Raw genomic sequence first — 57,671 nt, 5'->3', positions numbered from 1 at the left:
TACCTCGTGATATTTTACAACAAGACATTGAACGTATCAAAGAAATGGGCGTCAAAATTGTTTGTAATCACCGTGTTGACGATTTAGAAAAAGAAAAGCAAGAAGGTAACTTCGATGCTGTATTCTTAGGTATTGGTGCTGGTAAACCTTCTTTGTTAGATATTCCTACACAAGATGGTGCAGATGTTGTGTCTGCTGTTGAATTCTTACATGATGTCAGTGCTGGTAAAGAACCAAAAGTCGGTGCAAACGTATTGGTTTATGGTGCTGGTAATACGGCGATGGATGCGGCTCGTTCTGCATTTCGTATGGGTGCAAAGAACGTTACGATTATCTTCTTTTGGGATCGTCCTCATATGGAAGCGCATGATTTTGAAATCGTGGATGCTGATGCTGAAGGCACAAAATTTAAATGTATGAGCACGATTGCTTCGATTGAAAAGAATAAAGTTGTTCTTAGAAAAATGGTTGTTGGGGCGACAGGCCGTCCAGAACCTACTGAAGAATTCGAAGACATGCCAATGGATACGGTTATTATGGCATTGGGGCAACGCCCACAAAGTAGTTTCTTAGAAGTCGTGCAAGGGATTATCTTTAATCCAGATGGTACGATTGTTGTTGGTCCAGACATGATGACTGGCGCAGAAGGCGTTTTTGCAGGTGGTGATGCCATTCGTGGTCCACGTAGTGTTACAACGGCTGTTGGATTGGGTAAAAAAGCAGCACGCTTTATCAATGGATGGTTGAATGGGGAAGCTTACGTAGTGCCATCTAAAAATCCGATTTCTTATTACAAAGATTTACACTTACCTTTGCTTGGGGATACCCCTCAAACGATTCAAAAAGAACTTCCTGTAGCAGAACGTATTGCTTTTAAAGAAACTCTTATTGGTTTCTCTGAAAATGAAGCTGTGTATGAAGCACAACGTTGTTTGTCATGTGGTAACTGTTACGAATGTGATAACTGTTTGGCTGCATGTCCAGAGCAGGCATTAACGAAATTAGGGCCAGGAAATGGCTATGAAGTCAACATGGATCGTTGCACAGGATGTTCAGCTTGTTTTGAAACATGTCCTTGTCAAGCTATCGACATGGTTACGGAACATCAGGTTTAAGGTAAGGGAGAGAAACAATGTCTAAAACAATTATGGATGCAAACACAGCGGTTGCGCATATTGCATATCGTGTGAACGAGGTTTGCGCTCTTTTCCCTATCACGCCTTCTTCGCCAATGGCTGAAGATATCGATGCTTGGGCGGCTAAAGGGCTAAAAAATATTTGGGGGAATATCCCCGCGGTTCAGCAAATGCAAAGTGAAGGTGGTGCTGCGGGTACCGTTCATGGTGCGTTGCAATCAGGTGCATTAACCACAACATTTACAGCGTCTCAAGGGCTGTTATTGATGTTGCCAAATATGTATAAAATTGCTGGGGAATTGACTTCAACTGTATTTCACGTGGCAGCACGTTCTATTGCAACATCAGCTTTGTCTATCTTCGGTGATCATTCCGACGTGATGGCAGCTAGAATGACAGGGTTTGCTTCTCTTTGTTCTGCTTCTGTGCAAGAGGCACATGATTTATCTTTGATCGTTCATGCAGCAACCTTAAAAGCACGTGTTCCGTTTATTCATTTCTTTGACGGTTTCAGAACATCTCACGAATTAAATACACTCAATATGATTCCTGATGATGTCATTGAAAAGATGATCGATGATGATTTGGTGGCAGCGCATCGTAATCGTGCATTAAGTCCTGAAAATCCATTTATTCGTGGAACGGCACATAACCCAGATACATTCTTCCAAGCTCGTGAAGCGGTTAATCCATATTATAATAAAACAGCGGAAATCGTTGAAGAATATATGGCTCGCTTTGAAAAGCTTACTGGCCGTCATTATGATTTGGTTGAATATGTTGGTGATCCGAATGCAGAATATGTCATTATTCTGATGGGATCTGCAGCAGAAACAGCAGAGCAAACCGCAGAGATTTTGCGTCAGCAAGGTGAATCTGTTGGCGTGTTAAATGTTCGTTTATATCGTCCATTTCCAGCACAACAAATTTTGGCAGCGCTTCCAAAGACTGTGAAACGTATTGCTGTCATGGATCGTACCAAAGAATCTGGTGCGTTGGGTGAACCTTTATACCTTGATGTGATGGCAACACTTGCTGATGCAGTTTCTAGAGGGAACTGGCCATCTTTACCATTGATTATTGGTGGCCGTTACGGGTTGTCTTCTAAAGACTTTACCCCAGCAATGGTTAAAGCTGTTTATGATGAATTAAAAGTTGAAAGACCACGTCATGGCTTTACTGTTGGGATTAAAGACGATTTAACTCATAGCAGTCTTGATTATGATATCGGCTTTAATATCGAAAGTTCTGAAACCAAACGTGCGATGTTCTTTGGTCTTGGGTCTGATGGTACTGTTGGTGCGAACAAAAACAGTGTGAAAATTATCTCAGAAGATGTTGGGCAATATGCTCAAGGGTATTTTGTGTATGATTCACGTAAAGCAGGCGCACAAACCGTTTCTCATTTACGTTTTGGTAAAAATCCAATTAAAGCTGCGTATTTGGTGCAACAAGCTGACTTTGTTGGCTGTCATCAATTCCATTTCTTATATCGTCAAGATATTTTGGAAAATGCAGCAGAGAACGGAACATTCTTGTTAAATTCTCATTATAGTGCAGATGAAGTTTGGCAACATTTACCTCGTTTGACTCAACAACGTATTATTGAGAAAAAACTTAAATTCTTTGTTGTAGATGCGTCTAAAGTGGCTCAAGAAGTCGGTCTTGGAATGCGTACCAATACGATTTTGCAAACCTGTTTCTTTGCAATCTCTGGTGTGTTGCCTCGTGACGAAGCAATTGATTATATTAAAAAATCAATTCATAAAACTTATGCAGCTAAAGGCGATGCGATTGTTCAAAAGAACTATAAAGCAGTGGACGCAGCTTGTGATCACTTATTTGAAGTTAAAGTTCCAGAACATGCAACCAGTAACGTGGCTCAAGAAAATCCAGTTCCAGCAGATGCCCCTCAGTTCATTCATGATGTGATTGTTCCGATGTTCTCTGGACGTGGTGAAGATTTGCCTGTCAGTTTAATTCCTGCTGATGGAACATTCCCTTCTGGTACAGCTGCTTATGAAAAACGTAGCATTTCTGATTTTGTTCCAGAATGGCGTGAAGATCTTTGTATTCAATGTGGTCAGTGTGGTTATGTTTGTCCGCATAGTGTTATCCGTGCAAAAACTTATGATAAAAAAGAGTTGGATAGTGCACCAGATGACTTTAAAACCGCACCAGTGAATGCTCGTGGATATCCAAATACAAACTTTACTTTACAGTTTTATGTAGAAGATTGTACTGGATGTACTTTATGTGTAAGCGTTTGTCCTGCACGTAGTACGACAGAACCTGATGTCAGAGCGATTAACATGGTTGAAAAAGAAACTCTATTAGATCGTGAAAAACGTAATTTAGACTTCTTTAATACATTACCTGTCAATGATCGCAGTAAGATTAACTTCTCTAACGTTCGTGGTGTTCAGTTCCTTGAACCTTTATTTGAGTTCTCTGGCGCTTGTGCTGGCTGTGGTGAAACGCCATACCTTAAAGTGTTAACACAACTTTTTGGTGATCGTTTACAAGTTGCAAATGCAACAGGCTGTTCTTCTATTTATGGTGGGAATATGCCTGTAACACCTTGGGCTAAAAATGCCGAAGGTAAAGGTCCTGCATGGTCAAACTCTTTATATGAAGATAACGCTGAATTTGGATTAGGGTTCAGAGTTGCTGCAGATAAACAATTAGATGTTGCTTCAAGCCTATTGTTAAAGATGAAAGATCATGTTGGAGAAGAGTTGGTTAATGCAATTTTAACCTCTACTCAAGCTAAAGAGTCAGAAATCAGAGCACAACGTTTACGTGTTGGTGAACTGAAAACGAAGTTATCTCAAATTGATGATGTCAATGCAAAACGTTTATTAACCGTAGCAGATCATCTTATCCGCCGTAGCATTTGGATTGTTGGTGGTGATGGATGGGCTTATGATATTGGTTATGGCGGTTTGGATCACGTTCTAGCTTCTGGTCAAAATGTAAATATCCTTGTGATGGATACAGAAATGTATTCAAATACTGGGGGACAAGCTTCTAAGGCGTCACCATTTGGTTCTGTTGCAAAATTTGCATCTGGCGGTAAAGAAACTGTTCGTAAAGACTTGGCATTAATGGCGATGACCTACGATAACGTATATGTTGGACAAGTGGCTATGGGTGCAAACCCTCAACATACACTGGATGTTTTCCGTCAAGCAGAAGCCTATGATGGACCTTCTTTGATTATTGCATATAGTCATTGTATTGGCCAAGGGTTGGATATGCGTCAAGGATTGGTTCAACAAGGGTTGGCTACAGATTCTGGATATTGGCCTTTGTTTAGATTTGATCCAATGATGAGAAAAATTGGTAAAAATCCATTCCAATTAGACTCTCCAAAACCAACTATTCCATTAAAACAATATGCTGGTAATGAAATTCGTTACCGTAATTTGGCTCGTGTTCGTCCAAATGAAGCAGAACAAATGATGGATATGGCTCAACAAGCGGTTGTTCGTAAATATAAACAATATGAAGCGCTGGCTGCTATTGAAGGCAGTGAAGTTAATCCTGTCGTTTTTGGGCTTAAAACACATTAATTTGATTGTAAATTAAGCTCTAATGAAACCCTGCCATGAAAATGGTGGGGTTTTTTATTGATTGAATTAAAGCCTTCAGTGCTTACATAGAGTTTATAACGAATTTGTTTTTACCTAGAGACAGTTTTTATTTTCATGATAGGATAAACAAAACAAATTATTATATTTTGTTAAGGAGGACAGATTGAATTTAAGTCAGACAAATAAGAAAAAAGAAGCAACAGGAAAAGTAAAATTACTTGTTTCAGATATTGATGGAACATTGTTAACAGATGATAAAAGCTTAACACCAGAAACAGTTGCAGCTGCTCAAAAGTTAAAAGACGCAGGGATACATTTATGCTTGGTAAGCAGTAGAATGCCTCAAGGTATCCAAATGTTCTTTAAAGATCTTCATATTTTAACACCTTTTGGTGCTTTAAATGGTGGGGAGATTATCGGGAATAAAGGCGATGTCGTCTCTAGCCTAGCAATGAATACCCAAGATGCCCATGAAGTATGTGAGTTATTACAAAAGAATGACGTAAAAGCTTGGATTTTTGGTGGGTTTGATTGGGTTGCTTTTGATCTAAATGATCCTTTTCTTGCCCATGAAAAAGCAGTGGTTGGTGCTGATGTTGAGATTATTGATAGTATTCATCAGTATAAAAATAGAATTGTTAAAATCGAAGGTGTTTCGACAAATACAGCTTTATTGGATGAGCTTGCCGAGAAAATTAATCAAAAATATCCTGAAACCGTCAGAGCATTACGTTCATCCGATCATTATTTAGATATTACGCATCCCAAAGCAAATAAAGGGTTTGCAGCGGTTGAGTTGGGTAAGCAATATGGCATAGATATTTCTGAAATTGTCTGTATTGGCGATATGGATAATGATATTCCAATGCTGGAAATTGCAGGACTATCCATTGCAATGGGACAATCAACAGAACGCGTGCACCGTCATGCACATTTTCAAACGAAAAGTAATGAAGAAAATGGATGGGCTTATGCGGTAGAGCATTATATTCTACCTAGAGCGTAATAAGCTTTTATTTAATAGAACAAAGCGTTTATTTTCGCTATTATGGCATTTATTTTGATTTAAAGATGTATATTTATAAAGAGGATTGATGATGAGTGATAAAATAGAAAAAAATGGAGATAAAGGACATACAGCGCAAACAGGGTATGTACTTGTATTATCTGATGCAACGGCTCAGGCAGAATATTTGGCCAGTTCTATTTTACATCACGCAGAAGAAAAACAAGGGGAACCTTTGCGGATCGCACTATCTGGAGGTTCGACGCCAAAAAGATTATATGAGTTATTAGGTAGCTCTGAATATGCAGATCGTATGCCATGGGATAAAATTCATTTATTCTTTGGGGATGAGAGAATGGTTCCTCATACAGATTCAGACAGTAATTTTCATATGGTCAAAGAATCTTTGTTGGCTCATATTGATATTCCTTTCCGTAATGTGCATCCAATGCCAGTTTTGGATGATCCTGCAAAAGCAGCAGAGATTTATCAGGCTGAATTACAGGCCATTTATGGTTCTAAAACATTAGAAAAAGGAAAGCCTTTATTTGATATTGTTTTATTAGGTTTGGGTGGAGATGGTCATACAGCATCTTTATTCCCTGGCACCCCAGTTTTACAAGAAAAAGATAAATGGGTTTCTTGGAGCCAACCTTCTGATGCGCCTCATAAAAGAATGACATTAACGTATTCTGCGATTGCTTCCAGTCGTTTTGTGATGTTTGTGGTTAGTGGGGAAAGTAAAGCACAAATTATTCGTGAAGTGCGTGATGAAGACAAGCCTTATCCCTCTGCTGCGATTAAAACAGAAGGTGAGTTACATTGGATTCTTGATCGCGCTGCGGGCGGAGAATAAGTTATTAGGTAAATTCTCTATTGTTTCAGGTGAAAGAATAGAGAATTGACTGGGTAAGTTAATAGGAAGAGTAAATGAGTACAGATACAAGTCAAATAGAACTTTATAAACAGAAAGTCGGTGAAGTGGGTGCTTCTTTGGTGACTTCAGGAATGAAAGTTGGCTTAGGCAGTGGAAGTACTGCGGCTTGTGTTGTGCAGGCCTTGGGGAAACGTTGGCAAGAAGAAGGATTACGCTTTGTCGGTGTGCCTACTTCTATTGAAACAGCACATTTAGCACAATCTTTTGGTATTGAGTTAACGACGTTAGGTGCATGTCCTGAATTAGATTTAGATATTGATGGCGCTGATGAAGTAACGCGTCAGGGTTTTAATTTAATTAAAGGACTAGGCGGTGCGTTATTAAGAGAAAAAATCGTTCGTTATGCAGCAAAGAAATTCGTTGTTGTGGTTGATGAACGTAAAATGGTGGATCAGCTTGGTGATCATACGCCTGTTCCTGTAGAGGTTACCCCTTTTGGATGGGAAGCAACGGCAAAGCATCTTGAAAAGATTGGTGCAAAGATCAGTATTCGATTGAAAAAAGAGAGTAAAGATTTTTTCTTAACGGATGGTTCCAATATGATTTTGGATTGTAATTTTGGATTGATTACTGATCCTGCAAAACTAGAAAAAGAACTTAATTCAATCGTTGGTGTGATGGAGTGTGGATTATTCATTCATTGCACAGATGAAGTGTTAATTGCTGGTCATGATGGATTACATCATTTAAAATAAAATAGGAGCATGATAATGACCAAACCCATAGTCGATCTTTCTTTGATAAAACCGTCTTTATTGGTTGTGATGGGGGTTTCTGGCTGTGGGAAAAGTAAACTGGCAAAAGGATTACAGCAGCAATTAAACTGGCCTTTTCAAGAAGGGGACAGTTTACATTCCGAGCATAATGTTCAGAAAATGTCAGAAGGGATTCCTTTGACAGATGAAGATCGTTTACCTTGGTTGGGAAAATGTCATGATTGGTTAAAAGAACGTGAGACTACAGGGAATGGCAGTGGAATTTTAACTTGCTCTGCATTGAAAAAGAGTTATCGTGATCTTTTAAGAAAAGATATTCATGGTTCTTTTTATTTTATTTATATTCATGTGCCTCAGGATATTTTATTACAGCGTTTACAAAAACGAAAAGGGCATTTTATGCCTGCTAGCTTGTTATCTAGTCAACTAGAAACGCTTGATCCCCCGCATGCAGATGAGTCTTTTATTGAGGTTCTTGTGAAGAATGACCCGTTTGAAGAGGTGCTGCAAAAGATTTTGTATCAATTGCAGCAACATTCCATTAAAAGCTAGCGGTTAAAGCGACGTTGAACGAACGACCAATCCCAGGCAATGCTCTGACTTGGTTGTTGGCAATCAGATCACCAATAGATAAGCCTCCCATGGGAAGATAGTATTTCTTGTTCATGACGTTGTCGATGCTGCCATCAATACGGAACATATTCCATGTATAGCTTGTGCCAATATTTAACAAGATATAACCAGGTGTTTTTGGCTCACGGCGTAATGGATCGGTTAGCCCTTTTGCATTGACAAACTCGCCCTCAATACGTCCACTCCATGCACCAATATATTGATTCAGGCTTAAGGTGCCATTGACTGGCATCATATGATATAGATTGGTATGATTGGTTAAATCAGTGCCTCTAACCCAATTCAGATTGGCTCGTAAAACGCCTTTTCCAAATTTTTTATCATTCCAAACATTATACGTGCCAACAGAGTTTACCCCATATAGTTGGGCATTATGATTGGCAAATTGCAGCATTGAAACTGTTGTGCCACCACGACCAGACATGCTGCCCAGATAGTTGACGTTAATATAGTGATGAATATAAGTGTAATAAGGTTGAATTTTTAATTCCCAAATTTCTTGTTGAACATCATGGAAATTGAAACTGGTGCTAATGGTATTGGCAATTTCTGGTTTTAAGTTAACATTCCCGACATATCCATTGCCATCTCCGAACCAGCCAACCATTTTTGTTGCCATGGCTGTTGTTCCCCAAGAATAACGTTCATAAAGATTGGGTGAACGCGTTTTGCGAGCATACCCAGTTTCCCATGTTAAATGAGGATCCAGTTTCCAACGTAATAGAGCTGTGACATCAAAATTGACGTCTGTTTTTCCACGGTTGGCACTATTAAAACGATCTATTGCAGTGCGCTCAGCTGCATTCATGCCTGTTAAGCCTTGATAACCAGAAACTTGCCCTGTATTCATCATCACAACATCATTTCTGACGCCAAGCAATGTCGTTACTTTATGGTTCCATTGTGTTTCGAGCTCTGCATAGGTTCCTACACGATTGCGGTGGCCATTATTAATATTGTGATAGGTATTAGGCCCCATCATCATGCTGCCTTGTAGGGGAGGCCACCAATCATTTAAAGTGTAATAAGCAAATTCATTTCCGATACGGAGGGTGTTTTTATCATCTAAATAAACACTGCCTTTGATATCATATCCTGCTAAACGTCCAATATTATTCATGGGCATGCCTGTTGTCGCAGTATGTCCGCCTTTATCTCTCAGCATATTCATGACGTGTGTCACACGTTGCCAATAGCCACGAGCCTCCAATGTTCCCCAATCAAAATCACCTTTATATTTTCCATTAATAAATACTGATTGATTCTTTGTCATATCCATATAGGCATTGGGAAAACCTTCATAAGGTGTATCTGTTTGCCCTATATTTAAAGATAAGACGTGGTTATCTTTTTTATAGGCTAAGGTAACGTCATGATTGAACATTTTATATTGGGTAGAATTTACTTTTCCACCACCAGCACCTGCGTGATAATCTCTTGATTGAGACCACCCCCCATTATATCGAATGCTGAGATGATCATTAGCAACGGTAGTATCTCCAGAAACGCCTACTCCTTTGCCGTTGCTATGAAAAAAACTAGAAACTTGACTAGTAACAATGATTTTATCTTTTTTCTTTGAGAAAACAGGGGATTTGCGTTCAATGTCGATGGTTCCTGCGGTGCTGTCTCCTCCTAAACTGACAGGGGAGATCCCAGCCATGATGTTCACAACAGAAACATCGTGTGGGTTAAGATAGGAAAGCGCAGGATTCATATGGTTAGGACAATCTCCAGTAATCCGCATACCATCGATAACGGTGGCAACGCGATCATCTGCCATTCCATTTAAAACAGGCAAAGAGGCAATACGACCTGATTTATACAGACTAACCCCCATTTGGTTTTCTAATAATGCACCTGTATCGGGACTATTATTAACAATGTCTTTAAGCTGATCTGCTTTTAAAAGCGTGCTGCCAGGTGTAATTTCTGTTGGATCATCCGATACATCATCTGCATTAATATTAATGGCAGGAATAGGCTGCGTTGTATTTGAAGATACAGCTTGAGAAGACGGTGTTTCTGCTGCCAAAGAGGGGGCCGCGTGAATAAAGAAAACAGAGAGCAGTAACGAGAGTTTATAGCTCGAGCGTGGAGAAGAGAACATTATTTGACTCTGATATAAAATAGACAAAAATAGAGTAAGTTGCTTTTCTTAACTGATTGAAGAAAAGCCAAGTCAGAATCAAAGAATGGGCGGTGCTCTAGGGGGGTGGTTATTTGTTAAAACCGTGGGTGGTGCTTGAGAGAAATAGGCTTTCATTTGATACGCAATGATTGCCACACTAAGAACGGGTAACTCTGGGTTTCCTGATAATAAAGGCGTAGGTAATGCAAAGCTGGTACATAGAGGGCATAAAACCATTCCATGCTGAGACTTCTGATGATGGTCTTGCTTGGTTTCTTTGCTAGGCTGCATATTGCTCATATGCATGCACTCATCCATATTCATTGGAGTAACAGAAGCCGAGCTCTCACCCATCATCATTGGGCAATGCCACCAATTGCTGAAAGTTAATGGTGCCATTAGCAATTGAAGGATAAACAGAGTCAATACGACATAAATAGCGTATAAAGAACCAGAATGATGGTTTTTATTTCTATTTTGTATCCAATTAATATGTAAATTAAGAGGCTGCATTGACAATCTTGTTTTATATAATGTGTTTCTTTTCTGGTGAAAAAGGATAGAGTTGTCAAATATGTTTTTCTTGAAATAGAAGAATTGCTTTATTAGTGTGGCAGGTATATCAACAAAGCAGTGAATAAAGTGCATAAATGAATATGATTGCAAAATAATACGATGAAACAGGAACCGATTTTACCGTCAATAGATGTTTTGGATATGCCTGTTCCCTCATCACGTATGGTGCCTATATTAACGAAGATAGGTTCCGGTCGTTTGGTGGGGGATGGTTTTGTTGCTATTATATTGCATGGTTTTTGTTTGTTGATTGCTTTTTGGTGTATGGATATTCCTAAGCATGATAATCCTTTGCACTCTACGGTAGAGGTTGCTTATGAAGTGCCGGAGGCGTTACCTATTCCAGAAGAAGCTGCTTCGTTACCAGACACGTTTCAGAATGAACCTCAAGCCCCAGAGTTAGAGCAACCTAGTGTTTCAGAGCCTTTGCCTCAAACAGATTCTATCGCACCTTTAGCTGTTATAAAGTCTCAACCTGTTATCAGAGAAAAAATATCTACCCATTCACAGTCATCAGAGCATACAGAGACAAACAAAGCTTTACATCCAGCAGCCTCTCAGACCGCACAATCAACAATGCAACCGTCAACAACGATGACTGCGCATTCTGCTCAACCATCCAGTAAAGCTCTGACCGCAGCGCAGCGATGTAGCGGTTTACCTAAAAATTATCCTATGCCTATGGCTGCACGTAGGCGACATGAGGAAGGGGTTGTTAAGGTGAGTTATCAACTATTACCTGATGGACAAGTTCAGAAAGTTGAAGTTGTTGAAAGTAGTGGTTTTTTTGATTTGGATCGTGCTGCGGTAAGTGCTGTGCAAACGATTAAATGTCAGGCTGCACCAGGACAGCCTGTAATAAAAACCAACGTACCTGTTAATTTTTCGTTAAATAAGAAAAATCAACAGGCGGAATAGTTAGTATTTATTGAATAATATGATTTAAGGTTTGAGCGATTGCTTCTGCAGATTCAGAAACAGGAATAGAACGTTCATATTTTCCTGTGGGGCTCATTAAAATAAATTGATCAAAAGGGTCGATCAATTTTGTCTTTTCAGTGGCTTGAACTGTTTTTACGGGAACATGATATAAAATAGAAATGTCACGGATAGCCAGTTCTCCGCCAGATAATGCAATGATTTTATTATTAAAAGGTTTCATATAATACATTAACCGTTCTGGTGTATCATATTGACTGTCAAAGGAAATAAAAATAGGAACAAATTTGGTCGCTTTTTGACCGAGTAATTCTGTTACTTTGCCTATTTTGTCGAGAGTTTGGCTACAAGCATCGTGTAAACAACGAGAGGCACCAAAATACATCAGCATCCAACGGCCTCTGAAACTGCCATTACTAACGACATTTCCAGAAGGGCTGAGTAATTGGAAGCCTCCACCAATTGTTGCGGTTTGTTGAGGAGGCGTTTGTATTGCATTTTTGGTATAAAAAATTCCAAAAGCACCAGCAGCTAAAGCGATAACAACTACAATTGAAATCATTATCAATAAAGGTGTTTTGTTTTTTTGTGTCATTGAACTTACTTGATTTGCTTACTTGTGAATAAGAGGACTGTGTAGGTGGTTAATTTGCTCTATCTGTTACTTTTTGTAAAGGAATGATCAATGACCATTCCTTTAAAGGTAATTTCAGATTTTTTGTTAAACTAATGCGCTTCTGACCAATTTTTACCAATCCCTGCTTCTACGACTAATGGGATAGAAAGTTGAACAGTTTTTTCCATCACTTCTTTGGCTAATTTAACCAGCTTTTTCGCATCTTCTTCTTTAACTTCGAATAAGAGTTCATCATGAACTTGCAATAACATTTTTGCTTGTAATGCTTGTTCTTTAATGGCTTGATTCATGTCTAACATTGCACTTTTGATAATATCAGCAGCGCCACCTTGTAGTGGGGCATTAATGGCTTGACGCTCAGCATAAGCACGTTGAGGGCCTTTGGCTGTTTGAATCCCTGAAACCCAACATTTTCGACCAAATGGAGTCAATACATATCCGTTTTCTTTGGCTTCCTCTTGGGTGGTTTGCATATAGGTTTTGATTTCAGGATAGCGTGCAAAATAGGTATCAATATATTGTTTTGCAACACCTGCGGAAACGCCTAATTGTTTACCTAATCCAAAAGCACTAATTCCGTAAATAATACCAAAGTTAATTGCTTTTGCTTGACGACGAACCAGAGGATCCATTCCTTCAATCGGAGTATTAAAAACCTCCGATGCAGTTCTGGCGTGAATATCTTCCCCATGAATAAAGGAATTTTTGAGTTGAGGAATATTCGCAACGTGGGCTAATAAACGGAGTTCAATTTGAGAGTAATCTGCTGAGACTAAAACATGGCCAGGGGCAGCGATAAACGCAGCTCTGATTTTCCCACCTTCCTCACTACGAATAGGAATATTTTGTAAGTTTGGATCGGTTGAAGATAAACGTCCTGTAACGGTTCCAACCATATTAAAGCTGGTATGAACACGACCTGTTTTGGGATTGATTTGTTCAATTAGGGCGTCTGTGTAAGTAGATTTTAGTTTGGCAAGCTGTCTCCAGGCCAAGACTTGATCTGCAATGGTATGGCCTTTATCACTGAGTTCTTGTAGGACTTTGGAATCTGTCCCCCAAGCGCCAGTTTTCATTCTTTTTCCGCCTGGTAAATCCATTTCATCAAAGAGGACTTCACCTAATTGTTTAGGAGAAGCAACATTAAATTCTTTTCCTGAAATTTGATGAATTTCTTTTTCTTGCACAGCCATTTTTTGGCTAAATTCTTCTGATAATGATCGCAACAAGTCTGGATTAATTAAAATTCCATCTTGCTCCATTTGCGTTAGCACACGGATTAAAGGGCGTTCCATTTCTTCATAAAGACTTAATACTTGTAAAGAGCGCATCTCTGGAGCTAACAATAACCATAAACGCAACGTCACATCTGCATCTTCTGCTGCATAAGTGGTGGCTTTATCGATGGCTACTTGTTCAAAGGTAATGCGTTTACGACCAGTTCCAGTAACTTCATCATAAGAAATATTTTGATGATTGAGGTGAAGTTGTGCCAACTCGTCCATATTATGACGATGTTTTCCTGCTGCCTCAACATAAGAGATCATCATGGTATCATCATAAGGCGTAGGGATGGGAAAGCCATTATGTTGGAAAACTAGAAAATCATATTTGGCATTATGGAATATTTTCAAAACAGATGGATCTGTGAAAAGAGGCGTAAAAGCGCTAATTAACTCGGCTACAGGGAGTTGTTGCGTGCTTTGTTCTTCAAACAGATTATCTTGTTGATGTGCAATAGGGATATAACATGCTTTCCCTGGAGCAACAGCCATTGAAATTCCGACAATATTAGCCTGTAAAGCGTTTAAGTTGTCTGTTTCTGTATCAATGGCACAATAATGAGTGGCTTGGGCTAGCTTGATCCATTGCTGTAATTGTTCAATAGAAAAAATAGTTTCATAATTCTCGTAAGCAGGAGAGAAAATATGAGAATGATCTTTTGATTCTTCTTGTGATGTTGGTGTAATGCTGTTGGATGTAGAGGTTGGTTTAGAAGGTGTAACCTGTCCTTTTGCATAACGTGCCAGAATAGAGCGGAATCCTCGTTCTTGCATCCATTCAATTAACGGTTCTTCTTCTGCGTCACAACATCCTAATTCATCAATTGGAGTGGGTAGTTCCAAGTCATCTTTTAATTGCACAAGCTGATAAGAAATACGTGCATTTTCTTGATGCTCGTCTAAATTGTCTCGGCGTTTAGAAGCTTTCATCGTTGGAATAGCCGTCAGCACTTTTTCTAAATCACCATATTCGTTGATGAGTGCTGCTGCTGTTTTTGGGCCAATCCCAGGAACACCAGGCACATTATCAACAGAATCCCCCATCAGTGCTTGCAGAGAAATCATCTTTGATGGTTCAACACCGAATTTTGCAATAACTTCAGGTTCACGGATTATTTTTTCTTTGATAGGATCTTGCATACACACATGGTCATTGACCAGTTGCATTAAATCTTTATCAGAGGAAATAATCGTACATTGCCCACCAGCTTTGACCATTGCTTTGGCATAACTGGCAATTAAGTCATCAGCTTCCCAGCCAGCCATTTCAATAGTTGGTAATCCCAATAAACGAGAAGCCTCTTTGACCAAAGCAAATTGAGGGATTAGCTCTTCTGGTGGAGGGGGGCGTTGTGCTTTATAGGCAGGGTAAATGTCATTACGAAAAGTTTTTCTTCCGGCATCAAAAATCACCGCCATATGGCTGGCTGTACGTTCACGGATGATCTTCATCATCATGTTTGTAAACCCATAAACCGCATTTACAGGGGTTCCTGAAGGATCAAACATTAAAGGAATACCGTGAAAGGCACGAAAGATAAATCCTGATCCATCGACCAAGATAAGGTGTTTTTCTGCAGAAGATGACATGGGGTAAGGTCTATATTTACAATTTAGCTATTATCAGATTGTTCTTGAAAAATAAAAGTTTTAGAGCAGTAAGGACAAACAGCTTTTCCTTCTTTGAGTTTTAGAAAAACACGAGGGTGTCCTAAAGCAGAGTTTGGATTATGTCCGCTACAAGAAACTGTTTTATCATTGGTATAAACAGTTTCAAACTGTCCGCGTTGTGGAGTAGAGGTAGAAGATTGTTCGGTTTTCATTAAAATATCCTTGTTTATTATCAAAAGAAACGTCAATACTGAAACCATTCGTTTGTTTCAAGACTGAGTATCCCAATGAGAATTTCAAATCGATCCTTTTTAACATATTTCTATCGTGCTTGCTTCTCTTTTATAGCGGGATATACGTTTTTTAGTGGAAGCTTATATTCAGCACATGCAGAAACAGTAGTAAGTCATATTGAGATTCCTAAACAGACAGTCAATGATCCTTATGCGAAATATAAGATTTTTATTCCAGCAAATGATTGGTTTACATTATCAGATGGCGCAAAAATCCCTGTTAGAGTATGGCGGGCACCACATCAGCAAATGATTATGTTGGCTTTGCATGGGTTTAATGATAGTCGCGATGCTTGGGAAGATTCAGCACGTTATTTTATAGATCAAGGCATTACGATTATTTCCCCTGATCAACGAGGATTTGGGGAGGCACCATTGCGTGGATCTTGGGCGGGAACAGATCGGATGGTGCAGGATATTATTGAAGAAACAAATCTTTTAAAGAAACGTTACCCAAATACGCCGATTTATTTAATGGGGGAAAGTATGGGGGGATCGTTATTAATGTGTTTAGCAGCTCGTCCTGATGCGCCGCCTGTGAATGGCTATATTTTATTAGCACCAGCAGTGTGGGGGCCTAAACAAATAGGCGTTATTGGTGATCTTTCTTTGCAGTTTTTAAATGCTGTGGTTCCAAATTGGGAGTTAAGTCCTAAAAATGCACCTGTAAAAGTGGTGGCAAGTAATAATCAAGAATCGCTTATTCGTTTATATTTCGATCCATTATCTCTACATAATGCAAAGGTTAAAGCACTTTATGGATTGGTTGGTTTGATGGGGGAAGCCGTAAAGTCTGCACCTTCCGTGCGATATCCAATTTTGGTGATTTATGGAGATCGAGATCAACTGGTTCCAGCCAAAGCCATGAAACATGCTTGGGCTTCTTTTCCAAAATGGGTTCGGAAAGATTATATTCCTGTAGGGTATCATTTATTATTAAGGGATAAGAATAGAGAGCTCGTTGCGCAAGATATCATTAGTTGGATGAAAGACCCAGATCAGTGGTTACCCTCTGGGGGAGACGCTGCGACGGCTGCTTGGATGTCTGTGCTTGGCGATGGAAAAGTTCCCTTTTTCATGCCAAGTCAGATGGATAATATAGTTAAATAAAAAGTTCTTTAGCTAATAATATGTCATCAATTTATTCGTATGCATTTAAAAGGTTGTAGTATCTAAATAATTATTACAACCTTTTAAATTAAAGACCAGATTATATAAATGAATGTTCAGATAGTGTTTTACTTTTATAGAGTTAGAGTATTATTGCGCGTATTTATTTTGGAAGTAACTACCAATATTTTGACCAATTTGAGCCCAGCTTTGACCGCTTGCTAAACCTTGACCAATGATGTTTGCTTTTGCAGTAGCATCAATAGCATTGTTGTTATTATTATTATGGTTGTTGTTATTATTATTATGGTTGTTGTTATTGTTACTATGGTTGTTATTATGTCCGCCAGCAACCATTTTGCTTTCAGCAATATTTAATAATTTCATCTTAAATTTATCCTTAAAAATATTTATTCGACGTTTAAAAAATCATTTATATATTTAGTCTATGAAGCTAACTTTGATTATAAAAATGGTAAAAATATGACGATTTCGTATCGAAATAAGGCATTGCTGTGGCAATTTCGTATTGAAATATTCTGATTATCAAGATAACAATAAGGTAATATATATTTAACTATTTGTTTATATTTATTTTTCTTTAATATATTTTTGTCAAAGTATTATCATGGTTAATAATAATTTTTTGACTTTTATTCTTATATTGTAGGTTATAAAAATTAATCTGATGAAGAGGATATTGGCTTCATCTTGTTAAAGTTATCCATATTGATAAAAACGATATTGCTCTGTTTTTCACACGATAATGGTTCGAATTGATAATTGTCATAAACATTACGGAAATTATAGACATGATAACAGAAAATCATTTGTCCTGTACCTTCATCTAATCCTGTAATTTTAATGGCAATTTCAGAGTGTTGTCGTCGTAAATCATCAAGATCATGTTTAAATAGAGGACTAAATTCATCAATGATATGATTGAGTTCAAAAGTAACCTTAAAAATGGGAATGCGATCTTGTATGAGAGGCAAGTTTACAATTTTACGATAGATTCTATTCTGAGCATCTTGATGGAAAGAGCATAAATATGCTTGGATTGTGACGTCTAACAAAGGGGTTTTGCGTCCATTTGCAATACGCATATCTAATGAGCGCGCGTTATTATCGGTAGAGATAACAGCATGGTTTGAGAAAACGATTTTAGACATAGGCTTTGCAAAGCGTGCAAACATTAGTCCTGTTGATAAGGCATTGACAATAATACCAAAGGTAATTTCAATTGATGAGATAATATTGGCAAAATCACCGTTGGGTGCAATGGAGCCATAACCAACCGTAGACATTGTTTGGATACTGAGGAAAAGCGCATCAATAAAGCGACCTTTGCTATTAGTGACTTCGTCGGGGAATAAAGAGTATAAAAGTGCAAAGCCAAGATTCATGACTAAGAATAAAAGTACATAAGAGGCAATAAATTTTCGCCAACTGACCGTCAAAGCAGAATGATAAAAGTCGTGGATCACTCGATAAGAAAGGCCAGAGGCAACAACTTTCTCATGAATACTACTATCTGCCAGTAAATGGGGTCTAAGTGGTTTTTTATTCATAGTGATTTAATCATTCAGTATTTTGTAGAGTATCAAAATAACAGTTTAGCTTTGAAAATATAGATATTATGGATCTTGATGAAATTCTAGTTATAAAATAATTTACATGGCCTTCATCATTTATTTGTAGAAGTATCTATAGTGGTATTTACAGAGGGCTCAATGGGCTGATGGGAACGATCAGGTTGTATTTCATTAAAGTTTGTCATGTTAACAAAAATGCGGTTGTCATTTTGGTTACAGTCTAATTCTTTAAAGCTGGAATACATTGCTACTTGTTCTGGATCATAGATATTATAACAATACATTGATTGGCCTGTTGCCTCATCAATACCTGTAATGTTGACAGAAATAACTGTATTGGTTTTTTTTAATCCTTCTTTTGTTTTATGGTATAAAGGGCTTGTCTCATTAATAATATGATTAGCCTCAAATAACACTTTTAAAACAGGAATGCGATCTTGGGTCAAAGGTAGATTTTCTACTCTGGTGCAAACACGTCCTTGCTCATCTTTATGAAAAGAGCAAAGAGAGACTTCGACGGATACATTTAACATGACCGTTTTTCTGCCATTTGCGACGCGAATATCTAATGAGGAAACGCCATTATGAGACGAAATAACAGCATGTTCTGCAAAGATAATTTTGGAGATGGGCTTGGCAAAACGTGCAAAGATTAATCCTGTTGATACTGCGTTTAAAATCATACTGAAGGTAATTTCAACGGATGAAATAAAGTTAGAGAAATTACCATTGGGGGAAATAGATCCATAGCCGACGGTTGACATGGTTTGGATGCTGAGGAAGAAGGCGTCTAATATTCGATTAGTGCTATTATTAATGGCATGTGGAAAGATGGCATAAAAAAAAGCAAAGACAACATTGGTGAATAAGAAGATTAAAATATAAAAAACGATAAATCTTCGCCAAGAAATTGTTAGCGCAGCATGATAGCAATCATGAAGGAATTTATAGGATAACCCAACAACAGTAATTTTTTCATCGATTGTATTATTGGTGAGTAAATGTGGTCTTATTTTTTTATGTTTCATGATGTGTTAATGATTGCTGAAGTAAGAATAAAATAGATGGTGTGACCTTACCTTGAAAAAGACCTAAAAGACAATTTTAACTTTGAGAACTTGAAGAAAAATTGAGTTTACTGATGATGTTATGATAAAATAACGAATTATTGTATTAGGAATAAGCATCACGACTATGAAAGCGATTATAGAGTTACAAAAGCAAGCTATGGATTCATCAACGGATATTGTTGAGTTGGTAAAGTATGCTTATGCGATTGCTTGTAAACTTGATCTGCAAGATTTTGCAGATTGGTGTAATGCTGAGCTTGAGGGTTATACTGAACATTGTGAAGTTTCTCTACCAGAATATAGATGTGTAGATGGTACACTAAAGGTTTCTTCTATGAATGGTAGGACAGAGCGTTACTCTTTTTCTGATGCTGATAAAACCTCTCGTTTATCAAGGATGGGTTTCCCAAATGATATTTCATCTTTGATAAAAATCATCGAAGGAGCAGAGCAAGGTAAATGGATATCTGCAAAACTGAGCCCGAAATTAGAACAATCGATTGTAGATGATCCTGAGTATATATTTGCTATAGAAGCATATTTAGAGGTTCATATATCTGAATTGGAAAAAATTTTTTCTAAGATAAGAAAAATTATTTTAGATTGGACTCTAAACTGCGAAAAACAAGGAGTTCTAGGAGACGAGTGGATATTTACAGATAAGGAAAAAGCAATGGCACAAAATATTACTTATAATATTGGCTTAGTTCAAAATATGGCCAATCATAATACAGAGAGCACGATTAATCAGACGGCTCAGAATATATCTGTGACTAAAGGAGATTTACAGTCTTTAGTCAATTTTCTAAGTGATAAGGGAATTAGCAAATCAGAGATTCAAGAGTTCAAAGAGATTATCGATATTGAACCGAATATTACCGTGGATGGAATACAGAATAGTAAAATTCAGCAATGGCTTGGTAAAATTGCAGTTGGAGGCAGCTTGGTTGCCAAAGGCGTAGCAATTGATGTCATTGTAGAAGCAATCAAACAATTCTTTTAAAGGTTGATTGCTAGATATTCAGCCTCTTTACATAGCACATTTACCAATTTTAACCATGCGATTAACTTTGCACCCCATTAAATATTCTGGTTGATGCGTTTCCGCGTTGACTGTGTCTTCCAGTCGAATAAACCCATGCTTTTCATAAAACTGAACGGCAGCTTTATTCTCAGTATAAACATTTAAAAATAACTCAGAATGGACTTGTTTGGCTTTTTCAATCAGGCTAGCACCCAATCCTTGGCGTTGATAGTCTGTTTCGATAAAAAGACCCGAAATATAGTTATCAGTTAATCCAATAAACCCTTTTACGCCATTGATGTCTTGCACATATATTTGCGATGAAGGAAGAATGATGCGGACTAAGTCTGCATTATTTTGAAAGAAAGCAGGATCAACGAAGGGGTGAGCTAATAAATTTTGTTCTAACCAAATTTTCATGACTTGATCTAAATCATCTGCTTGAAATTCTCTGATCATTAACCCCTCCGTAAGGTTTCTTCACGTTATTTAAACAAAACAGCACCTGCTGTGCGGTTGGTTGCGGTATCTACCAGAATCGCAGCTCCAACATCTTTGGCATCATTATATGCTAAAACAGGAATAGGTTGTTGAAGAATTAAAGAAACTTCCCCAATACTATTTTTCTCTAGATTTTCAGCAGACTCTGTTTCCAAAGTATGAATGTTTAAATGATGCTCAATGGCAGAAACTTTTGTTTTAATCCAGCGATGACCATGCTTTAACCAATAAGCACGACCAACAACCAAAGGTTCATCATCTAACCATGCCAATGTTGCTTTGACTTCTTTTTGTCCAGTAGCAGAAGCCGTCGATGAAATTAACCAATCTCCACGAGACACATCAATTTCTTGATCCAAAATCAGCCCAACTGAATGACCAGTAGAAGCCTCATTGAGTTCTTCTTGTAAGGCATTTGCAAGGATTTTACTGACTTTTGCTTTGGCACCAGAAGGTTGAACCGTTAATTGATTACCAACTTTTACACTGCCCGCAGCAATTCTTCCCCAGAAAATACGACGACCATGTTGTGTAGAAGAACCATCATGGGCTTCTTGTAATTTTTGCACAAATTGCACAGGGAAATGCAATTCTTGTGTATTTGAATTTACATGAGAAGGTAACGCGGTTAATGCTTCTAATAAACTTGGGCCATTATAGACTTTTTCACAAAGGATCTTACCATGTTTATCGGCATTGCGAGAGGTGATATTTAGCCCTTTGAGTGCAGAGATGGGTATAATCTCGGTAATGGTTACATTTGCTTGTTTAGTGAATTTTTCCAAAGCACGTTTAACATTTACAAAAGCAGTATCTGGATCTTTGATTGCATCGAGCTTGTTAATCGCAAATAAAATAGAAGGCACTTTTAACAAATTGGCCAGCAATGTATGACGACGGGTTTGAGGCAATAACTCAACTACTTCGTCTTCCCAATTTAACTTGGTCACATCAACCAAAATCACAGCAGCATCACTGCTGCTGGCAGCGGTAACCATGTTGCGTGTATATTGTTCATGACCGGGGGCGTCGGCAATAATAAATTTACGTTCTGGCGTTGTGAAATAACGATAAGCAACATCAATGGTAATGCCTTGCTCACGTTCTGCTTGTAATCCATCGGTTAGTCTTGCCAAATCATAAGATTCATCATCAGCAAGTTTATGTTGAATACCAGAAAGCTGATCGGCAAGGATGGCTTTGCTGTCTAATAATAAACGTCCGATTAATGTGCTTTTTCCATCATCGACGCTGCCAGCAGTTAAGAATTTAAGAGTATGTTTGTTTTGTAAAGATGACATAAGATCGTTTCCTCAGATTAAAATGATGACAGCGTAAACTTAGAAATAGCCTTCAAGTTTACGTTTCTCCATAGATGCTTCAGAGGTTTGATCATCCATACGGGTTGCACCACGCTCACTGATCGTTACAGCAGCTGTTTCTTTAACAATATCGCTGGCACTGGCGGCATCGCTTTCAATTGGACAAGTACAAGTCATATCACCAACTGTACGGAAACGTACAGTTCTGGTTTCAATAGTTTCCCCTTCAACAGGCGGGGTTACGTCTGTTACAGGCACCAATAATCCTTTGCGAGGGATCACTTGGCGTTGATGGGCGTAATATAAGTTAGGAAGTGGAATTTCTTCTTGCTCAATATATTTCCATACATCGAATTCGGTCCAATTAGAAATTGGGAATACGCGGAAATTCTCATCTGGTAAAATGCGCGTATTAAAAATATTCCATAACTCGGGACGTTGAGCCTTAGGTTGCCATTGTCCAAAAGAATCACGATGAGAGAAAATGCGTTCTTTTGCGCGTGCTTTTTCTTCATCACGTCTTGCGCCACCTAATAGAGCATCAAAACGGAATTCTTCAATGGCTTCTAATAAAGTGACAGATTGATGAGGGTTACGACTTTCTAAAGGGTGGCTTAATCTGACGGTGCCACGCTTCATAGAATCTTCAACGCTACGAACGATTAACTTCGCATTGACTTCTTTTGCTCTGCGATCACGAAATTCGATCACTTCAGGGAAATTATGACCTGTATCAATCATTAATAAAGGAAAAGGAAATTGTCCTTGCCCAAATGCTTTTTCAGCCAGACGTAGCATTACGCAAGAGTCTTTTCCACCAGAAAAAAGGAGTGCAGGGCGTTCAAACGATCCTGCGACTTCTCTCATAATAAAAATGGATTCTTCTTCTAAATCAGAGAGTGGCGTATATAAATCAGGTGTATGAGAAGTCATAAAATTTCCCTTAAGTCTTAAATCAAATCGTTATTATTTTGAAGGTCTGTTTGATAGAGAAGAGGCTTCATGAACGTGTAATCCACATTCTTTTGCCCCATCTTGTTCCCACCACCAACGTCCAGCACGGAAATCTTCACCTAAAGCAATGGCTCGGGTGCAAGGTTCGCAACCAATACTGACAAAAAATTGATCATGTAAAGGGTTGTAAGGGACGCTATTTTCTTTGACATAATGCCAAATATCACCAATGGTCCAATCTAATACAGGATTAATTTTAACACGAGGTTGGGTGCTATCAGTAGGATTTTCATCTTCGATTGCTTGTAAGTTCGCACGGAAGTCTGATTGTTCTTTGCGTAGTCCTGTTAACCAGCCCTCATGACCATGACGCAGAGCTTGTAAAGGAACCAGTTTACGGATATGACAGCATTCTTTACGGAGTTCTAGAGAATTATAAAAACCATCCAACCCATTTTTTTCAACATATTCTTTGACTTTGGTATCATCTGGATAATAAGTGTGAATCGTAATGCCATAGTGATTTTCGGCATGTTCTTTTAACGCTACTGTTTGTTCATGTAAGCGTTTTGTATCCAGCATTGAAATAGTGATTGGTAGCTTTAATCGATGGATAATGTCCGTAATGACCATATCTTCTACCCCCAAGCTTGTTGCTTGTACAAGAGAGGTATAATCTTGTGTAACTTGCTTTAGTAAATCTTCCGTTGCGCGAAGTTTTTGTGAGTAAGTCTCGCTAGGTCTTTGAGAGTAGAGTTCTATAGGGGTCATTTGGGCATATCTTTTGTTTCTTGAAGTATGAATTTATGGAGATAACAACTCTTTATGTATTATATATCTATATAAAATTATAGAGATTAATATTACTATATAGAGTGAATTATCCGTAAAATACTTTATTTATATGTATAATATAAGGTTTTAAAAAAATAATCAACAAAATATAATGTGATATTTATTTTTAGTTATTAAACCACAATTATTTATGATTTATAAAATGCGCATTAGGTTATATTGTACATTTTAATATGTATAATTATTTATATTTTTTTGTTTTGGGAAATGTGATTTTTTATATTGTTATAGTTGATAACAACTAGGTATATTCAGGAAATATTATATGTATATTCCGTTGTGTAAAAATTATTATAGTCATTTTGATTTATTTTTATCAATAGATCAAAATGACTAATATTTTTTGTATTATGCTATATTTGATAATGGGATTTGATCTAGTGGATTATTTAACAAATAATAATTTGTAGATAAAACTTGAATAGTCAGAAGACGTCTTGAGTTATTATTGACTTGCACATTAACATTTAATTCTGCATTTCCATTGGTCCAACGAGAATTTGTTTGCTCTATTTTATCCTATCCATCTAGATTATATTGTGATAAATGTTCTGTAACTGGGTATAATTGATTGTGGGTTATAATGTGAATTTGACCAATAAGAACACCTAATTGGCTTTGACTCTTAGTAGGTGACCCAACATGGCTACGTGGACTACTAGTTCTAGAACGTATATAAATATTTTTTACTTCTTCAGGAAGTAAAAAGGTATATGTATTATTTTTAAAGATATGAGGGGTAAGAGTAAGGCCAGTATCTGTAACAAGATGAAGATCTGGATCTTGAGTTAATGTTGGCTCTGTATTTTTTGGATAGTTTATAATGGTCATCCTGCTGCCTTTTATGATATTTGATAAGTGATGGATTTAATTAAAAATGGGGTATTATTAGCTGATGCCAGTATTAGATAGAGAGTAGTAGGAATATAACTTTTGATGGTTGTAATGCTGGTTAATAGTTTGCTAGTTCACTACTTATTTGATTTTCTAATATATGTGGTTGTTATAATGCCTCGCGATTTTTATAAAACTCTTGATTATGACGTGTGTATTAATTTTCAGTTATTCAAGAGTTAATTATTTATTTTTTATATTTTTAAATTCATCATGAGTTTGAAATAGATACTCTTTTGGACTTCAATGCTTTTAATTTAGTTTGGGATTGAATGTTTTCTAATGAATATAATTATATTTGAGGTTGGAGCATTGTTTTAGGTAGAGAGTATCTAATTTCCTTATGACTATGCGATTATTTGGTGCTTTATTGTGCTTTCTTGATTATGTAATAAATAATCACTTGAGGATAGAACTTGAATGACAAGCAACTTATTTTGTTTACTAGATGAGTTGGTCTCAATATTTAATTCTGCATTACCATTTGTCCAGCGACAAGGAGTTTGCTCTACAATATCCCACCCAGGTAGATCTTGTTGTGATAAATGATTTGTAATAGGATATAATTGGTTTTTTGTTATAATATAGACATTACCAATAAGTAAGCCAAGTTGACGTCGATCATCAACAAAAGATCCTATAGTATCACACGGACGGCTGGTTCTGGAATGTATAAAAATGTTTTTTACATCTTCAGGAAGTGTGAATATATACTTATTTTGTTTATTTAGATGTGGTGTAAGTATTAAACCAGTATCCGTTATAAGGTACAAGTTGGGATCTTTTGTTGATGTTTGTATTATCTTTTTTCTAGAATTGAAGTGGGTTAATCCTTCTGCTCTCTTAGATATTTGATGATAAATAGGTTCCACGATTGAACGGTCTACCGTTAACTCTGCAGCACTATCATGTTCCCAATTTTTTGCTTTTAATGTTCTTTGAAATAAAGCACATTTACCATGCTGTACAAAAACTCCACGATTTCCTGTATCTAAATAGCTCTCTGTTAGCATACCGTCAGAATAGATAACAGAATGATTTTCGGTTTCTATGTGATAATAGGTATAAGATTTAATTGTTTTATCGTAATAAATTGTTTGATGATTGACGAGCATACGAACAGGTATAAACTTTCCATCAAAAAATAAACAATGTTCAGGAGTAACCAGTAAATCCTTATGTGGAACAGACTCTGAAATTGCATTTTTCAATATTCTGACAGGGTATCCTGCTTCATCATCATGAGGTGATTGTTTGACGTTAATTGTTTTACTGCCTACCCATTTGATTTTAGAGACAGTATTTTGATTATTTTTCCAATCAAAGGTAATAACTTCATCATTTATTTGAATATCTTCGACAGGTCGTTCACCAGATGGAGTTTTAATCATGGTGCCTGGAAGGAAACAAACTTCATAAACTAAGCTACCGTCTGATGATGTGCTGAGTGTATAGCCCGCATCTTTTGCACCAATAATATTTAAGGTGATTTTATTTCCGTTAGTTAAAGTAAAAGTGACATGATCATCGCTTGCATTGCCATTAGCATCTACATAATCGACAGAGGTAACATCTTTGGTATCAATACCTACCAATTTTATAGAATCGGAATCTCCAGCATTGCTTCCTGTAAACCCATTAATTGTGGTGATAACGGTGGTTACTTCGCCCCCACTTTCTAGGCCGGAAATAATGATGCCAGTGTTGTTGTTTCCTTCCAAGTTAATCGTGCCACCAGTATCTGGATAGAGACTGATTGTACCGCCATTTTCAATAGTAGCAGTACCAGTAAGTTGCCCTCCAGAATTAATAGTTAATGTTCCTCCATTGCTAACTGTATTTGTTCCTGCGAGTTGTCCGCCAGAGCTAATAATTAATGTCCCACCAGATTGAATAGTTGTATTTTGAGCTATACCACCATCATTTATAATTTGCTGGCCACCTAGGCTAATGGTTGTATCTATTGCTGTTGCACCAGAATTGATGCTTTGATTACCGCCTTCATAAATTGTTGTATTGGAAGCAATGCCTCCACTATTGGCGATTTGAGTACCACCAGCACTGATTGAGGTGCCTGAGGCGTTACCTCCGCTTTGTATATCTTGAACACCGTTACCATAAAGAGTTGTATTCCAAGTGATACCACCATTGATGACAATTTGATTGCCGTTACTGACTGTTGTTAGTACAGCGATGGCATCATTTTGAACTAATTGCGTACCACTAACTATTGTGGTATAGAGAGATCTTGCGCTTGACGTTATGGTTTGGACACCACCATTGATAACGGTAGTATATGTAGTGATGCCATTTGCATCTGTTACTTGTTGTGTTCCGCCATCAACAGTTGCATAATCTGTGCGGCCGTAAACATATTGGGTTCCATAAATAGTTGCGGCACTATCAGTAGCACCATTACTAATGGTTACGTTAGCACCATCATAAATAATTGTTCCAGAAGTAATTGCACCAGCATTAACAATTTGAGTGCCACCAGAACTGACAATAACATTATTTACTGTGGCTCCAGAGTTGATTGTTTGAGAACCACCATCATAAATGGTTGCGCCAGAAATGATGGCTCCTCCGTTAATGATTTGTTGAGCGCCATCATAAATGCTTGTATTAATAGCCGACCCACCAGAATTAACAGTTTGAATACCAATACCACTAATTTGAGTATTTGAAGCAAGACCACCAGAGTTGATCTGTTGGCTTCCATTTTGAACAGTAGTGTTGTAAGCAGAAGCTCCGTTATTGACGGTTTGAATACCACCTCTGTAAATAATAGCACTATCTGATATTCCGCCTGATGAAATTGTCTGAGTAGCACTGACTACTTGGGTACCTGAAGCAACCCCACCATTTAAAATAGTTTGGCTAGCAACATATAATTTAGTAATAGAAGTTGTTCCACCAGATGTTACAGTTTGTAATCCATTGCTGGCAACATAACTGCTTGTGACGATAGCGCCATTATTAACAGTTTGAACACCCCCATTAATGGTGGTATTGTTTGCTACGCCGTCAACATTTTGAGTGCCATAAACGACAGTACTGTTGGCTGTTCCTCCATAGGTAACTGAAGCAACCCCACCTTTGTAGATGGTTCCACCAGTTTCTTTTCCACCAGAACTAATAACTAAAGAGCCACCAGAATGAACTACTGTTCCATATCCGTTGCCATTGCTGCTAATAACTTGGCTGCCACCGCTATAGACGATAGTATTAGATGTAATCCCACCACCATTAACTATTTGAGTATTACCAGAACTAACGGTTGTCCCACTACTTATTTGGCCAGAGGTAATATACTGTATCGCCATTGTTGCCTCGCTATTATTTTTATTTAAAAATGCTTGTTTCCTTATATGTTTATTGATTGTTAATAATTCAATACGTTGTTTTATTTAAATTTATTGATTATTTTAAATCTCGAAATCCATAATTGGCCTAAAGTAAACTTTATCCCCTTTGTTTAATCGATTTAAATTGGGTGTCGTATTGGGAACTTGTGCTTCAATAGAATGCTTATCATCCTTAGGTTTTAAGATAATTTTCGTAACAGCACCAAGAGGGCGAATATCGATTGCCTCAGCTTCAAAATATCCAACTTTTTCTGTGTGAATACTTAATATAATTTCATGGGGCCTAAAAGTGAAGTTTTGTTCACCAACAGAAAAATGATTGGTTTCTCCAAGGAAGTTATAAACAAAATCATTTTTCGGTGTGTCTAATATTTCTTTGGGGGAACCAATTTGTTCAATAATTCCTTTGTTCATAATGACAACGCGATCAGCAATTTCCATAGCTTCTTCTTGATCATGTGTGACAAAAATACTGGTTAGTTGAATTTCGTGATGTAAGTTTGATAACCATTGGCGTAACTCTCTTCTAACTTTGGTATCCAAAGCAGAGAAAGGTTCGTCTAATAATAAAACACTTGGATCGATTGCCAATGCACGCGCTAAGGCAACGCGTTGTTTCTGTCCGCCAGATAATTCATCAGGGTAGCGATTGGCCAGATTACCCAATTGTACCATATCCAATAAGTGTTTTGCTTTTTCAAGAATCTCAGCGGATGAAGGTCTTTCTTTTCTGGGTTTCATGCGCAGTCCAAAAGAAATATTATCTAAAACCGTCATATGCTGAAAGAGTGCAAAATGTTGAAACATGTAGCCAATGTGACGTTCGCGAATATCCTTGTTAGAGACATCTTGCTCATTAAAAAATATTTGACCAGAGCTGGGTTGTTCCAGTCCTGCGATAATTCGTAGTAAGCTAGTTTTTCCGCAACCTGAAGGGCCAAGAAGAGCGATTAACTCTCCTTTACGAATGTCTAAATTGATATTTTGTAAAACATGAAATTTATTAAAATATTTATTTAATTCTTTAATACGGATATTCATTTTATTGCCCTGTTTCTGAATGAGCATTGGTTATTTTGCGTTCACACCATTGTCTTATCAACAAGATAATCATGGACATGAATAATAAGATGAGCGAAATACTGAATGCAGCTGTTGCATTATATTCGTTATATAAAATTTCTATTTGTAAAGGCAGCGTATTGGTCAACCCTTCGATGTGACCAGAGATAATAGAGACGGCACCAAATTCCCCCATGGCTCTTGCGGTACACATGACAATTCCATGTAATAAAGCCCAGCGAATATTGGGGAATGTTACATGCCAAAAAATTTGCCAACCATTTGCCCCCAGTAAACGTGCTGCTTCTTCTTCTGCATTTCCTTGTTCTTGCATCAGAGAAATTAATGAGCGTGCCACAAAAGGAAACGTTACAAAAATCGTGGCTAAAACAATTCCAGGCACTGCATAGATAACTTGTAGATTATATTTCATTAAGAATGGATATAAAATGCTTTGCGAACCATAAAGCAAGGTATAGATCAAACCGACAATAATTGGAGAAATAGAGAAGGGTAGGTCAATGAGAGTAATGAGTAACTTTTTTCCTACAAAGTCATATTTTGTGACACACCATGCCGCCATAACGCCAAAAATAATGTTTAGAATAACGGAAAGAACTGTTGCTAGTAGGGTAAGTTTTAAAGCAGAAACAGCAGATGGATTAGCACAAGTTTGCCAGAAAAACTCTAGTCCTTTTGAGAGTCCTTCGATTAAGATCACAGATAAAGGCGCCAGGAAAATAACACTAAACACAAGCCATGTCAGTGTTAATAGCAAGGATCTTTTGAGCGTTGTTTGCTGATTTACAGAGGGTGTCATGGTGAGTTCTTTTTCGAAGTGCGAGGCAGAGACGAATGGGTGATAAACCAAATTAAACGATGAGGTTTAATCCAGCGTTGTATGAGGTTAATGGCAAAGAGTAATGCAAAAGAAATAATCAGCATCAACATGCTAATGACGGTTGCGCCTGTATAATCAAACTGATCCAGTTTAGAGACAATTAGAATGGGTAAAATCTCAGTTTTGTAAGGAATATTGGCAGCAATAAAGACCACAGACCCATATTCACCTAAGCTACGAGCCATTGCTAAAGAAAAACCCGTTAACCATGTGGGGAATAACATGGGGAAAATAATATATAAAAAGGTTTGTAAGGGCGTTGCCCCTAATGTTTTTGCAGCTTCTTCTACAGAGTGAGGAATATCTTTGATAATAGGCTCTAGCGTTCTAACAGTAAAAGGAATGGTGACAAAGACCATTGCAATAACAATTCCAAGGGGAGTATAGGCGACTTTAAAGGGTAAAAATGAGCCTATTAATCCGTTAGGGGCATATAAAGTTGTTAATGCGATGCCTGCAATGGCTGTTGGTAGAGCCAAAGGTAAATCAATCATAGAATCAATGAGTTTTTTTCCTACAAAAGAATGGCGTGTAAGCATCCATGCTAGGAAACTACCAAAGATAGAAGCTAATAATGCAGCATAAAAAGAGGTATATAAAGAAAGCTTTAGAGCGCTTTGTAACTGTCTGTTGCTTAGAATATGAATGAGCTGATCTAAGTGAATATGGCTGGCATATAAAAACAAAGCGGCTAAAGGAAGCAAAACAATTAAGGAAAGCCAAGATAACGTATATCCTAAACTTAGCCAGAATCCTGGAATGACTGAATATCTAGAGGTAAACATTATAGTTCCTTAATTCATGAGAGTTAGTGGTTAATTTCACTCATAATTTGATCAAATATTTTATTATCCTTAAAAAATTTGTTATTTATTTGTTTCCATCCTTTAAATACTTTGTCAATAGGTATTAATTTTAAAGAAGGAAATGTATTTTTAAATTTTTCTGCAATCTCTGGATTGCTTGGACGATAATAATACTCAGCAGCTAATGTTTGACCTTCATTACTATATAAATAGTTCAAATAAGCTTCAGCGACGGTGCGTGTTCTTCTCCGATCCACAACAGAATCTACAACGGCAACAGGAGGTTCTGCCAAGATAGAAATGGATGGTGTAATGATCTCATATTCTCCAGATTTTGATTCGTTTAAAGCCATGTAGGCCTCATTTTCCCAAGAAATTAAGACATCTCCTAAACCACGTTGAATGAAGCTTAGGCTAGATGATCGTGCGCCAGAATCTAAAATGGGGGCATGTTGAAAAAATTGTTTTACAAACTCATAAGCTTTTGCTTCTGAGCCATATTTTTCTAATGCATATGCCCAAGCAGCTAAGAAATTCCAACGAGCTACCCCTGATGTTTTGGGGTTGGGTGTAATGATTTGCACGCCTGGTTTAATCAAATCATCCCAATCATGAATATGTTTTGGATTACCTTTTCTTACGACAAAAACAATGGTCGAGTAATAAGGGCAGCTATGGTAAGGAAGTCTGCTTTGCCAGTTCGGATCAATTAACGGTTTATATTTGTTAATGGCATCAATATCTCCAGACAAAGCAAGGGTTACGACATCAGCTTGCATTCCATCAATAACCGCTCTTGCTTGCTTTCCTGAACCTCCATGAGATTCATAGATGGTGACATTATCTCCAGTTTTTGCTTTCCAATATTTTTCAAAGGCTTGGTTATACGCATGGTAAAAAGCTCGCGTTGGGTCATAAGAGACGTTTAATAAGGTTATATTTTTTGCATGCCCTGCTTGTAATAAGCACGTAGATAACACACAAAAAATAGCCAAAATTTTCCAAGCGCTAGATTTGTAAAGCGTCATGATAAAGAAACCGTTTATGATAAGATGAAAGAATAGCTGAACAAGATATAATATCTTATCTCTATTTTATCAATTTTAAAAGTGTTTTTATTAATATACAATATTTTAAAGTTGATTGGTGTTGGTTGTTATTGATCCGTTATGTAATATTGATGGTATATGATGTGTAACCTTCACCCTCTATGGTGAGGGTGAAGGTTTATTCAACCCATGAGTAGTTATTATTCACAGGGTATTGTACGATCACAATTTAGGATTATTTTAATTCAATGCTATATAAAGTTACAGTAGATAATTTTGCAGCTGTATCTTTAATTGTAATCGTTCCATTAGACATCGAAATTGTGATTGATGACGTTACATCATTTGGTGTTAAACGATCTACACGGCCACCTTCTGTAATTCTATAAGCAGTAAGTGTATATCCTTTATAAGAGCTTGAAATATTATTAATATTTAACTGTAGACCAGCATCGCTTAATGTATAATCGCGCATGCGTGATGTTATTGTGCCATTAGGATCTGTCGCAGCGACCACAGCATTTTGTGTGACAGTATTATCATAAGTAACAGTATTTGGATCAACGCCACCAAACCAATGTTCTTTGCTCCAGTCATCATTGAGTTGGTTTACACTTCTATTGGTATCAATATAATGTTGTGTGTATAAAGCTGTATCAGTAGGTGGTGATTTTTCATCAACAAATGCATAATCAACTTTGAAATTTGCGGCAAGAATGTTGAGTTTATTTCCACTTTCATTTTCTGCTGCTAGTGTTGTAATCCCAGTATTAAAGGTGTTGTCTTGACCTAAAATATAAGGGGTATCTTCTAACATTTTAGAAAATAAACCAAAGCTTTGGGCAGCATATGAACAAAAGCTTTTCGCTGATGGATATTTAGATTTTGTATTGTCATTATCGTTAAATAATCCAAAGGAAGAGGCATCTCCGCGGTAATAATAAGCTTTATCGACTTTACAATATTGCATGTACATTAAGGTTGACGCGATATATGCGGCATTATTTGCTGATTGAACTTTGGTATAGGTGTTAGCACTTGCAAAAGGTGTAGAGTTCCATTCTGTACATAGACTTTCTAAATTATCATAACCATATGCATTTAAAGTGGTTTGAATTTGATTTCCAAGATCAATGATATTTTGTGGATCAGCAGATGTGTTTCCATAATAATGCCAAGATAGGAAATCAATTGGTGTATTCGTACTACGGCAGTAATTTAATAGGCCATCAAGATACTCACCATTTGGATTATATCCATATGCAACACCTGCAGCACCAACTTTTGCTTCTGGATCAACAGCTTTTATCGCTCTGGCGATTTTAGAGTAGAATTCATAAAAAGTTTGAGGGCGGTTGTTATTCCAGAAGAAGTGTAAATCAGGTTCGTTCCAAATTTCCCAATGGCTAATTTTTCTTGGAAGGCCAGTTTGTTTATAGTTTAAAGAATACCGCTCAACTAAATTACCAGCTAAAGATGCATAAATATCAAAATTTTGTGGAATTTCATATCCTGCCCAATTGCTTCGACCAACGCGGAACATAACTTCACGTTCAATGTTGGTTGGGTTTACATCAGGATTATTATCCATAATCCGTTTGATATAATAATCGGTCATTTGATAATTTGCATTTTTAAGTGCTAAATTAAGGTTATTGCTGCGCATGCCAGCAGCGGCATAAGGGAAAATAGTTCTTTTATTAATAAATTCTGCACAAAATGGATTGCATTTTGATTGTAAATTAGCAGGGACATTTTGAAGAAGTTGGTTTGCTGCTGTAGTTCTATTCGCTTGACAATAATCATCAAGATCTGCGATTCCAAGAGTATCATGTAGTCGAATATATTTAATTCCCATTTGGTTAAATTCATTTTCCAAATCTGGAAAACCGGGTGCAATTGAAATGGGAGAGCCGTTAACACCATTAATTGGTTTTAATTTACCATCTGTACCAGCAAACGGGTTGCGTGCATTTTTGTTAATATTAATGGAAAATACCATTTTAAAATCTTTCTTAAAAATAATTAAATAAAAAATTGATAAATTGTAATAAAAAACGTATCAATAGTTTAATTATAACATTCATATAATGTAATTGTAATTATTTTTATTTATATAAAAATTTTTATTTGATTATTTTATTTTAAATAGATTTTATATTATTATTATGTATTTTTATAAACTGGCCTATAATGGAGAATTGGGTGTTTTACAGGCCAGCAATATTTATTGTCTAAACAGCGATAAGTTTTTCTTGTTTTTCATCAACGGTGTATAACCGATCGGAAATAATGTTGATAATTAACCTTTGTTCTTGATTGTTATTTTTAGGAATATTTAATAAAGCTTTTCCTTTCGTCCAGCGACATGGTGTTTGTTCTAAGGTATGCCATCCAGATAGATCAGGGTGAGTTAGATGATCTGTAATATTAGAAATATTTATATTATAGGCTGAATTGATAGATAAAATTTGTATATTTCCAACTAATACACCTAATTCATGACGATTATCCTCGAAGGGCCCAATAACATCGTTAAGTCTACTTGTTTTGGATACTAGGTAAACGGAGTCAACGCCTTCTGTTGGCAAAAGAAACACATACTGGCCTTTGAAGTTAGATATTGATTCAATTGCTAAACCATTTGGAGTTGCTAAATGGAAATGAGGGTCATTACTTATTTTCTTAGGCTCTTGCATCATGGGCATTTTCATTTTTATAGCACGTTGCTGTAACGTATGATGAAGAGGTTCAACATAACTGCGATCAACCATTAAAGGAGCTGCTGCGTCTTGTTCCCAAGTTTTTGGTTTTGTTGGGCGTGTTAAAATAGCAAACTCACCATGTTGTTTAAATTGAGTTTGATTTCCTGTGTCCAGATAGCTTTCTGTCAGCATTCCATTCGCCCAAATCACAGCGTGAGATTCTGTTTCAATATGATAGTAGGTATAATTTGTAATAGAATAATCATAATAAATACTATATCCATTCACCAACATACGGGCAGGCGTAAATTTTCCATCAAAGAACAAACAATGCTCTGGCGTAATTAATAGATCTTTAGAAGGGACGCCTTCGGCAATCGCATCTTTTAATATTCTTACTGGGTAACCTGCTTCATCATCATGCCGTGTTGGGTTTACAGTAGCGGCTTTATTACCAACCCAGCGAACTGATTGGATTTCCTCTTTATTTTGTTGCCAATTAAAAGTGAGGATTTTATCTCCGATACGAAGATCTTCAACAGCAACCTCTCCTTTAGGGGTTTTAATCATAGAGCCTGCGAGAAAACAGACTTCGAAATACAAATCCCCATCTGCATTATAATTAAGATTATATCCTTCACTCTCAATGCCAGGAATATTCATAACGATTTTATTGCCGCTGTTTAGAGATAACGTTATATAATCACCATTGGCATTTCCGTTTGCATCTTCATAGGATACGTTCGTGACATCAGAAGTTTTAACACCAGGCATGATAATATAGTCTGAAGCTATATCTAAATAATCATCGTTATTTTCGTCTTCATCAATTCTTCCAATAAAGTTATTAATAACAGTTGTAACTACGCCGCCATTTTCAAGTCCTGAAATAAATACACCTGCATTCTGAAGGTCTCCTACAAAATGGGGATCTCCGAGTAATTCAATGGTTCCTCCAGCATCAGGGTAAATTATTAAGCTTCCATTAGCATTGGCCGAAATCGTCCCGTTATTTTTCCCTCCAGAAGCTATTGTTAATCGACCTGCATTATTAACCGTAGCATTATTTAAAACTGCACCCGATAAAATTATTACATCGCTATTATAACCAACAGTTGTTTGATTAATACTTGCTCCTGAAGAAACAGTTATACTGCCAAGAAAACCAGTTGATGTATTTGTAACGTGTGCACCAGATAAAACGGTTAAGCCACCATAATCACCAACCTGTGTTTGATCTGCACTTCCACCAGAAGAAATAGTTAAGCTTCCTTTTGACCAGACCTTTGTAGAGACAATATTGCGTTCCGATAAAACACTTAAGCTGGCACTCGACATAATTTGTGTAGATTGGATGATAGATCCTGGTTCGATACTAACATTGCACCTGACATAATTGACATTTGGTTAGTAACTCCACCAGAGGAAACAACTACATTTCCACCAGAAGAAACAATTGCATATTGTGCACTGCCTCCTGATAAAATGGTTAAATTTCCGCTGGAGGAAATTGCCGCATGATACGAGCTTCCACCAGAAGAGGCAGTTAAGTTTCCACCTGAATAAATCGTTGTTTGGTTAGCATACCCTCCAGATAAAAGAGTTAAATTTCCACCGGAAGAGATTGTTACTGGATAGGCTGCTCCAGCAGAAGATACAGTAACATTTCCGCCTGAATAAATCGTTGTTGGAGTAAGCCATCCTCCAGAAGATACGATTACATTTCCACCTGAGAAGACAGTAGTTTTCATTGAATAATCCCGCAATATCAGCTCTCCCCCAGAAGAAACAATTACTTCTGTAAGCTTAGGAGAGTCGGGAGAAACAATTAACTGTTCTCCAGAATTTAGGATTACGCTGCTAGAAATGCTAGCTAACGGAGTTATCGAACTTGCCATGTTTCTTACCTTAGTCGAAAAGAATAAATATAAAGATTTTCATAGAAAAGTATTCGTTGTTATTCAAATATAAATTTAATATTTATTAGATTAATTAAGTAGAATGTATTTTCTATGATAAAATTACATCAGCGTTTTAATGAAATTTTTGTTTTATATATCAAATTAATTAATTCTATTTTATAGATGTTTTGATATATCCGTAATCTATGAGGATTCTAGAGGTTAAAAACAATAGGAAGAATATAGTTCAAATGTAGGATAATCTATTGTGTTTGTTATAAAAACATAGGTTTTGTTATAATAGATTTTATATGGCGGACCCGACGAGATTCGAACTCACGACCTTCGCCTTCGGAGGGCGACGCTCTATCCAGCTGAGCTACGGGTCCTAGTATTTTAAAGAAACCTTAAATATAGTTGTTACTCTTTAAAATAGTTAGTCCTTTCTTTTAGAAAAAATATAAGAATCATGCAAGTTGTTTATTGAACTTGTTTAATCGATGGTAAATTCCATTTAAATTTTAAAGAGAGTAAACGAATAGAGCTGCAAATTAGAATAGCTAACCATGGGGCAAGAGCAGGGTTAATAATATCTTTTTCACCGAGCACTTGAATACCAGCACCAAAAATTGCAGCTGAAGCATAAATTTCTTTGGTTAATACAGAAGGAATAGTTGTGGTTAACGTATCTCTGAGAATGCCTCCCCCAACAGCTGTAACGATTCCTAAGAGAATTGCCAGTTCAGTATTCCCTGAAAAAAAATAAGCTTTATGAGCTCCAAAAGATGCAAAGAAGCCTAAGCCAATAGCATCAAAGAACAGGGTCGGTTGGTTGAGTTTTAGTAATAGTTTTTGTGAAAAGCCGGAAAGGCAAACAGATAAAACGACGATTGTTAAATATTCTAGGTTAACCAATCCTGCAGGAGGGAAAGAGCCAATACAAATATCACGGAGAATTCCTCCACCACATGCTGTAATAAACGAGATGACAAAGACGCCAAAAATATCTAAATTTCTATTGATGGCGGCTAATGCACCACTGATTGCAAAGGCAAGCGTGCCGATTAGATCAATGTAATGGAAGAAATCATAGTTCATATTGGTTGAAAGGCTTTATTGATTGAAGATGTTGGAGCTTTCTAGCTCTTGTAAAGTAGGCATTCCCCCTTGGGCACCAGAACGTGTGACAGATAAGGCGGAGGCTTGCAATGATTTTCTTAATGCAGCTTCTAACCCTAAATGGATAAAGCAACAAAAAGCCCCACAGAATGTATCTCCAGCACCTGTGCTATCAACGACTTTAACAGAGTAAGCAGGTAAATGTTTTAATTGTTGATTATTATCTTTGAATAATACGCCCTTGCTTCCCCATGTCATAATAATAGGGGTTTTAGAATTCATAATAATGTCTTCAGGGGTGTCTGACTTATTATTTCCTAAAGCAATGATTTCATGTTCATTAGGTAGAAGATAATTTACTTTTTCTATTGCTTCTTTTGGTAAGTCACGCATAGGAGCAGGGTTTAATACAATAATTTTATTTAGCTCATGTGCGATTTCAATGGCTTTAACTTGTGCATCAAGAGGAATTTCTTGTTGTAACAAGATAATGTCGTTCTTTTTAATTAAATCGGTTGCGTTAATAATATCTTGAGGGGTGATTGTATTATTTGCTCCATCCGTGACAATAATATGGTTTTCGTTTTGAGAGCGAGTAATTAATGCAGAAGCAGAAGGCTTGTCTTTACGGATTAGGACGTGATCTGTATTGATATGATGCGTTTGTAGATTTTTAAATAACATATCCCCAAATGTATCTTTTCCTAAGGCGCCAAGCATTGTAACGCTTGCCCCTAATTTTGCTGCTGCAACAGCTTGGTTATTGCCTTTTCCTCCGCAACTGACATGTAAAGGGCCACCTAGTAGTGTTTCCCCAGGTTGAGGGAAACGGTCAACATCTGTTTCAAGATCTGCGTTTAGACTGCCAATAACGAGAATACGATTCATGATAGCACCTTTGCAATGAAAGAAAAATAATAGACATGATAGTATCACATGAGAGATTTATGAAAATATCATATTTTTTATATGGTGAGAAAAGTAAGTGTCTTTTTAAAATAGTGATTCACTTTCCAGCATATGTAGATTGTATAGAAAGATAATAATTTTATAAAAGTGATTGAATTTAATGATGGTCAGACCAATATTTCTTTAAATAATAGTAACAAATAAGTGAAGTCTATCTGTTTGAATATTTAATAATAATGATTATTTATCAGTAAGATAGGTAAAAATATTTTTACTTAGATTATAAATGAATGATGATATATTCGAAACAAACATAACGATTTTATTTGATATTCGTTTAATTTGAAGTATATTAATAATTAGGATTAAAATTGTACTATTTATTGGTAGTGCAAAATATCGATTTAAACAACTTAACGGAGTTATAATTCAGAATGGCTTATAAAACGGTTAATCCTTTTACTAATAAAGAAGTAAAAGCGTTTACATCATTAACAGAACAAGAAGTTGCTGAAAAAATTGATCAAGCGGATGCTTGTTATAAAAAATGGCGCAGAACAGATTTTGCAACACGCCGTGCCGTAATGAAAAAAGCAGCAACGATTATGCGTGATAATAAAGCAGAATTTGCGCGTCTTGTTACGTTGGAAATGGGTAAATTAATTTCTGATGCAGAGGGTGAAGTCGATTTAACAGCTGATATTTTTGATTATTATGCTGATAATGCAGAACAGTTCCTTGCTCCAGAACAATTGAAACCAAAAGATGGTAGAAAAGCATATGTTGAACATGATTCTCTTGGAATCATTTTATGCGTAGAGCCTTGGAATTTCCCATATTACCAATTAGTACGTGTTGCAGCTACAAACTTGATGGCTGGTAACGTTGTGATGGTAAAGCATGCTTCTATCGTTCCACAATGTGCTGAAGCATTTGAAAAATTAATGTTGGATGCGGGTGCTCCAAAAGGTGCTTATACAAATTTATTTGTAGATTCTAGAAATATTGCTCCAATTATTCAAGATCATCGTATTCGCGGTGTTGCTGTTACAGGTAGTGAAAAAGCAGGAGCTTCTGTTGCTGGTGAAGCTGGGAAAGCATTGAAAAAGTCTACAATGGAATTAGGTGGAAGTGATGCTTTCATCGTTCTTGAAGATGCAGATCTTGAAAAAGCATGTGAATGGGGCATGTGGGGGCGTATGAACAACACAGGACAATGTTGTGTTGCTGCGAAACGTTTCATTGTTGTAGAATCCGTTGCTGATAAATTCTTGGCACAAATCACTGAATGTTTCTCAAAACTAAAGATCGGTGATCCAATGGATCGTAGCACGACTTTAGGTCCATTATCTTCTGAAGATGCAGCCAAAGAAATTGCAGAACTAACTGCAACAGCGATTCAACATGGTGCTAAAGCTGTGATTGGTGGTAAACGTCCAGATCATCCTGGTGCGTTTATGGAAGCAACTATTTTAACAAACATTACCAAAGAAAATCCTGCATTTTATAGAGAGTTTTTTGGTCCAGTATTAATGTTCTTCCGCGTTCCTGATGAAAAAGCAGCAATTGAGTTGGCTAATGATTCAGAATTTGGTTTGGGTGGAACTGTATTTTCTAAAGATATTAAACGTGCACAGCATGTTGCAAGTCAAATTGATACAGGTATGGTGTTTATTAACCGTCCAACATGGACAACACCAGATCTTCCATTTGGTGGAGTAAAACATTCTGGTTATGGCCGTGAACTTTCAAAGGAAGGTATCTTGGAATTTGTAAATCGTAAATTGATTTACATCGAAAACTAATAGAGTGTTTTAATTATACTCTTGTATAATTAAAGATCCGACGATAAGTTTTAGAGAAGGATTCATTAATATAATGAATCCTTCTTTTTATTTAAAATGGTTGTGAAATTATGGTTTCTTTTCTTGAAAAACGACATCAATTTGTACGTAATGGGATTGATTTTAATAAAGATCAGTGTTTAGAAATCGGTGCTTTGGTTGACCCTATATTACGTAGTCAAGATGGAAAGGTATTTTACGCGGATCATCTATCGACAGATGATTTAAAAAAGCAGTTTGCTTGGGATAAAGAGTTTGATTTTGATCGATTAGTGCCTGTTAATTTTGTGTGGGATAATCATCAACCTTTTAAAGAATGTGTCGATAGAGAATTCGATTATGTAGTGGCTTCTCATGTTGGTGAGCACGTTCCTAATTTAATCGGATGGATAGATCAGATTAGTCAAGTATTAACACCGAATGGACAATTGCGTTTAGTGCTTCCAGATGGTCGTTATTCTTTTGATATGAAGAGACAAGAGAGTCGATTGTCAGATTTACTAGCAACATGGATGCGGAAATCTTATTGCCCAGAAACACATTTGGTATTGGATTTTGCTTTAAATAAAGTCGATGATCAGTTAGTGCAAGATATGCATCTTCGTTATGTACAAGATTTTGATGCTTCTGAATTGCCTAGCCAATTTCCTTTTCATGAGATTATGGAGTGGGGAGAAAGAACGCTTAACCCTAAACATTATGAAGATGTTCATTGTTGGGTATTGCATTTAAATCTATTTGCTAAATTTATGGTGACTTTGACACAGCATGATATCTTGAGAGTTGCATGTGCAGAATGGCATGATATTGATCCTCCTTATAGTTATGAATTTATGGTTTTTATGACTCTAGAAGCTGATAAAGAGAAAAGAGTTGCGAGTTGGCAAGATGTATATATTCAAACAAAAAAGAAGTTGTTGAAATATAATCAGCAAAGTCAAAAAGAAATTGAGCTATTACATCAAGAGAATGCACAGTTAAAAGAGGAGTTACATTCTATGTATGGTTCATCATCGTGGCGTATAACAGCTCCATTTAGGGCGATGATGCAGCTGCTCAAAAGTAAATAGTTAAAATCAAACTAAAAAAGCGATCTAAAAAATAGATCGCTTTTTTATTGGTTTGTTTGGAAATACTAAATTACTGTATGTTTGTGTGGTCTACCTACAGAATAATATTGAATTCCTTGTTCCCTCATTGTTTGAGGATTATAAATATTTCTTAGATCGATGACTAAAGGTTCTGTCATCCAACTTTTTAAACTATCTGGAGATAAAGAGCGGAATTCACTCCATTCTGTTAAAATAACCAAAGCATCAGCATTAGTAGCAGCATCTTGGATATTATCGTAATATTGTACACTCTTAGGAAGTAATGGTTGTGCTTTTTCATTACCAATTGGGTCAAATGCTTTGATAATAGCCCCAGCCTCTACAAGACGATGAATAATTGGTAAAGATGCTGATTCACGCATATCATCTGTATTAGGTTTAAATGTTAGTCCCAAAATAGCAATGGTTTTGTTATTGACGTTTCCATCACATAATTGAATAATCCGTCCGCTTATATTTGCTTTTCTTGCGTCATTGGCTTGGGCAGCGGTTTCAATCATTCTTACAGGATTACCGGCTTCTTGAGCAATACGAATTAGTGCCAAGGTATCTTTTGGGAAGCAAGAGCCTCCAAAACCAGGGCCTGGCTGTAAGAAAAATTTACCAATACGAGGATCTAATCCCATTCCTTTGGTGATGTCTTCTATGTTTCCACCAACTTGTTCGCACAAGTCAGCTAATTCATTGACGTATGATAGTTTCATTGCCAAGAAACAGTTTGATGCATATTTAGCTAATTCTGCACTTTCTAAATTGGTAAAAAGAATAGGTGTTTCGCGTTGGAATAAAGGTTGATAAAGGCGCGTCATAACCTCTTGGGCTTTTTTACCATGATCTGCTTTATCTTTTTCAATACCGATAATAACTCGATCAGGATTCATACAGTCTTTAATAGCATCTCCCTCTCGTAAAAACTCGGGATTAGAAGCGACGTCAAATTCAAGATTAGGATTTTTTTGATGAATAATTTGAGCAATACGACGACTGGTTCCAACAGGAACAGTTGATTTTGTAACAATTACTGCATATTGTTTTAAGTGTGTTGCAATTTGCTCAGCAGCTTGATGAACATATCTCATATCTGCATGGCCGTCACCGTTACGAGGTGGAGTGCCGACAGCAATAAAAATAGCTTCGCACTCAGCAATAGCTTCTTCTATTTTATCAAAAAATTGCAGGCGATTAGCTTTTATATTGTTAGTAACGAGAATATCTAGGCCAGGTTCGTAAATTGGAATAATGCCTTGTTTTAAAGCGTTCAGACGATCAGGATTTGTTTCGACAACGTTTACATGTAATCCAAATTCAGCAAAACATGTTGCTGATACTAGACCGACATATCCTCCACCAATCATTGCTATACGCACAGTTATTCTCCTGGTATGGTTAATAGATCAATAATAAGATAAAATATATATGGATATATAACTAGTAAAGTAAAAAGATCAAGAATCTCAAAGACTATAGTGAAAATAAATAGCAACATTGACTTTTCAGTGGTTTATGAAGAGCAAGGTGAGATTGAATTATTAGGTTTTACAAAAAACTTTTTGTTATTTATATTTTGCGATAAGATCTGTTTTATAATAGCGTTGAGAAAAGAATGTTATCATTGTATATTGATAATGTTTTAATCTGTGTTTTAGATTAAAAGATAAGGCAGTTAGTATATTGGTAGTGTTGGAAAAATAATGATCTGCATAAGGGTTACGAAGCGTGACAAAAGAATTTAAAGGGCCGTTATTGTGGGTTTCGTTATTGGGGCGCATGGTTTTAAATGCGATCCAAGAGGCAGGGGCGTTGGCTTTATTTGCATTACGGGGCATTTTAAGCATTTTTTATCCTCCTTTTTACTGGCGTATTTTTATTGGCAGTATGATTAATATTGGATATTTATCTTTGCCTGTTGTTGCATTGACTGCTTTATTCTCAGGTGGTGTGATTGCCTTGCAATCTTATACGGGAATGGCACAATATCACGTTGATAGTGCGATCGCAGGAATCGTTGTATTAGCAGTAACGCGTGAGCTCGGCCCTGTTTTGGCGGGGTTAATGGTGGCTGGTCGTGTGGGGGCAGCGATGGCTGCGGAAATCGGCACGATGCAAGTCACTAACCAAATTGATGCCTTGAGAACTTTATCAACAAACCCGATGAAATATTTAGTGGCTCCTCGTTTATTAGCAGCTACGATTGCTTTACCATTTTTGGTTTTAATTGCAGATATCTTAGGTGTTTTGGGTGGGTTTACAGTTTCAATTATGAAATTAGGGTTTTCTCCACAGGGATATATTGCAGCGACGTTTAATACAGTAAAGTTTATGGATATTACGATTGGTTTGGTAAAAGCAGGGGCTTTTGGTTTTCTAATCGCATTGATGGGATGTTATCACGGATATCGTAGTAAAGGTGGCGCACAAGGTGTTGGTGCTTCTACAACAGCGGCAGTGGTTGCTGCATCGATTTTATTATTAGTATTTGACTATTTATTGACGGATATCTTTTTCTCAAAATGACCCAATCAGCTTGTAAAACACCTAAAATACGTATTCGTAACTTATCTAAATCATTTGGCAGCAATCATGTGTTGCGCAATGTCAGTATGGATGTCGAAACAGGCACTTCTTTTGTTGTTATTGGTGGGTCAGGAAGTGGTAAATCCGTTTTATTACGGTGCATTTTGGGATTGATGACGCCAGATAGTGGTAGCATCGAGATTGATGGACAGAATATTTTTGAATTATCCTCTATCCAGCGCACTCAAAAATTACAACAAATGGGTATGCTCTTTCAAAATGCAGCGTTGTTTGACAGTTTGTCGATTTGGGAAAATGTAGCTTTTGCTTTACTATATGGATATCGTAAACATTTACCTAAAGTAAGTCGTTCTGATGCGCGTGTTACTGCTTATCGTATGCTAGAATTGGTTGGTTTAGATCCAGAGCTCGTTGCTGATTTATATCCTGATGAATTATCAGGAGGGATGCAAAAACGTGTTGGATTAGCCAGAGCGATAGCTTCAAAACCAGAAATTATTTTCTTTGACGAGCCTACCACAGGATTAGACCCTATTATGGGGGCTGTTATTGATGACTTGATTAAAAGTTGTGTGGATAAGCTGGGCTCAACAGCAATTGCGATTACTCATGATATGGCTTCTGCTCAACGTATTGGGGATGATGCTGCGATGTTATATCAAGGGGAGTTGATTTGGAAAGGGAAAGCAAAAGAGCTACTCACAACAGATAATCCTTATGTACATCAATTTACGCATGGGTTGCGTCAAGGCCCAATTAAGGTTGAAACCAAAGTAGAATAGAGGTTATGAGTGGCGAAAAAGCCAGTTAAACAGTTTGTTTGTCAAAGTTGCGGATCGGTTTATCCTAAATGGATGGGACATTGTGAAGCTTGTGGTGAATGGAATACGATTGAAGAAGAAAAGCTTCAAACGACTCCTTTATCAGTGATTAATCATCAGCAAGGGCAAAAGATTGTTTTTTCTGGTTTAGATGGAGATAGTGCTCCTCCACCCCGTCAAGAAGTTGGCATTGCGGAACTGGATCGTGTTTTAGGTGGTGGGCTTGTGCAATCATCCGTCAGTTTAGTTGGTGGCGATCCAGGGATTGGTAAGTCTACACTTTTATTACAAACAGCTTGTGCTTTATCAAAGCAAGGACGCCGAGTTCTTTATATTTCAGGTGAAGAATCAATTAATCAAATTCGCATGCGTGCTAATCGCTTGGGATTGGAAGATAGTGAACAGCGCAAAAATATAGAGTTGGCTGCCTGTATTAATGTTTCAGATATTTTAGCGACGTTAGACACTGAACAAAATATTAGTTTGGTGATTATTGATTCGATCCAAACGATGTGGTTGGACAGTATTAATGGTGCGCCAGGTACCGTCAGTCAGGTCAGAGCCTCGGCTTTTGAGTTGATTCGCATGGCGAAGAAAAAAGAATTTTCTTTAATTTTTGTTGGACATGTGACCAAAGAAGGATCTTTGGCAGGCCCCAGAGTATTAGAACATATGGTCGATGCCGTTCTTTACTTTGAAGGGGATCGAGGGCATCAATTCCGTATTTTACGCGCTGCGAAAAATCGTTTTGGTGCAACGGATGAGATCGGTGTTTTCTCTATGACAGGAGAGGGGTTGGTTGAAGTCTCTAATCCTTCAGCACTTTTTTTAGCTGAGCGTCATGGGAACATCGCTGGTTCGGCAGTGTTCGCAGGGTTAGAAGGCACACGGCCTGTTTTGCTAGAAGTACAAGCCTTATTGGCTCCCAAAGCAGGAGATTCGGCGCCGAGGCGTACTGTCATCGGATGGGATGGCACACGTTTGAATATGTTGTTGGCGATTTTAGAAACACGATGCTCTTTACGGTTTAATAGTGTTGATGTGTATCTAAATATGGCTGGAGGTCTGCGGATTAGCGAACCTGCGGCTGATTTGGCAGTTGCAGCAGCATTGGTCTCTGCATTAATGCGACAACCCACTTCTCCTGGTTCTGTATTTTTTGGCGAGATTGGTTTGTCTGGTGAAGTCCGCCAGGTTCCTCAAGCAGATCTACGTGTTAAAGAAGCGCACAAATTAGGTTTTGATGAGATTATTCTGCCAAAACGTGTTGCCAGAGGGAACGCAAAACTATCTGCACCTAAAGGGTTACTTTTGCAGGAAATCGGACATATCATGGATTTAGTTTCTCAATTCACGATGGGCGAGTAGCATATTATTAATAAATTGATCAATTTTAATAAAATTAGGAAATAAAATATGGCTAAGAATATTGAACCGCAGTTGAAGAATATAGGGGTTTATTTAAAGCTTGCTAAATCTGAAAATTTTTTAATACCAGAATATCAACGAGCCTATTCTTGGGATACTGTGCAATGTGACAAATTACTACAAGATATTGAAAATTTCAGTAATACAAAAACAGATGATCCTTATTTTTTTGGAAGTATTATCGTTGATTGTTCTGATGCGGATAAATTTAGCTTGATTGATGGGCAACAAAGAACAACTACTTTTTTATTATTACTTAAAGCTATATTGATTAGATTGAATGATGTGATTTTAAATATTCCAGAAGATGAGGATTCTGAAGCTTTAATAGCTGGTCTTAAAGCTAATAGAGACAAAATTATGGCAATTTTGTACAAAGCTGAAGCTGAAGAGATTCCTGCGATGCGTAAAGATTACACAAAAACACAAGATATCTTAATTTTAGAAAATAAATCAATCAATGAATTATATCTTAAAGAGTTTAATTGCATTATTGGAGCGAAGGATTTTAAAAGTGCAGAGGATAATGTTCTGAAAATAAGCCATAAACGTAAAGATAATCGATATACGAATTACTTTCGTAACTTTAAATTTTTTTATATTAAATTAGTAGACGAAAATGATAGTTGGTTGAATTTTTTTACAAAAACTTTTTTAGATAAATGCCAAGTTATTGAAATTCGGAGTTGGCAAGTAGAGCAAGCAATTACTATGTTTAATTCTCTTAACTCTACGGGGTTACCACTTTCAGATGCAGATATTATTTCTGCGCAATTATACTCTTACGCATTAGATAAGAGAGAAGAATTTAATAAGCAATGGAACAATATTCTCCAACTGACTAAAAAATTAAATGCTCAAAATATAATAAATATAGATTCTGCGCTTCAACAATTTATGTATATTAAACGAGCATTAGATCAAGAATATGTTAGAATTACATCTTCTGTTGATGTAACTACCCCAGGTTTAAGGAGATATTATGCTGATAAAGAGAGTGAATTATTAAAAGAGCCATTTTTGTTATGTAATCAATTAATGAAAATTGTAAAAATTTGGAATGAAATTAAAGAATATTCTATCGTTAGAATACTTTTAAAATGTAATGTTAATGTTAAATTATATTTAGCTAGTTATTTATATCGATATGAAGTTAGTGAGATTACAGAAAAAAAAATATTAGATGTTTGTGAGTGTCTATTAAAGTTGTTTATAATTTTTGAATTAGAGGAAGTTGGCTATTCAAGTGTTAAATTTAAAACTTTTCTCTTTGCTGAAAACATAAAGTTAGTTGATCGTAATATTTCTGAAAAAACCATATGTAAAGATTTTCAAGAGCATATTGATAAAAATTGGACGAAAGAAGAAATAGAAGAGGCAATATTATTTTATAATAAAAATTTATTAGTTTTTGTTAATGAGTATTTATATGCGAAACATAAAAACGTAGAGTTTAATTTTTCAGATAAAGTAAATATTGAACATATTATGCCATCAAGTGGCCGTAATATTGAAAGTATTCGGCAAGATGCTGGAGTGGATAAAAACGAATTCCAAGAAATAGTAGATAGGCTTGGTAACAAAATACTACTCGAAGATGATATTAATAAGTCAGTTAGTAATGAATGGTTTAAAACTAAAAAGCAAAACTCTATTCAAGATAAAAGGGGTTATAAAGATAGTAAATATCTTGTTGCACAATCTTTAATTGATTATCATAAAGATACTTGGACAATAGATGATATTGATAGTGCAACAAAAAAAAATGTTCACAGAATTACGGATTTTATTTTTCAAAGTTAAAAAAGATTCTGTTTGTAGTTCATAAGATTGATCTATTTCCGATTATATCCTAATAATGCATTGAACTAAACATCATAAGAAAGACGGAATACCATGAGTGCACAGCACGATTATAAAGTAAAAGATATTTCATTGGCTGAATGGGGACGTAAAGAGGTCTCTATTGCGGAAGGCGAAATGCCAGGTCTAATGGCACTGCGCGAAGAATATAAAGGTAAAAATATTCTTAAAGGTGCACGGATTGCGGGTTGTTTACATATGACCATTCAAACAGCAGTTCTCATCGAAACCTTGATTGATTTAGGGGCTGAAGTCCGTTGGTCTTCTTGTAATATTTTCTCTACTCAAGATCATGCTGCTGCTGCAATGGCTGCTGCTGGTGTGCCTGTTTTCGCTTGGAAAGGCATGAATGAAGAAGAGTTCATGTGGTGTATTGAACAAACCGTTCATGGCCCAAATGGTTGGGTTCCAAATATGATTTTGGATGACGGTGGTGATTTAACCATTCTGATGCATGAAAAATATCCTGAAATGTTAAAAGATGTTCGTGGTCTTTCAGAAGAAACTACCACAGGTGTTCATCGTTTACATGCAATGGCTAAAAAAGGTCAATTATTAGTTCCTGCATTCAATGTTAATGACAGTGTAACCAAATCTAAATTTGATAATCTTTATGGATGTCGTGAAAGTTTGGTTGATGCTATCCGTCGTGGAACTGACGTGATGATGTCTGGTAAAGTTGCAGTTGTTGCTGGTTTTGGTGACGTGGGTAAAGGATCTGCTGCAAGTCTTCGTAATGCAGGTTGTCGCGTATTGGTTACCGAAGTTGATCCAATCTGTGCATTGCAAGCAGCAATGGAAGGCTATGAAGTGGTTACCATGGAAGCAGCTGCTCCTCGTGGTGATATCTTCGTAACATGTACAGGTAACATTGATATCATTACCTTAGACCATATGCGTGCCATGAAAAATCGTGCGATTGTTTGTAACATCGGACATTTTGATTCTGAAATCCAAGTGGGTAAACTTCGTAACTTCACATGGGATAATATTAAACCTCAAGTCGATGAAATCGTATTCCCAGATGGTAATCGTATTATCTTGTTGTCAGAAGGTCGCTTGGTAAATCTTGGAAATGCAACAGGTCACCCATCTTTCGTGATGTCTGCATCTTTCACCAACCAAACATTGGCTCAAATCGAGCTTTGGAATGCACCTGCTGGTAAATATGAACCTAAAGTTTATACATTACCTAAATTTTTAGATGAAAAAGTGGCTGCGTTACATTTAGATAAAGTTGGTGCTGCACTTTCTAAATTGAACAAAGAGCAAGCTGATTATATCGGTGTGGAAGTTCAAGGTCCATTTAAACCAGAAATGTATCGTTACTAATTCGTTGTAATTGAACGATAGTGATCGTTAAAAAAGCACATCATATTAATTATGATGTGCTTTTTTTATATAGTATTGGCTTCGAACTGGAACAAGAAGCCATTTCAGTTGTTTTGTTTATTTAATTGTGTCAGTTTAAATTAATGACACTTACTGCATTTGTCGCAAGAACTACATCCGCCCTTGCTGACAGGTGCACAATGTTTTAAAGCCCATTGTTGGGTTGGCATAGGTGCATGGACTAATTTTAATAAATTAGCTGTGCCTTGCCAGAGTGTCTTTCCAATTTTTGGGAAAAATCGATTTAACCAAAATAAAGCGCATATCCCTACAATTAAGATAACAAGAACGGTTTGCATACTCTATCTTCCTATTTTAAAAGAATAATGAAGCAACATGCCATGTAACAAAAGAACAGAAGTATGAAAGGATAAACAGATAAGCGGTCGTGCCTATCACGATTTTCCAAGATCCTGTTTCTTTTTTAATCACGGCGAGTGTTGAGAAACATTGTGGGGCAAAGACATACCATGCCAAGAAGGCTAGGCCTGTGGGAATGCTCCATTGGGTTGATAAAAAGTGGATTAGTTGTGTTGGGGCATCTGTATCAACGGCACCAACAGCATAAACAGTGGCCAAAGAGGTAACAGCAACTTCACGAGCAGCCAGCCCAAGGATCAACGCAACGCAGATTTCCCAGTTAAAGCCAATTGGGGAGAAGAAGGGTTGAATCCAATGTCCAATAATGCCTGCAAAACTAGAATCAATCGCAGGACCAGTAGCACCAGCTGGAGGGCTAGGGAAGCTAGAGAGTGCCCATAATAAGATACTGACAGTTAAAATAATATTTCCAACGCGAGAAACAAAGATTTCAATTCTTTGCCATAGACCAAAGGCAATATCACGCACATTAGGAAAACGATAAGAAGGAAGCTCTAAAATCAAGCTATTTTCATAGTTACTTTTGCCTTTTTTAAGAACAAAGGCGACAATGAAAGCGGTAACGATGCCTAAGAAATATAGAGCAAAGAGCACAATTCCTTGTAGGTTAAAGAGATAACCAACAGTTGTATGAGGAACGAATGCTGCAATTAATAACGCATAAACAGGTAAACGTGCTGAACATGTCATCAATGGTGCGATTAAGATCGTAACTAAACGGTCTTTGGCACTCGGGATGGTTCGAGTAGCCATAATTCCAGGGATAGCACAGGCAAAACTGGATAAAAGAGGAATAAATGAGCGTCCGTTTAATCCAACAGATGCCATAATCCGATCTAATAAGAATGCAGCTCTAGGCAAATAACCAGATTCTTCAAGACATAAAATCCATAAGAACAAAATCAAGATTTGCGGTAAGAACGCAACTGTTGTGCCAACACCAGCAAAAATACCATCAACAATTAGGCTCTGTAACATGCCGTCTGGTAGTAGATGTGCAACATGTTGCCCTAGCCATGTTGTAAAGTCTTGAATGCCATCCATAAATGGTTGTGCCCAAGAAAACACGGCTTGGAACATGATAAAAAGTAAAACAAGAAGAATAACAGGGCCAATAAAAGGGTGCAGAACCCAACGGTCTATTCTCTCATCAATGGCAACTGAAGTATGAGAGGTATTTTTCACACATTCCAGTAAGAGGCGTCGGACTTCAACATGGAGATCCGTTTCATCTGTTAATTCAATTGTTGGTGTTTTAAATGAATGATCAACAGAATCTAATAATGCTTTTGCACCGCCTTTTTGGGTAGCAACGGTTGGAACAATAGTAATTCCTAAAAGAGATTCTAGTTTGGGGATATCAATTTCAATGCCTCGCCTTTTGGCAATATCGCTCATATTCATAGCGATAATAGTGGGACGTTTTAAACGGCATATTTCTAATGCAAAACGCAAATGGAGTCGTAAATTGGTTGCATCAATAACGCAAATTAACGCATCTGGTGCGGCTTCATTGCGATATTTTCCCATACACATATCCCGAGTAACTTCTTCATCGGGACTGGTGGCGTTTAAACTGTAAGCGCCAGGAAGGTCAATGATAGTTACAGAGCGTCCTTCTGGGCTGGTGAATCGCCCTTCTTTACGTTCAACAGTCACGCCAGCATAGTTCGCAACTTTTTGACGGCTGCCTGTCAGCTGATTAAATAAAGCGGTTTTTCCGCAATTAGGGTTGCCGACTAAAGCAACTCTTGAATAGATATCTTTGTTTAAATCTGTCATTGTTTTATGAATCTGTGCGAATAATAATTCTTGCGGCTTCGTTGCGACGCAAGGCAAAACGAGTGGAGCCGACTTGAACCGCAATTGGGTTTGCACCAAAAGGCCCAAAGGCAATGATTTTGACAGTTTCTCCAGAAACAAACCCTAGGTCACGTAAACGATTAGAAATAGGATCAGGCGTTTGTAGATCTTCTACGTGATCAACAACGCATGTTTTTCCAGGAGATGAAGTGCTTAAATTGAATGTGCTCATAATAAAAATGGCCAAAATATATTAAGAATGATTTTCGTTCTTAACATATTGGCAGATTTTTTGACGTCTGTCATTAGCTTTACGTTAGATATGTAAAAAAGTTTCGAAATAAAATTGAGTGAGGAGAGTATAAAATAGAGTAAATAATAGGGTTATTAAGGGTTGTAATGGCAATTCATATGTGTGATTTTATATTCACTATTTAGCGATTGGTTTTGCGGAGTGAAAAGTAATTTAACTCTATAAATAAGAATGATTTTTTTAATATTGTTCTTCATTTTTAGCATAAAATGAGGTATAGTAAAAATAGGTAAAGACATGAAAGGTTTCTTTGCTGTAAAACATAGAGAGTAGGTCAAAATAAAGGTTTTTGATGCTGATTATGCTCTTGTTATGTTCTTATAAAATACTCACATATATAATATAAACTTCAATAGCAACGTTGCCTAATATTGGGACGTTATATGAAAAATAGGCTTGTCGCCTAAAAATTAAGGGACAAAATTATGGATATTGAAAAATTTACAGATAGATCTAAAGGATTTCTTCAAGCGGCGCAAACGATTGCGATCCGTGAATTTCATCAGCAATTGACACCTCAACATTTATTAAAAGCATTATTGGATGATGAGGAAGGTGCTGCGGCATCGTTAATTCGTGCTGCGGGTGGAGATCCGAAAATTATTCAAGGTGCAGTTGAGCATGTTTTAGCTTCTGTGCCAAAAGTGCAAGGCGGTGGTGCAGGGCAACCTCAAGCGACACCAGAGTTAATTCGTATATTAGATAATGCAGAGCAAGAAGCAAGCAAAGCAGGGGATACTTATGTTGCCCAAGATCGTTTGTTGCTAGCACTTGCGGCATCTGATACGCCTGCTGGTTATGCAATGCAGAAAAATGGCGTTTCTGCACAAAATTTATCTCATGCAATTGATGCTATTCGTAAAGGCAGAAAAGTTGATAGTGCTAATGCAGAGGCTTCTTTTGATGCATTGAAAAAATATGCACGAGATATGACTGAAATTGCTCGTCAAGGTAAGCTTGACCCAGTGATCGGTCGTGATGAAGAAATTCGTCGTGCGGTTCAAGTGCTTGCACGTCGTACTAAAAATAATCCTGTGTTAATCGGTGAACCTGGAGTGGGTAAAACCGCTATTGTCGAGGGGTTGGCGTTAAGGATTGTGAATGGTGACGTTCCTGAAGCACTTAAAAATAAACAATTGCTTGCTTTGGATTTGGGTGCTTTGGTCGCAGGTGCTAAATTTAGAGGAGAATTTGAGGAGCGTTTAAAAGCGGTTTTAAAAGAAGTTGAAACCGCTGCTGGGAAAGTGATTCTCTTTATTGATGAGATGCATACAATTGTTGGTGCAGGACGTGCGGATGGCGCGATGGATGCGTCTAATTTGATTAAGCCAGAACTTGCAAGAGGTACATTGCATTGCATTGGTGCGACAACTCTGGATGAATACCGTAAATATATTGAAAAAGATGCTGCATTAGCACGTCGTTTCCAACCTGTTTTCGTAGGTGAGCCTTCTGTTGCTGATACGATTTCTATTTTACGCGGTATTGCAGAAAAATATGAATTACACCATGGTGTTCGGATTGCTGATACTGCATTAGTAGCCGCAGCAACCTTGTCTAATCGCTATATTACGGATCGTTTTTTACCTGATAAAGCAATTGATTTGGTGGATGAAGCGGCTAGTCGCTTACGGATGCAAATTGACAGTAAACCAGAAGCTTTGGACGAATTGGATCGTCGTTTAATTCAGTTGAAAATTGAACGTGAAGCGTTAAAGCGTGAAGAGGATTCTGCTAGTAAAGAGCGTTTAGCAACATTAGAGAGTGAAATAGCTTCATTAGAAGAAAAATCTGATGCGATGACAGCTGCTTGGCATGCTGAAAAAGAGCAAGTGAATGCAGTACAAAAACTGCAAGAACAGTTGGATCAAGCGCGTTCTGAAGTCGAAGTTGCTCAACGTCAAGGGAATTTGGCAAAAGCATCTCAGTTGATGTATGGCACCATTCCTGATTTGCAAAAGCAAATCGAAGATACGCAAAGTAAGAATAATGAACATCCAGAATCTGGGCAGCTTGTTTCTCAGGCAGTTACTGATCATGAAATTGCTGGGGTAGTTTCTCGTTGGACAGGGATTCCAGTGGATAAAATGCTGGAAGGTGAACGTGCGAAATTACTTCGTATGGAAGATGAACTTCGTGAACGGGTTATTGGACAAGAAGCTGCATTAAAAGCGGTTTCTAATGCAGTTCGTCGCGCACGAGCAGGGTTGCAAGATCCTAATCGTCCGATTGGTTCTTTCTTATTCTTGGGCCCAACAGGTGTGGGTAAGACAGAGTTGACTAAGGCATTAGCTGATTTCTTGTTTGATGATGAAAAAGCCTTGTTACGCGTTGATATGAGCGAGTTTATGGAAAAACATGCTGTATCTCGTTTAATCGGTGCACCTCCTGGTTATGTTGGCTATGAAGAAGGTGGTGTGTTAACAGAAGCGGTTAGAAGACGTCCTTATCAAGTTATCCTCTTTGATGAAGTCGAAAAGGCGCATGAAGATGTGTTCAATATTTTATTGCAAGTGCTTGATGATGGTCGTTTAACTGATGGTCAAGGACGTACTGTCGATTTTAGAAATACCATGATTATTTTAACCAGTAACCTTGGTTCTGATGTATTGGCTAATCAACCTGATGGTGAAAGCTCAGAAATGGTCGAAGCTGAAGTGATGAAAGTCGTTCGTTCTCATTTCCGTCCAGAGTTTTTAAATCGTTTAGATGAAATTATTCTGTTTAGTCGTTTACAAAAAGCAGATATGGCAAAGATTGTTGATATTCAGTTGGGTCGTTTACAAAGCCTATTAGCTGATCGTAAGATTAAACTGGATCTTGATGAAAAAGCGCATAATTGGTTGGAAGAAGCCGGATATGATCCTGTTTATGGGGCTCGCCCTTTAAAACGAGTCATTCAACGGAATTTGCAAAATCAGTTGGCGGAGTTAGTGTTGCAAGGGAATGTTTATGATGGCGAAGATATTCCTGTGAGCGCGAATGATAAAGGGTTGTTAATTAAAGGTCAGCAAGGATCTGATTTGGGATAATTATTGAGTTAATCGAATTATTTAATATATAATTTTAACATAAAAAGTAGGCGTATATGTTACGCCTACTTTTTTTTATTTTATTCTAACAAAAATAATGGATCGTAATAAATTATTGATGATAGATTAAGTGGTTATATAAGATTAAAATTAATAAAAAAAAGAAAGTCGGGATAATGAGCGAGATTACTAGTCAAAATAATGTTGGGGCTCTTACTTCTTCTACTATTGTGAATAGTGGAGAGGTTTTGAATGCTGCTATTGTGGGTTCTAATGAAGATCTAACAGTTTTATCAGGCGGAAGTGCGGTTCTTGTTGTTGTGTCTGGTGGGGTCGAATATATTTCTGGTGGGCGTGCAGATAGCACGGTTATTTTATCAGGCACCCAATACGTATCAGGAGGTAATGTTGATAGTGTTGTTATTCATTCTGGTGCTGAGCAATATATCTATGGTGGTGTAGTATCTAATGTGACTGCTGATGGTAATCAATATGTATCAGGAGGTAGTGTTGGTAGTGTTGGTATTAATTCCGGTGCTGAGCAATATATCTATGACGGTGTAGTATCTAATGTGACTGTTGATGGCACTCAATATGTATCAGGAGGTAGTATTCATGGCGTTTTTATTAATTCCAGTGCTGTGCAATATATGTATGGTGGTTCAGTATCTTATGAGAATGTTTATGGCACTCAATATCTGTCAGGAGGTAGTATTCGTGGCGTTTTTATTAATTCCGGTGCTGTGCAATATATGTATGGTGGTTCAGTATCTTATGAGACTGTTGATGGCACACAATACGTATCTAGTGGTAATATTGGTGAGGCTACACTTGGTATAGATGCAACACAATATGTTTTTTCTGGTGGACAAATTATGTCTGATGCTACTGTTTATTACGGAGCAACGCAATATGTCTATGGAGGAACAGTTAATAATGTGTCCATGGTGTCGATTTTTACTATGTATCTTAGTAATTATATAGCAAGCACAGGGGATGATGGGAGTTGGTTGAAGCCTCAAATACAATATGTTGCCTCTGGTGGTATTGTAAATAATATAGAGATGCAAGAAGTGACTACTTCACAATGGTTATATACGTACCATTACGATGTAAAACATGCTTCAGCTGCGCAATATGTTGGGGATGGAGGTACTGTTAATGGAGGTTCTATAGTGGGAGGAACCCAGTATATTGCCAAAGGAGGTATCGTCAATGATATTAATTTAATTCAACGGACAGGCTATTCTGACTTCGAAGAAAGTATTGATTATGGTTTCCCCGAGCAATATGTTTCTGGAGGAGTTGCAAATCGTACAGTTATAAGTGGTGGCAATCAATATGTGTCTGATGAAGGGGTATCAAAAGATACGGTGCTTATTGGTGGAGGACAAACTGTTTCTATTGGAGGTATTGCAAGTCACACAGTTATAAGTGGTGGCAATCAATATGTGTCTTTTGGAGGTGTTGCAACAGATACAGTGATGATGAGTGGAAGCCAAGTGATTTATAGCGGTGGAGTTGCCAGTAATATGACTTTTTCTGCTGGTACGATATCTGTGTGTTCTGGAGGCAAGACTGTTGGGAATTTAATATTGTCTTCTGGAGGGTATTTATCCATCGCGAATGGAGGGACTTTAGAAGGAGATGTTACGTTAAGTAAAGGTGGCAGCATGACCATTGGGATGTCTAATGGTGGCTCTGTTGATTTAATTGGTGATCAGAATAGTGGTTTAGTGATTTCAGGTTATACATCTGGAGTGGATACCAGCGTTACGACGGTTATTAGTGGCTTTTCTGGATTGATGGCTATGGATGGCTTGTCAGATAAGGTAACTGTTGATGGGCTACAAGCAAATAATGTTTCCTCTGTGGCATATCCAGATGCTGATCATATTACATTACAATTATTAGATGGCACGTCTCTAACGCTTAATATGATTGGCATTAAATATACTGGTGTGACATTAGGCAGTGATGCTAGTGGTGATTTAACCATGATTGTATGTTTCTTGTCGGGCACGTTGATTAAGATGGCCAAAGGGGTTTGTGCGGTTGAGGATCTTCAAGTTGGAGATATGGTTTTAACTTATGATCCGCAGAGTAAGGCAAAAGTAAAAAAGAAAATTACGTGGGTTGGTAAACAAACGGCTCATGTGAATGCTAAGTTACCCGATGATCAAGCGGGCTATCCAGTTCGTATTTTAAAAGATGCGTTTAAGAAGAATGTTCCCAATAAAGATTTATTAATTACCTCAGAACATTGTTTATTTATTGATGGTCACTTTGTTCCTGCACGGATGTTGGTGAATGGGCGTTCTATTTTTTACGATTATTCGATAACGAGTTATGATTATTATCACGTTGAAACTGAAGATCATTCTGTGATTTGGGCGGATGGTATGTTAACGGAAAGCTATTTAAATACTGGCAATCGTCATTCATTTAATAAAGATCAGAAGGTTGTTCAGTTAGATCCTCATGTAAAGATTTGGGCAGAAGACGCTG

General features: G+C 37.1%; 45 protein-coding genes and 1 tRNA gene (1 of these 46 running past the window's edge). 18 read left to right on the top strand and 28 right to left on the bottom strand.

Annotated features, from left to right (window positions below; all coding sequences use genetic code 11):
* From CIN_RS07455 to CIN_RS07430, 6 genes are all read left to right on the top strand, one after another.
* Positions 1 to 1,115 carry the 3' portion of an NAD(P)-binding protein gene (locus CIN_RS07455; RefSeq protein WP_040364190.1) on the top strand. 517 nt of this gene lie to the left of the window's left edge, so the window shows 1,115 of its 1,632 coding nt (coding positions 518-1,632); its start codon lies beyond the left edge, outside the window; its stop codon occupies positions 1,113 to 1,115.
* Between the two features lie 17 nt (positions 1,116 to 1,132).
* Positions 1,133 to 4,711 carry a pyruvate:ferredoxin (flavodoxin) oxidoreductase gene (gene nifJ, locus CIN_RS07450; protein WP_040364189.1) on the top strand — a complete coding sequence of 1,193 codons (3,579 nt, stop codon included), beginning with the start codon at positions 1,133 to 1,135 and terminating at the stop codon, positions 4,709 to 4,711.
* A gap of 184 nt (positions 4,712 to 4,895) precedes the next feature.
* Positions 4,896 to 5,738 carry a Cof-type HAD-IIB family hydrolase gene (locus CIN_RS07445; RefSeq protein WP_008854463.1) on the top strand — a complete coding sequence of 281 codons (843 nt, stop codon included), beginning with the start codon at positions 4,896 to 4,898 and terminating at the stop codon, positions 5,736 to 5,738.
* An 88-nt stretch (positions 5,739 to 5,826) separates the two neighbouring features.
* A complete protein-coding gene (gene pgl / locus CIN_RS07440) occupies positions 5,827 to 6,594 on the top strand; it encodes a 6-phosphogluconolactonase (RefSeq protein ID WP_008854462.1) in 768 nt (255 codons plus the stop codon).
* Positions 6,595 to 6,668: 74 nt separating this feature from the next.
* Positions 6,669 to 7,370 carry a ribose-5-phosphate isomerase RpiA gene (rpiA, locus tag CIN_RS07435; RefSeq protein ID WP_008854461.1) on the top strand — a complete coding sequence of 234 codons (702 nt, stop codon included), beginning with the start codon at positions 6,669 to 6,671 and terminating at the stop codon, positions 7,368 to 7,370.
* Between the two features lie 15 nt (positions 7,371 to 7,385).
* A complete protein-coding gene (locus CIN_RS07430; protein WP_008854460.1) occupies positions 7,386 to 7,943 on the top strand; it encodes a gluconokinase in 558 nt (185 codons plus the stop codon).
* Here the strand turns inward: CIN_RS07430 and CIN_RS07425 are convergent.
* The gene (locus tag CIN_RS07425) at positions 7,933 to 10,134 is read right to left on the bottom strand and encodes a TonB-dependent receptor (RefSeq protein ID WP_040364187.1); all 2,202 of its coding nucleotides are present in this window, start codon (positions 10,132 to 10,134) and stop codon (positions 7,933 to 7,935) included. The genes CIN_RS07430 and CIN_RS07425 overlap by 11 nt on opposite strands.
* Before the next feature lie 78 nt (positions 10,135 to 10,212).
* Positions 10,213 to 10,668 (bottom strand): DUF2946 family protein, encoded by a 456-nt coding sequence (locus CIN_RS07420; RefSeq protein WP_040364186.1) that lies wholly within the window; start codon positions 10,666 to 10,668, stop codon positions 10,213 to 10,215.
* Between the two features lie 162 nt (positions 10,669 to 10,830).
* Between CIN_RS07420 and CIN_RS07415 the strand changes: the two genes are divergently transcribed.
* Positions 10,831 to 11,649, top strand: a complete 819-nt coding sequence (locus CIN_RS07415) for an energy transducer TonB (protein ID WP_083813369.1) — start codon at positions 10,831 to 10,833, stop codon at positions 11,647 to 11,649.
* Positions 11,650 to 11,656: 7 nt separating this feature from the next.
* On the opposite strand, the gene CIN_RS07410 is transcribed toward CIN_RS07415, so the two are convergent.
* The 3 genes from CIN_RS07410 to CIN_RS07400 all read right to left on the bottom strand — a co-directional run bounded on the left by CIN_RS07410 (position 11,657) and on the right by CIN_RS07400 (position 15,413).
* The gene (locus CIN_RS07410) at positions 11,657 to 12,265 is read right to left on the bottom strand and encodes an SCO family protein (RefSeq protein ID WP_008854456.1); all 609 of its coding nucleotides are present in this window, start codon (positions 12,263 to 12,265) and stop codon (positions 11,657 to 11,659) included.
* 131 nt (positions 12,266 to 12,396) lie between these two features.
* Complete coding sequence (gene polA / locus CIN_RS07405; protein WP_008854455.1) at positions 12,397 to 15,180, bottom strand: DNA polymerase I; 2,784 nt, start codon at positions 15,178 to 15,180, stop codon at positions 12,397 to 12,399.
* A 23-nt stretch (positions 15,181 to 15,203) separates the two neighbouring features.
* Entirely contained in the window at positions 15,204 to 15,413 is a 210-nt protein-coding gene (locus CIN_RS07400) for a zinc-finger domain-containing protein (RefSeq protein ID WP_008854454.1), read from the bottom strand.
* 75 nt (positions 15,414 to 15,488) lie between these two features.
* Here CIN_RS07400 and CIN_RS07395 point away from each other — a divergent pair, with 75 nt between their 5' ends.
* Positions 15,489 to 16,604: an alpha/beta fold hydrolase gene (locus tag CIN_RS07395; protein ID WP_008854453.1), complete on the top strand. Its 1,116-nt coding sequence runs from the start codon at positions 15,489 to 15,491 to the stop codon at positions 16,602 to 16,604.
* A gap of 150 nt (positions 16,605 to 16,754) precedes the next feature.
* Here the strand turns inward: CIN_RS07395 and CIN_RS11925 are convergent, their stop codons facing one another.
* The 3 genes from CIN_RS11925 to CIN_RS07380 all read right to left on the bottom strand — a co-directional run bounded on the left by CIN_RS11925 (position 16,755) and on the right by CIN_RS07380 (position 19,227).
* Positions 16,755 to 16,991: a hypothetical protein gene (locus tag CIN_RS11925; protein WP_040364184.1), complete on the bottom strand. Its 237-nt coding sequence runs from the start codon at positions 16,989 to 16,991 to the stop codon at positions 16,755 to 16,757.
* A gap of 293 nt (positions 16,992 to 17,284) precedes the next feature.
* Complete coding sequence (locus CIN_RS07385) at positions 17,285 to 18,175, bottom strand: ion channel (protein WP_008854451.1); 891 nt, start codon at positions 18,173 to 18,175, stop codon at positions 17,285 to 17,287.
* A 116-nt stretch (positions 18,176 to 18,291) separates the two neighbouring features.
* Positions 18,292 to 19,227, bottom strand: coding sequence for an ion channel (locus CIN_RS07380; RefSeq protein WP_008854450.1), 936 nt, complete (start codon positions 19,225 to 19,227; stop codon positions 18,292 to 18,294).
* A gap of 166 nt (positions 19,228 to 19,393) precedes the next feature.
* Between CIN_RS07380 and CIN_RS07375 the strand changes: the two genes are divergently transcribed.
* Entirely contained in the window at positions 19,394 to 20,272 is an 879-nt protein-coding gene (locus CIN_RS07375) for an AbiTii domain-containing protein (RefSeq protein ID WP_008854449.1), read from the top strand.
* A gap of 27 nt (positions 20,273 to 20,299) precedes the next feature.
* Here CIN_RS07375 and CIN_RS07370 read toward each other — a convergent pair whose 3' ends face one another.
* From CIN_RS07370 to CIN_RS07295, 16 genes are all read right to left on the bottom strand, one after another.
* Complete coding sequence (locus CIN_RS07370) at positions 20,300 to 20,752, bottom strand: GNAT family N-acetyltransferase (RefSeq protein WP_008854448.1); 453 nt, start codon at positions 20,750 to 20,752, stop codon at positions 20,300 to 20,302.
* Positions 20,753 to 20,778: 26 nt separating this feature from the next.
* Positions 20,779 to 22,095, bottom strand: coding sequence for a sulfate adenylyltransferase subunit 1 (locus CIN_RS07365; protein ID WP_008854447.1), 1,317 nt, complete (start codon positions 22,093 to 22,095; stop codon positions 20,779 to 20,781).
* A 39-nt stretch (positions 22,096 to 22,134) separates the two neighbouring features.
* Positions 22,135 to 23,049, bottom strand: a complete 915-nt coding sequence (gene cysD / locus CIN_RS07360; RefSeq protein WP_008854446.1) for a sulfate adenylyltransferase subunit CysD — start codon at positions 23,047 to 23,049, stop codon at positions 22,135 to 22,137.
* A 33-nt stretch (positions 23,050 to 23,082) separates the two neighbouring features.
* On the bottom strand, positions 23,083 to 23,841 hold the full coding sequence (locus tag CIN_RS07355; protein ID WP_008854445.1) for a phosphoadenylyl-sulfate reductase: 759 nt from the start codon (positions 23,839 to 23,841) through the stop codon (positions 23,083 to 23,085).
* 603 nt (positions 23,842 to 24,444) lie between these two features.
* Positions 24,445 to 24,756, bottom strand: coding sequence for a hypothetical protein (locus tag CIN_RS07350; protein ID WP_008854444.1), 312 nt, complete (start codon positions 24,754 to 24,756; stop codon positions 24,445 to 24,447).
* A gap of 410 nt (positions 24,757 to 25,166) precedes the next feature.
* The gene (locus CIN_RS07345; protein ID WP_008854443.1) at positions 25,167 to 28,145 is read right to left on the bottom strand and encodes a Hint domain-containing protein; all 2,979 of its coding nucleotides are present in this window, start codon (positions 28,143 to 28,145) and stop codon (positions 25,167 to 25,169) included.
* Between the two features lie 102 nt (positions 28,146 to 28,247).
* Positions 28,248 to 29,228: a sulfate/molybdate ABC transporter ATP-binding protein gene (locus CIN_RS07340; protein WP_008854442.1), complete on the bottom strand. Its 981-nt coding sequence runs from the start codon at positions 29,226 to 29,228 to the stop codon at positions 28,248 to 28,250.
* Between the two features lies 1 nt (position 29,229).
* Positions 29,230 to 30,069, bottom strand: coding sequence for a sulfate ABC transporter permease subunit CysW (cysW, locus tag CIN_RS07335; RefSeq protein WP_040364183.1), 840 nt, complete (start codon positions 30,067 to 30,069; stop codon positions 29,230 to 29,232).
* Complete coding sequence (gene cysT, locus CIN_RS07330; protein WP_008854440.1) at positions 30,066 to 30,935, bottom strand: sulfate ABC transporter permease subunit CysT; 870 nt, start codon at positions 30,933 to 30,935, stop codon at positions 30,066 to 30,068. The genes cysW and cysT overlap by 4 nt, the downstream gene beginning before the upstream one ends.
* A 23-nt stretch (positions 30,936 to 30,958) precedes the next feature.
* A complete protein-coding gene (locus CIN_RS07325) occupies positions 30,959 to 31,984 on the bottom strand; it encodes a sulfate ABC transporter substrate-binding protein (RefSeq protein ID WP_008854439.1) in 1,026 nt (341 codons plus the stop codon).
* 256 nt (positions 31,985 to 32,240) lie between these two features.
* The gene (locus CIN_RS07320) at positions 32,241 to 34,007 is read right to left on the bottom strand and encodes a GH39 family glycosyl hydrolase (RefSeq protein WP_008854438.1); all 1,767 of its coding nucleotides are present in this window, start codon (positions 34,005 to 34,007) and stop codon (positions 32,241 to 32,243) included.
* Between the two features lie 232 nt (positions 34,008 to 34,239).
* Complete coding sequence (locus CIN_RS11510; RefSeq protein ID WP_008854437.1) at positions 34,240 to 36,048, bottom strand: Hint domain-containing protein; 1,809 nt, start codon at positions 36,046 to 36,048, stop codon at positions 34,240 to 34,242.
* On the bottom strand, positions 36,030 to 36,608 hold the full coding sequence (locus tag CIN_RS07310; RefSeq protein WP_008854436.1) for a G8 domain-containing protein: 579 nt from the start codon (positions 36,606 to 36,608) through the stop codon (positions 36,030 to 36,032). The genes CIN_RS11510 and CIN_RS07310 overlap by 19 nt, the downstream gene beginning before the upstream one ends.
* Positions 36,609 to 36,923: 315 nt before the next feature.
* Positions 36,924 to 37,000 (bottom strand) — tRNA-Arg (locus tag CIN_RS07305).
* 91 nt (positions 37,001 to 37,091) lie between these two features.
* The gene (locus tag CIN_RS07300; protein WP_008854435.1) at positions 37,092 to 37,709 is read right to left on the bottom strand and encodes a trimeric intracellular cation channel family protein; all 618 of its coding nucleotides are present in this window, start codon (positions 37,707 to 37,709) and stop codon (positions 37,092 to 37,094) included.
* 15 nt (positions 37,710 to 37,724) lie between these two features.
* Positions 37,725 to 38,618: a ribokinase gene (locus CIN_RS07295; protein WP_008854434.1), complete on the bottom strand. Its 894-nt coding sequence runs from the start codon at positions 38,616 to 38,618 to the stop codon at positions 37,725 to 37,727.
* Between the two features lie 455 nt (positions 38,619 to 39,073).
* Here CIN_RS07295 and CIN_RS07290 point away from each other — a divergent pair, with 455 nt between their 5' ends.
* Positions 39,074 to 40,444, top strand: coding sequence for an NAD-dependent succinate-semialdehyde dehydrogenase (locus tag CIN_RS07290; protein WP_008854433.1), 1,371 nt, complete (start codon positions 39,074 to 39,076; stop codon positions 40,442 to 40,444).
* A 110-nt stretch (positions 40,445 to 40,554) separates the two neighbouring features.
* Positions 40,555 to 41,553, top strand: coding sequence for a methyltransferase domain-containing protein (locus CIN_RS07285; RefSeq protein ID WP_008854432.1), 999 nt, complete (start codon positions 40,555 to 40,557; stop codon positions 41,551 to 41,553).
* A 65-nt stretch (positions 41,554 to 41,618) separates the two neighbouring features.
* Here the strand turns inward: CIN_RS07285 and CIN_RS07280 are convergent, their stop codons facing one another.
* A complete protein-coding gene (locus CIN_RS07280) occupies positions 41,619 to 42,950 on the bottom strand; it encodes a UDP-glucose dehydrogenase family protein (protein ID WP_040364256.1) in 1,332 nt (443 codons plus the stop codon).
* A 412-nt stretch (positions 42,951 to 43,362) separates the two neighbouring features.
* Here CIN_RS07280 and CIN_RS07275 point away from each other — a divergent pair, with 412 nt between their 5' ends.
* The 5 genes from CIN_RS07275 to ahcY all read left to right on the top strand — a co-directional run bounded on the left by CIN_RS07275 (position 43,363) and on the right by ahcY (position 49,574).
* The gene (locus CIN_RS07275) at positions 43,363 to 44,109 is read left to right on the top strand and encodes an MlaE family ABC transporter permease (RefSeq protein ID WP_050798409.1); all 747 of its coding nucleotides are present in this window, start codon (positions 43,363 to 43,365) and stop codon (positions 44,107 to 44,109) included.
* Positions 44,106 to 44,912: an ABC transporter ATP-binding protein gene (locus CIN_RS07270; protein WP_008854429.1), complete on the top strand. Its 807-nt coding sequence runs from the start codon at positions 44,106 to 44,108 to the stop codon at positions 44,910 to 44,912. The genes CIN_RS07275 and CIN_RS07270 overlap by 4 nt, the downstream gene beginning before the upstream one ends.
* A 9-nt stretch (positions 44,913 to 44,921) precedes the next feature.
* On the top strand, positions 44,922 to 46,319 hold the full coding sequence (gene radA / locus CIN_RS07265) for a DNA repair protein RadA (protein WP_040364182.1): 1,398 nt from the start codon (positions 44,922 to 44,924) through the stop codon (positions 46,317 to 46,319).
* Between the two features lie 48 nt (positions 46,320 to 46,367).
* Positions 46,368 to 48,182 (top strand): DUF262 domain-containing protein, encoded by a 1,815-nt coding sequence (locus tag CIN_RS07260; protein ID WP_008854427.1) that lies wholly within the window; start codon positions 46,368 to 46,370, stop codon positions 48,180 to 48,182.
* A 93-nt stretch (positions 48,183 to 48,275) separates the two neighbouring features.
* Entirely contained in the window at positions 48,276 to 49,574 is a 1,299-nt protein-coding gene (gene ahcY / locus CIN_RS07255) for an adenosylhomocysteinase (protein WP_008854426.1), read from the top strand.
* A 140-nt stretch (positions 49,575 to 49,714) separates the two neighbouring features.
* Here ahcY and CIN_RS07250 read toward each other — a convergent pair whose 3' ends face one another.
* The 3 genes from CIN_RS07250 to CIN_RS07240 are packed head-to-tail and all read right to left on the bottom strand — an operon-like array spanning position 49,715 to position 52,050.
* Positions 49,715 to 49,933: a DUF6587 family protein gene (locus tag CIN_RS07250; protein WP_040364181.1), complete on the bottom strand. Its 219-nt coding sequence runs from the start codon at positions 49,931 to 49,933 to the stop codon at positions 49,715 to 49,717.
* A 16-nt stretch (positions 49,934 to 49,949) separates the two neighbouring features.
* Positions 49,950 to 51,797: a ferrous iron transport protein B gene (gene feoB, locus CIN_RS07245; RefSeq protein WP_008854425.1), complete on the bottom strand. Its 1,848-nt coding sequence runs from the start codon at positions 51,795 to 51,797 to the stop codon at positions 49,950 to 49,952.
* Positions 51,798 to 51,801: 4 nt separating this feature from the next.
* Positions 51,802 to 52,050 (bottom strand): FeoA family protein, encoded by a 249-nt coding sequence (locus tag CIN_RS07240; protein WP_008854424.1) that lies wholly within the window; start codon positions 52,048 to 52,050, stop codon positions 51,802 to 51,804.
* Between the two features lie 506 nt (positions 52,051 to 52,556).
* On the opposite strand from CIN_RS07240, the gene clpB reads away from it, so the two are divergent.
* Both clpB and CIN_RS11505 read left to right on the top strand, forming a co-directional pair.
* Positions 52,557 to 55,163 (top strand): ATP-dependent chaperone ClpB, encoded by a 2,607-nt coding sequence (gene clpB, locus CIN_RS07235; RefSeq protein ID WP_008854423.1) that lies wholly within the window; start codon positions 52,557 to 52,559, stop codon positions 55,161 to 55,163.
* Positions 55,164 to 55,339: 176 nt separating this feature from the next.
* The coding region (locus CIN_RS11505) for a Hint domain-containing protein (protein ID WP_170314047.1) at positions 55,340 to 57,671 on the top strand (2,332 nt) is incomplete at its 3' end.

Source organism: Commensalibacter intestini A911, from assembly GCF_000231445.1.
GTDB lineage: Bacteria > Pseudomonadota > Alphaproteobacteria > Acetobacterales > Acetobacteraceae > Commensalibacter > Commensalibacter intestini.
The sequence above is the reverse complement of the archived record's forward strand: the minus strand, read 5'-3'. Positions and strand labels throughout refer to the sequence as shown.

What these genes read in the sequence shown, in the direction of transcription:
- nifJ (WP_040364189.1), top strand. Translation starts at nt 1,133, where the DNA reads ATGTCTAAAACAATTATGGATGCAAACACAGCGGTTGCGCATATTGCA.
- pgl (WP_008854462.1), top strand. Translation starts at nt 5,827, where the DNA reads ATGATGAGTGATAAAATAGAAAAAAATGGAGATAAAGGACATACAGCG.
- rpiA (WP_008854461.1), top strand. Translation starts at nt 6,669, where the DNA reads ATGAGTACAGATACAAGTCAAATAGAACTTTATAAACAGAAAGTCGGT.
- CIN_RS07430 (WP_008854460.1), top strand. Translation starts at nt 7,386, where the DNA reads ATGACCAAACCCATAGTCGATCTTTCTTTGATAAAACCGTCTTTATTG.
- CIN_RS07425 (WP_040364187.1), bottom strand. Translation starts at nt 10,134, where the DNA reads ATGTTCTCTTCTCCACGCTCGAGCTATAAACTCTCGTTACTGCTCTCT.
- CIN_RS07420 (WP_040364186.1), bottom strand. Translation starts at nt 10,668, where the DNA reads ATGCAGCCTCTTAATTTACATATTAATTGGATACAAAATAGAAATAAA.
- CIN_RS07415 (WP_083813369.1), top strand. Translation starts at nt 10,831, where the DNA reads ATGAAACAGGAACCGATTTTACCGTCAATAGATGTTTTGGATATGCCT.
- CIN_RS07410 (WP_008854456.1), bottom strand. Translation starts at nt 12,265, where the DNA reads ATGACACAAAAAAACAAAACACCTTTATTGATAATGATTTCAATTGTA.
- polA (WP_008854455.1), bottom strand. Translation starts at nt 15,180, where the DNA reads ATGTCATCTTCTGCAGAAAAACACCTTATCTTGGTCGATGGATCAGGA.
- CIN_RS07400 (WP_008854454.1), bottom strand. Translation starts at nt 15,413, where the DNA reads ATGAAAACCGAACAATCTTCTACCTCTACTCCACAACGCGGACAGTTT.
- CIN_RS07395 (WP_008854453.1), top strand. Translation starts at nt 15,489, where the DNA reads ATGAGAATTTCAAATCGATCCTTTTTAACATATTTCTATCGTGCTTGC.
- CIN_RS11925 (WP_040364184.1), bottom strand. Translation starts at nt 16,991, where the DNA reads ATGAAATTATTAAATATTGCTGAAAGCAAAATGGTTGCTGGCGGACAT.
- CIN_RS07385 (WP_008854451.1), bottom strand. Translation starts at nt 18,175, where the DNA reads ATGAATAAAAAACCACTTAGACCCCATTTACTGGCAGATAGTAGTATT.
- CIN_RS07380 (WP_008854450.1), bottom strand. Translation starts at nt 19,227, where the DNA reads ATGAAACATAAAAAAATAAGACCACATTTACTCACCAATAATACAATC.
- CIN_RS07375 (WP_008854449.1), top strand. Translation starts at nt 19,394, where the DNA reads ATGAAAGCGATTATAGAGTTACAAAAGCAAGCTATGGATTCATCAACG.
- CIN_RS07370 (WP_008854448.1), bottom strand. Translation starts at nt 20,752, where the DNA reads ATGATCAGAGAATTTCAAGCAGATGATTTAGATCAAGTCATGAAAATT.
- CIN_RS07365 (WP_008854447.1), bottom strand. Translation starts at nt 22,095, where the DNA reads ATGTCATCTTTACAAAACAAACATACTCTTAAATTCTTAACTGCTGGC.
- cysD (WP_008854446.1), bottom strand. Translation starts at nt 23,049, where the DNA reads ATGACTTCTCATACACCTGATTTATATACGCCACTCTCTGATTTAGAA.
- CIN_RS07355 (WP_008854445.1), bottom strand. Translation starts at nt 23,841, where the DNA reads ATGACCCCTATAGAACTCTACTCTCAAAGACCTAGCGAGACTTACTCA.
- CIN_RS07350 (WP_008854444.1), bottom strand. Translation starts at nt 24,756, where the DNA reads ATGACCATTATAAACTATCCAAAAAATACAGAGCCAACATTAACTCAA.
- CIN_RS07345 (WP_008854443.1), bottom strand. Translation starts at nt 28,145, where the DNA reads ATGGCGATACAGTATATTACCTCTGGCCAAATAAGTAGTGGGACAACC.
- CIN_RS07340 (WP_008854442.1), bottom strand. Translation starts at nt 29,228, where the DNA reads ATGAATATCCGTATTAAAGAATTAAATAAATATTTTAATAAATTTCAT.
- cysW (WP_040364183.1), bottom strand. Translation starts at nt 30,069, where the DNA reads ATGACACCCTCTGTAAATCAGCAAACAACGCTCAAAAGATCCTTGCTA.
- cysT (WP_008854440.1), bottom strand. Translation starts at nt 30,935, where the DNA reads ATGTTTACCTCTAGATATTCAGTCATTCCAGGATTCTGGCTAAGTTTA.
- CIN_RS07325 (WP_008854439.1), bottom strand. Translation starts at nt 31,984, where the DNA reads ATGACGCTTTACAAATCTAGCGCTTGGAAAATTTTGGCTATTTTTTGT.
- CIN_RS07320 (WP_008854438.1), bottom strand. Translation starts at nt 34,007, where the DNA reads ATGGTATTTTCCATTAATATTAACAAAAATGCACGCAACCCGTTTGCT.
- CIN_RS11510 (WP_008854437.1), bottom strand. Translation starts at nt 36,048, where the DNA reads ATGTCGAGTGCCAGCTTAAGTGTTTTATCGGAACGCAATATTGTCTCT.
- CIN_RS07310 (WP_008854436.1), bottom strand. Translation starts at nt 36,608, where the DNA reads ATGGCAAGTTCGATAACTCCGTTAGCTAGCATTTCTAGCAGCGTAATC.
- CIN_RS07300 (WP_008854435.1), bottom strand. Translation starts at nt 37,709, where the DNA reads ATGAACTATGATTTCTTCCATTACATTGATCTAATCGGCACGCTTGCC.
- CIN_RS07295 (WP_008854434.1), bottom strand. Translation starts at nt 38,618, where the DNA reads ATGAATCGTATTCTCGTTATTGGCAGTCTAAACGCAGATCTTGAAACA.
- CIN_RS07290 (WP_008854433.1), top strand. Translation starts at nt 39,074, where the DNA reads ATGGCTTATAAAACGGTTAATCCTTTTACTAATAAAGAAGTAAAAGCG.
- CIN_RS07285 (WP_008854432.1), top strand. Translation starts at nt 40,555, where the DNA reads ATGGTTTCTTTTCTTGAAAAACGACATCAATTTGTACGTAATGGGATT.
- CIN_RS07280 (WP_040364256.1), bottom strand. Translation starts at nt 42,950, where the DNA reads ATGATTGGTGGAGGATATGTCGGTCTAGTATCAGCAACATGTTTTGCT.
- CIN_RS07275 (WP_050798409.1), top strand. Translation starts at nt 43,363, where the DNA reads ATGGTTTTAAATGCGATCCAAGAGGCAGGGGCGTTGGCTTTATTTGCA.
- CIN_RS07270 (WP_008854429.1), top strand. Translation starts at nt 44,106, where the DNA reads ATGACCCAATCAGCTTGTAAAACACCTAAAATACGTATTCGTAACTTA.
- CIN_RS07260 (WP_008854427.1), top strand. Translation starts at nt 46,368, where the DNA reads ATGGCTAAGAATATTGAACCGCAGTTGAAGAATATAGGGGTTTATTTA.
- ahcY (WP_008854426.1), top strand. Translation starts at nt 48,276, where the DNA reads ATGAGTGCACAGCACGATTATAAAGTAAAAGATATTTCATTGGCTGAA.
- CIN_RS07250 (WP_040364181.1), bottom strand. Translation starts at nt 49,933, where the DNA reads ATGCAAACCGTTCTTGTTATCTTAATTGTAGGGATATGCGCTTTATTT.
- feoB (WP_008854425.1), bottom strand. Translation starts at nt 51,797, where the DNA reads ATGACAGATTTAAACAAAGATATCTATTCAAGAGTTGCTTTAGTCGGC.
- CIN_RS07240 (WP_008854424.1), bottom strand. Translation starts at nt 52,050, where the DNA reads ATGAGCACATTCAATTTAAGCACTTCATCTCCTGGAAAAACATGCGTT.
- clpB (WP_008854423.1), top strand. Translation starts at nt 52,557, where the DNA reads ATGGATATTGAAAAATTTACAGATAGATCTAAAGGATTTCTTCAAGCG.